General features: G+C 66.6%; 50 protein-coding genes, 1 tRNA gene, 1 rRNA gene and 1 pseudogene (1 of these 53 running past the window's edge). 35 read left to right on the forward strand and 18 right to left on the reverse strand.

The window, feature by feature from the left end:
• Positions 1 to 105: ribosomal RNA gene (gene rrf, locus ACTJK0_RS15600) — 5S ribosomal RNA — on the forward strand; the annotation flags it as partial.
• Between the two features lie 151 nt (positions 106 to 256).
• On the opposite strand, the gene ACTJK0_RS15605 is transcribed toward rrf, so the two are convergent.
• On the reverse strand, positions 257 to 1102 hold the full coding sequence (locus ACTJK0_RS15605; RefSeq protein WP_440745804.1) for a hypothetical protein: 846 nt from the start codon (positions 1100 to 1102) through the stop codon (positions 257 to 259).
• Between the two features lie 243 nt (positions 1103 to 1345).
• Here ACTJK0_RS15605 and ACTJK0_RS15610 point away from each other — a divergent pair, with 243 nt between their 5' ends.
• The 12 genes from ACTJK0_RS15610 to ACTJK0_RS15665 all read left to right on the forward strand — a co-directional run bounded on the left by ACTJK0_RS15610 (position 1346) and on the right by ACTJK0_RS15665 (position 12799).
• Positions 1346 to 2434 carry a hypothetical protein gene (locus ACTJK0_RS15610; RefSeq protein WP_440745805.1) on the forward strand — a complete coding sequence of 363 codons (1089 nt, stop codon included), beginning with the start codon at positions 1346 to 1348 and terminating at the stop codon, positions 2432 to 2434.
• 6 nt (positions 2435 to 2440) lie between these two features.
• A complete protein-coding gene (locus tag ACTJK0_RS15615) occupies positions 2441 to 3430 on the forward strand; it encodes an HAD-IIA family hydrolase (RefSeq protein ID WP_440745806.1) in 990 nt (329 codons plus the stop codon).
• Between the two features lie 9 nt (positions 3431 to 3439).
• Positions 3440 to 3718 (forward strand): hypothetical protein, encoded by a 279-nt coding sequence (locus ACTJK0_RS15620; protein ID WP_440745807.1) that lies wholly within the window; start codon positions 3440 to 3442, stop codon positions 3716 to 3718.
• The gene (locus tag ACTJK0_RS15625) at positions 3718 to 4533 is read left to right on the forward strand and encodes a TlyA family RNA methyltransferase (RefSeq protein WP_440745808.1); all 816 of its coding nucleotides are present in this window, start codon (positions 3718 to 3720) and stop codon (positions 4531 to 4533) included. Before ACTJK0_RS15620 ends, ACTJK0_RS15625 begins: the two co-directional genes overlap by 1 nt.
• A 13-nt stretch (positions 4534 to 4546) precedes the next feature.
• On the forward strand, positions 4547 to 5572 hold the full coding sequence (locus tag ACTJK0_RS15630) for an NAD kinase (RefSeq protein ID WP_110545570.1): 1026 nt from the start codon (positions 4547 to 4549) through the stop codon (positions 5570 to 5572).
• A gap of 4 nt (positions 5573 to 5576) precedes the next feature.
• On the forward strand, positions 5577 to 7316 hold the full coding sequence (recN, locus tag ACTJK0_RS15635) for a DNA repair protein RecN (protein ID WP_110545571.1): 1740 nt from the start codon (positions 5577 to 5579) through the stop codon (positions 7314 to 7316).
• A gap of 48 nt (positions 7317 to 7364) precedes the next feature.
• Complete coding sequence (locus ACTJK0_RS15640) at positions 7365 to 9155, forward strand: CTP synthase (protein ID WP_440745809.1); 1791 nt, start codon at positions 7365 to 7367, stop codon at positions 9153 to 9155.
• Between the two features lie 26 nt (positions 9156 to 9181).
• Positions 9182 to 9841, forward strand: a complete 660-nt coding sequence (locus ACTJK0_RS15645) for an NUDIX domain-containing protein (RefSeq protein ID WP_440745810.1) — start codon at positions 9182 to 9184, stop codon at positions 9839 to 9841.
• The gene (gene xerD / locus ACTJK0_RS15650; protein WP_440745811.1) at positions 9841 to 10860 is read left to right on the forward strand and encodes a site-specific tyrosine recombinase XerD; all 1020 of its coding nucleotides are present in this window, start codon (positions 9841 to 9843) and stop codon (positions 10858 to 10860) included. Before ACTJK0_RS15645 ends, xerD begins: the two co-directional genes overlap by 1 nt.
• Positions 10861 to 10983: 123 nt before the next feature.
• Positions 10984 to 11487, forward strand: a complete 504-nt coding sequence (locus ACTJK0_RS15655; protein ID WP_440745812.1) for an RNA polymerase sigma factor — start codon at positions 10984 to 10986, stop codon at positions 11485 to 11487.
• 2 nt (positions 11488 to 11489) lie between these two features.
• Positions 11490 to 12281, forward strand: coding sequence for a hypothetical protein (locus ACTJK0_RS15660; RefSeq protein ID WP_440745813.1), 792 nt, complete (start codon positions 11490 to 11492; stop codon positions 12279 to 12281).
• A 35-nt stretch (positions 12282 to 12316) separates the two neighbouring features.
• Complete coding sequence (locus ACTJK0_RS15665; RefSeq protein WP_440745814.1) at positions 12317 to 12799, forward strand: 8-oxo-dGTP diphosphatase; 483 nt, start codon at positions 12317 to 12319, stop codon at positions 12797 to 12799.
• 78 nt (positions 12800 to 12877) lie between these two features.
• Here ACTJK0_RS15665 and ACTJK0_RS15670 read toward each other — a convergent pair whose 3' ends face one another.
• From ACTJK0_RS15670 to ACTJK0_RS15685, 4 genes are all read right to left on the reverse strand, one after another.
• Entirely contained in the window at positions 12878 to 14017 is a 1140-nt protein-coding gene (locus ACTJK0_RS15670; RefSeq protein ID WP_440745815.1) for a bifunctional 2-methylcitrate synthase/citrate synthase, read from the reverse strand.
• Positions 14018 to 14085: 68 nt separating this feature from the next.
• Positions 14086 to 14988, reverse strand: a complete 903-nt coding sequence (gene prpB / locus ACTJK0_RS15675) for a methylisocitrate lyase (protein WP_440745816.1) — start codon at positions 14986 to 14988, stop codon at positions 14086 to 14088.
• Complete coding sequence (locus ACTJK0_RS15680) at positions 14988 to 16508, reverse strand: MmgE/PrpD family protein (protein ID WP_110545583.1); 1521 nt, start codon at positions 16506 to 16508, stop codon at positions 14988 to 14990. The genes prpB and ACTJK0_RS15680 overlap by 1 nt, the downstream gene beginning before the upstream one ends.
• A complete protein-coding gene (locus ACTJK0_RS15685; protein WP_110545585.1) occupies positions 16501 to 17157 on the reverse strand; it encodes a GntR family transcriptional regulator in 657 nt (218 codons plus the stop codon). Before ACTJK0_RS15685 ends, ACTJK0_RS15680 begins: the two co-directional genes overlap by 8 nt.
• Before the next feature lie 174 nt (positions 17158 to 17331).
• Between ACTJK0_RS15685 and ACTJK0_RS15690 the strand changes: the two genes are divergently transcribed.
• The gene (locus tag ACTJK0_RS15690) at positions 17332 to 19236 is read left to right on the forward strand and encodes an AMP-binding protein (RefSeq protein ID WP_440745817.1); all 1905 of its coding nucleotides are present in this window, start codon (positions 17332 to 17334) and stop codon (positions 19234 to 19236) included.
• A 110-nt stretch (positions 19237 to 19346) separates the two neighbouring features.
• On the opposite strand, the gene ACTJK0_RS15695 is transcribed toward ACTJK0_RS15690, so the two are convergent.
• Both ACTJK0_RS15695 and ACTJK0_RS15700 read right to left on the reverse strand, forming a co-directional pair.
• Positions 19347 to 20060 carry a response regulator gene (locus tag ACTJK0_RS15695; RefSeq protein ID WP_440745818.1) on the reverse strand — a complete coding sequence of 238 codons (714 nt, stop codon included), beginning with the start codon at positions 20058 to 20060 and terminating at the stop codon, positions 19347 to 19349.
• Positions 20057 to 21691: a sensor histidine kinase gene (locus ACTJK0_RS15700; protein WP_440745819.1), complete on the reverse strand. Its 1635-nt coding sequence runs from the start codon at positions 21689 to 21691 to the stop codon at positions 20057 to 20059. The genes ACTJK0_RS15695 and ACTJK0_RS15700 overlap by 4 nt, the downstream gene beginning before the upstream one ends.
• 157 nt (positions 21692 to 21848) lie before the next feature.
• On the opposite strand from ACTJK0_RS15700, the gene ACTJK0_RS15705 reads away from it, so the two are divergent.
• The 10 genes and pseudogenes from ACTJK0_RS15705 to ACTJK0_RS15750 all read left to right on the forward strand — a co-directional run bounded on the left by ACTJK0_RS15705 (position 21849) and on the right by ACTJK0_RS15750 (position 31473).
• Complete coding sequence (locus tag ACTJK0_RS15705) at positions 21849 to 23192, forward strand: cation:dicarboxylate symporter family transporter (protein ID WP_110545594.1); 1344 nt, start codon at positions 21849 to 21851, stop codon at positions 23190 to 23192.
• 233 nt (positions 23193 to 23425) lie between these two features.
• Positions 23426 to 24325: a ParA family protein gene (locus tag ACTJK0_RS15710; RefSeq protein WP_110545595.1), complete on the forward strand. Its 900-nt coding sequence runs from the start codon at positions 23426 to 23428 to the stop codon at positions 24323 to 24325.
• A gap of 7 nt (positions 24326 to 24332) precedes the next feature.
• Positions 24333 to 25148, forward strand: a complete 816-nt coding sequence (locus tag ACTJK0_RS15715) for a segregation and condensation protein A (protein ID WP_440745820.1) — start codon at positions 24333 to 24335, stop codon at positions 25146 to 25148.
• A 35-nt stretch (positions 25149 to 25183) separates the two neighbouring features.
• Positions 25184 to 25819, forward strand: a complete 636-nt coding sequence (gene scpB, locus ACTJK0_RS15720; protein ID WP_440745860.1) for an SMC-Scp complex subunit ScpB — start codon at positions 25184 to 25186, stop codon at positions 25817 to 25819.
• Between the two features lie 126 nt (positions 25820 to 25945).
• A complete protein-coding gene (locus tag ACTJK0_RS15725; RefSeq protein ID WP_440745821.1) occupies positions 25946 to 27166 on the forward strand; it encodes a pseudouridine synthase in 1221 nt (406 codons plus the stop codon).
• A 3-nt stretch (positions 27167 to 27169) separates the two neighbouring features.
• On the forward strand, positions 27170 to 28279 hold the full coding sequence (locus ACTJK0_RS15730; protein WP_440745822.1) for a prephenate dehydrogenase: 1110 nt from the start codon (positions 27170 to 27172) through the stop codon (positions 28277 to 28279).
• Positions 28279 to 28992: a (d)CMP kinase gene (cmk, locus tag ACTJK0_RS15735; RefSeq protein ID WP_440745823.1), complete on the forward strand. Its 714-nt coding sequence runs from the start codon at positions 28279 to 28281 to the stop codon at positions 28990 to 28992. Before ACTJK0_RS15730 ends, cmk begins: the two co-directional genes overlap by 1 nt.
• 31 nt (positions 28993 to 29023) lie before the next feature.
• A pseudogene (locus ACTJK0_RS15740) lies at positions 29024 to 29702 on the forward strand (lysophospholipid acyltransferase family protein).
• Between the two features lie 10 nt (positions 29703 to 29712).
• Positions 29713 to 31260, forward strand: coding sequence for a ribosome biogenesis GTPase Der (gene der / locus ACTJK0_RS15745; RefSeq protein WP_110545605.1), 1548 nt, complete (start codon positions 29713 to 29715; stop codon positions 31258 to 31260).
• Positions 31261 to 31396: 136 nt separating this feature from the next.
• A tRNA-Pro gene (locus ACTJK0_RS15750) sits at positions 31397 to 31473 on the forward strand.
• Positions 31474 to 31632: 159 nt separating this feature from the next.
• Here the strand turns inward: ACTJK0_RS15750 and ACTJK0_RS15755 are convergent.
• Both ACTJK0_RS15755 and ACTJK0_RS15760 read right to left on the reverse strand, forming a co-directional pair.
• The gene (locus ACTJK0_RS15755) at positions 31633 to 33414 is read right to left on the reverse strand and encodes a polysaccharide deacetylase family protein (protein ID WP_440745824.1); all 1782 of its coding nucleotides are present in this window, start codon (positions 33412 to 33414) and stop codon (positions 31633 to 31635) included.
• 156 nt (positions 33415 to 33570) lie between these two features.
• Positions 33571 to 34440, reverse strand: coding sequence for an Fpg/Nei family DNA glycosylase (locus tag ACTJK0_RS15760; RefSeq protein WP_440745825.1), 870 nt, complete (start codon positions 34438 to 34440; stop codon positions 33571 to 33573).
• 166 nt (positions 34441 to 34606) lie between these two features.
• Here ACTJK0_RS15760 and gcvH point away from each other — a divergent pair, with 166 nt between their 5' ends.
• From gcvH to ACTJK0_RS15785, 5 genes are all read left to right on the forward strand, one after another.
• Positions 34607 to 34993: a glycine cleavage system protein GcvH gene (gcvH, locus tag ACTJK0_RS15765; protein ID WP_110545610.1), complete on the forward strand. Its 387-nt coding sequence runs from the start codon at positions 34607 to 34609 to the stop codon at positions 34991 to 34993.
• 158 nt (positions 34994 to 35151) lie between these two features.
• Complete coding sequence (locus tag ACTJK0_RS15770; RefSeq protein WP_110545612.1) at positions 35152 to 35628, forward strand: FHA domain-containing protein; 477 nt, start codon at positions 35152 to 35154, stop codon at positions 35626 to 35628.
• A 23-nt stretch (positions 35629 to 35651) separates the two neighbouring features.
• Positions 35652 to 36368: a transcriptional regulator FtsR gene (ftsR, locus tag ACTJK0_RS15775; RefSeq protein ID WP_110545614.1), complete on the forward strand. Its 717-nt coding sequence runs from the start codon at positions 35652 to 35654 to the stop codon at positions 36366 to 36368.
• Positions 36368 to 36871: a bifunctional nuclease family protein gene (locus tag ACTJK0_RS15780; RefSeq protein ID WP_043453120.1), complete on the forward strand. Its 504-nt coding sequence runs from the start codon at positions 36368 to 36370 to the stop codon at positions 36869 to 36871. Before ftsR ends, ACTJK0_RS15780 begins: the two co-directional genes overlap by 1 nt.
• A gap of 231 nt (positions 36872 to 37102) precedes the next feature.
• Positions 37103 to 37696, forward strand: coding sequence for a MerR family transcriptional regulator (locus ACTJK0_RS15785; protein ID WP_018763528.1), 594 nt, complete (start codon positions 37103 to 37105; stop codon positions 37694 to 37696).
• A gap of 119 nt (positions 37697 to 37815) precedes the next feature.
• Here ACTJK0_RS15785 and ACTJK0_RS15790 read toward each other — a convergent pair whose 3' ends face one another.
• On the reverse strand, positions 37816 to 38634 hold the full coding sequence (locus ACTJK0_RS15790; protein WP_110545615.1) for a ParA family protein: 819 nt from the start codon (positions 38632 to 38634) through the stop codon (positions 37816 to 37818).
• A 303-nt stretch (positions 38635 to 38937) separates the two neighbouring features.
• Here ACTJK0_RS15790 and ACTJK0_RS15795 point away from each other — a divergent pair, with 303 nt between their 5' ends.
• Positions 38938 to 42336 (forward strand): pyruvate carboxylase, encoded by a 3399-nt coding sequence (locus ACTJK0_RS15795; protein WP_440745826.1) that lies wholly within the window; start codon positions 38938 to 38940, stop codon positions 42334 to 42336.
• Positions 42337 to 42448: 112 nt separating this feature from the next.
• Here the strand turns inward: ACTJK0_RS15795 and ACTJK0_RS15800 are convergent, their stop codons facing one another.
• Positions 42449 to 44257, reverse strand: coding sequence for an AMP-dependent synthetase/ligase (locus ACTJK0_RS15800; RefSeq protein ID WP_440745827.1), 1809 nt, complete (start codon positions 44255 to 44257; stop codon positions 42449 to 42451).
• A 171-nt stretch (positions 44258 to 44428) separates the two neighbouring features.
• Between ACTJK0_RS15800 and ACTJK0_RS15805 the strand changes: the two genes are divergently transcribed.
• Positions 44429 to 45520 carry an ROK family glucokinase gene (locus ACTJK0_RS15805; protein ID WP_440745828.1) on the forward strand — a complete coding sequence of 364 codons (1092 nt, stop codon included), beginning with the start codon at positions 44429 to 44431 and terminating at the stop codon, positions 45518 to 45520.
• A gap of 22 nt (positions 45521 to 45542) precedes the next feature.
• On the opposite strand, the gene ACTJK0_RS15810 is transcribed toward ACTJK0_RS15805, so the two are convergent.
• The 3 genes from ACTJK0_RS15810 to ACTJK0_RS15820 are packed head-to-tail and all read right to left on the reverse strand — an operon-like array spanning position 45543 to position 47744.
• On the reverse strand, positions 45543 to 46115 hold the full coding sequence (locus ACTJK0_RS15810) for a hypothetical protein (RefSeq protein WP_110545622.1): 573 nt from the start codon (positions 46113 to 46115) through the stop codon (positions 45543 to 45545).
• Complete coding sequence (locus tag ACTJK0_RS15815; RefSeq protein WP_440745829.1) at positions 46102 to 46959, reverse strand: alpha/beta hydrolase; 858 nt, start codon at positions 46957 to 46959, stop codon at positions 46102 to 46104. Before ACTJK0_RS15815 ends, ACTJK0_RS15810 begins: the two co-directional genes overlap by 14 nt.
• Positions 46956 to 47744 carry an alpha/beta fold hydrolase gene (locus ACTJK0_RS15820; RefSeq protein WP_110545624.1) on the reverse strand — a complete coding sequence of 263 codons (789 nt, stop codon included), beginning with the start codon at positions 47742 to 47744 and terminating at the stop codon, positions 46956 to 46958. The genes ACTJK0_RS15815 and ACTJK0_RS15820 overlap by 4 nt, the downstream gene beginning before the upstream one ends.
• 111 nt (positions 47745 to 47855) lie before the next feature.
• Here ACTJK0_RS15820 and ACTJK0_RS15825 point away from each other — a divergent pair, with 111 nt between their 5' ends.
• Both ACTJK0_RS15825 and ACTJK0_RS15830 read left to right on the forward strand, forming a co-directional pair.
• On the forward strand, positions 47856 to 48686 hold the full coding sequence (locus tag ACTJK0_RS15825) for a lysophospholipid acyltransferase family protein (protein ID WP_440745830.1): 831 nt from the start codon (positions 47856 to 47858) through the stop codon (positions 48684 to 48686).
• Between the two features lie 98 nt (positions 48687 to 48784).
• On the forward strand, positions 48785 to 50176 hold the full coding sequence (locus ACTJK0_RS15830; RefSeq protein WP_440745831.1) for a class II 3-deoxy-7-phosphoheptulonate synthase: 1392 nt from the start codon (positions 48785 to 48787) through the stop codon (positions 50174 to 50176).
• A gap of 45 nt (positions 50177 to 50221) precedes the next feature.
• Here the strand turns inward: ACTJK0_RS15830 and pknB are convergent, their stop codons facing one another.
• Positions 50222 to 52312 (reverse strand): Stk1 family PASTA domain-containing Ser/Thr kinase, encoded by a 2091-nt coding sequence (pknB, locus tag ACTJK0_RS15835; protein WP_440745832.1) that lies wholly within the window; start codon positions 52310 to 52312, stop codon positions 50222 to 50224.
• 97 nt (positions 52313 to 52409) lie between these two features.
• Positions 52410 to 53807, reverse strand: coding sequence for a LysM peptidoglycan-binding domain-containing protein (locus tag ACTJK0_RS15840; protein WP_440745833.1), 1398 nt, complete (start codon positions 53805 to 53807; stop codon positions 52410 to 52412).
• A gap of 249 nt (positions 53808 to 54056) precedes the next feature.
• On the opposite strand from ACTJK0_RS15840, the gene ACTJK0_RS15845 reads away from it, so the two are divergent.
• Positions 54057 to 54410 (forward strand): Rv2175c family DNA-binding protein, encoded by a 354-nt coding sequence (locus ACTJK0_RS15845; protein ID WP_181422525.1) that lies wholly within the window; start codon positions 54057 to 54059, stop codon positions 54408 to 54410.
• Positions 54411 to 54420: 10 nt separating this feature from the next.
• Here ACTJK0_RS15845 and ACTJK0_RS15850 read toward each other — a convergent pair whose 3' ends face one another.
• Positions 54421 to 55515: a polyprenyl synthetase family protein gene (locus ACTJK0_RS15850; protein ID WP_110545635.1), complete on the reverse strand. Its 1095-nt coding sequence runs from the start codon at positions 55513 to 55515 to the stop codon at positions 54421 to 54423.
• The gene (locus tag ACTJK0_RS15855; RefSeq protein ID WP_440745834.1) at positions 55512 to 56030 is read right to left on the reverse strand and encodes a hypothetical protein; all 519 of its coding nucleotides are present in this window, start codon (positions 56028 to 56030) and stop codon (positions 55512 to 55514) included. The genes ACTJK0_RS15850 and ACTJK0_RS15855 overlap by 4 nt, the downstream gene beginning before the upstream one ends.
• Positions 56031 to 56205: 175 nt before the next feature.
• Between ACTJK0_RS15855 and dinB the strand changes: the two genes are divergently transcribed.
• On the forward strand, positions 56206 to 57146 hold the 5' portion of the coding sequence (dinB, locus tag ACTJK0_RS15860) for a DNA polymerase IV (RefSeq protein WP_220034413.1). It continues 241 nt past the right edge of the window; the window shows 941 of its 1182 coding nt (coding positions 1-941); it begins with the start codon at positions 56206 to 56208; its stop codon lies off the right edge, out of view.

A 57146-nucleotide genomic window follows, 5' to 3' on the forward strand; every position in this document is an offset into this window, starting at 1 on the left:
AGCGTGGGGGAAACGCCCGGTCCCATTCCGAACCCGGAAGCTAAGACCCACAGCGCCGATGGTACTGCACCCGGGAGGGTGTGGGAGAGTAGGTCACCGCCGGACACACATTAGAGCAGGGCCCTGACAGCGATCTGTCAGGGCCCTGCCGCTTTAAGCACCAAACCCGGCCCCACGGGCAGCACACGGCCCCCATCTGATGGGGCGTTGCGGAAATGGCCGCACAAGGTGATGGGGCGTTGCGGAAACGACCGCATCACGTGATGGGCGTTGGGGCCCCAGGCTGTCTCCGTTGTGAAGATGGCCACGATCCCACTGCCAGGGCTTCTGTTGTCCCGGGGATTTTTATGGCTCCACTAGAATTGATGAAGATGTACGGACTTCGAAGCGCTTGATTTCGGGTTGCGTAGGAAACGAAACGAGCGGCTGCAGTTGCGCCAGTGGTCGGCTCACAACAGGAGGAATCCACATGGCCGAGCACAACGGTGGCAACCGCGGCAACGACCGCGGCGCGTTCCGCGGCAACAATAACTCCGGCGGTGAGCCCCGCGGCTTCCGGTCCCGGTCCGACCGCGATGGCAACAATTTCTCTCGCGGCGGCGGTGCCGGCGGTGGCGAGCGTAAGCCCTTTGGTGATCGTGATCGTAAGCCGTTTGGCGATCGACCCCGTCGCGATGGCGAGGGTGACCGTCGCGGTTTTAGCGGCGGTGCCGGCGGTGGCGAGCGTAAATCTTTTGGTGACCGTGATCGTAAGTCGTTTGGCGACCGTCCGAGCCGCGACGGTGAAGGCGACCGTCGCCAGTATGGTGATCGTGACCGTAAGCCTTTCGGTGACCGTCCCCGTCGCGAAGGCGAGGGTGACCGCCGTGGTTTTGCGGGCGGTGACCGTGACCGCAAGCCCTTTGGTGACCGTCCCCGTCGCGATGGTGAAGGCGACCGTCGCGGTTTTGGCGGCGGTGCCGGCGGTGGCGAGCGTAAGTCTTTTGGCGATCGTGACCGCAAGCCGTTTGGTGACCGTCCCCGTCGCGAGGGTGAGGGTGACCGCCGTGGTTTTGCAGGCGGTGACCGCGACCGCAAACCGTTTAATGACCGTCCGCGCCACGACGGCGAAGGCGAGCGTCGCCAGTTTGGTGATCGTGACCGCAAGCCGTTTGGCGACCGTCCGCGCCGCGACAGTGAAGGCGACCGCCGTGGTTTTGGTGGCGGCGATAACCGCAAGCCGTTCGGGGACCGGCAGGACCGGGCACCCCGCAGCTTCGACCGCGGTGACTCCCGCGCCGAGTCCGGCCGTGGCGCCGGCCCCCGCAGCTTTGGCCGCGATCGCCAGGAAGACCGTCCTGTCCGCGTGCCCAACGCCGCTGACCTCCGCAGCGCCAACCGCCCGGACCGGGAACGCTCACCCGAAATCGACGAGGACGTCACCGGTAAGGAACTGGACCGCGCCACGCAGCACCAGATCAAGACCCTTGAGCCCAAGAGCTCGGAGTGGGTGGCCCGCCACCTGGTGATGGCCGGGCGCCTCATCGACGATGAGCCGGAGCTGGCCTTCCAGCACGCCCTGGCCGCCAGCCGCCGGGGCGGACGGCTCGCCGCCGTCCGCGAGGCCGTTGGCCTGACTGCCTACGCCGCCGGCCATTACGGAGAGGCCCTGCGCGAGTTCCGCACCTTCCGCAGGATCAGCGGCTCCAACGTGCACCTTCCTGTGATGGCCGACTGCGAGCGTGGCCTCGGCCGCCCTGACCGTGCACTCGACGTGGCCCGCTCCGAGGAAGCCCAGGACCTGGACGCCCCGGGCAAGGTTGAATTGGCCATTGTTGCTGCCGGTGCCCGCACCGACCTCGGCCAGCTGGATGCCGCCGTGGCCGAACTGGAAATCCCGCAGCTCGACATCAACCGCGCGTTCTCCTACAGCCCGCGCCTCTTCCGCGCCTACGCCGATGCGCTGGCTGCCGTAGGACGGGAAGAGGAGTCCCAGAAGTGGAGCAGGCAGACCGTGGTGGCAGAGAACGCCCTTGGCCAGGGCGTGGACCAGGAACCGGAAATCATCGACCTCGGCTGGGACGAGGAAGAGGAGGCCCGGGAAGAGGCCGAACGCCGCAGGATGCTGGACCGTGCCTCCAAGTCCCCGGACACTGAAGAAACCGCCCCGGTCACCGGTGGCACGTCCACTGAAAGCGCCCGCGCCACCGAAGCGAAGGCAGCCCAGGACAGCAGCATCGATGACCAGGATGCCGACTACTTTGTCTCCAACGACGCCGAATCCGACCAGGATTCGCGGGAATCCGACGAGCTGTTTTCCCCGGCCGAAGAGGACGCCGCTGACGGGGTCGAATCGCTCGAGGATGAATCAGGCGAGGAACCGGCCGCGAATGAGGCAGTCGGAATTGAGGATCACACAGGCATCCTGCACGACGAAGAACGCAGGGAAGACTGAGCGCCAATGAGTGACGTCTCCCTGATTTCCCGCTTTGACGCCCTCCTGGCCGACCTGGACGGCGTGGTCTACGCAGGGCCGAACGCCATTCCCGGTGCCATCGAGTCGCTGACGCAGCTCTCCGGCCTCGGCATCGGCCTGGGCTATGTCACCAATAACGCGTCCCGTTCGCCGGGAGAGGTGGCAGCCCATCTCCGTGAACTTGGCGCGCCGGCCGAGGACAACCAGGTGGTGAGCTCTTCCCAGGCCGCGGCCGACCTGCTGGCTTCACTGCTGGCACCCGGATCCAGGATCCTGATCACCGGAAGCCCGGCCCTCGCCCGCGAAATTGAGCTGGCAGGGCTGGTGCCCGTTGCCAGCCAGGACGAGGAACCGGTGGCCGTGGTGCAGGGATTCAACCCTGCCATCGGCTGGAAGGACCTGGCCGAGGCCACGTATGCGGTCAACGGCGGTGCCCTCTGGGTGGCCACGAACACCGACATGACCATTCCCCAGGCGCGCGGGATCGCCCCGGGCAACGGCACTCTTGTTGCGGCAGTCGCCGCGGCCACCGGCCAGCAGCCCAGGGTGGCCGGCAAACCTGAGGCACCGCTCTTCCACTCGGCCGCCAAGCGCCTCGGGGCGGAGCGTCCCCTGGTGGTCGGCGACCGGCTGGACACGGACATCCTGGGCGGCAACAACGCCGGCTTCGCCACGGTCGCCGTCCTGACCGGCGTCGACACGCGCGAAACCATCCTCGCTGCCCGGGCTGCCGAACGGCCCAACTACGTCATCGAGAACCTCGGCGACCTGCACCGTCCGTACCCTGAGGTAACACACGACGACGGCACGTACGCCTGCGGCAACGCAAGCGCCCGCGTGGCCAACGGCGCCGTGGGCATCATTGGCAGCCAGGCGGACATCAACTCCTGGCGCGCCGCGTGCGCTGCGTGGTGGGCCCAAACACCCGACGCTGCAGCCCCCAAGGCGCCCAAGCTGGTGTGGCTGGATCACTAGACTGGTCCAATGACTGAGCTGACCGAACCGGAGGACCCAACGTCCCGGCCGGACCCCGGGTGGCCGCACCGTGATGCGCGCGACTTCGGGCAGGACATCCGGGATCCGCAGGTGGTACAGGCCGTGGCGGGGCTGCTGGACCTGCCTGGCCTCCCGGCAGCGGACCACGAGGCCGTCTACAACAGGCTTCACGATGACCTCCTGGCCGCGCTCAACAGCGATCCCACCGGCAGCAGTCCCACCGGCAGCGGTCCCACCGGCCGCGCGCAGGCGGAGGGGACGTCCTGATGCCGGTTCGCCTCGACCAGGCACTGGTGGCCCGGGGGCTGGCAAGGTCCCGCACCCATGCCGCTTCGCTCATCGCTGAAGGCAAGGTCAGCTCGGACGGCCAAGTCCTCGCCAAGGCGTCCCTGCAGGTGGACGACAGCCGGGACCTGGCCATCGAACACGATGACCAGGACACCTACGCCAGCCGCGCCGGCCACAAGCTGGCCGGTGCCCTGGACGCCTTCCCCGGCGTTTCGGTGCACGGCAAAAGGTGCCTTGACGCCGGCGCCTCCACCGGCGGCTTCACGGACGTCCTTCTTCGGCGCGGTGCCAAGCAGGTGGTGGCGGTCGACGTCGGGCACGGCCAGCTGGTGCCGCACCTGCGCAGCGATCCCCGCGTGGACGTCCACGAAGGCATGAACGTTCGCTACATGGCTCCCGACGACATCGGCGGCCCGGCTGCACTGACGGTCGCCGACCTGTCCTTCATCTCCCTGACCCTCGTGGTGCAGCCGCTGGCGGATTGCACGGAGCCCGGCGGTGACCTGGTCCTCATGGTCAAGCCGCAGTTCGAGATCGGCAAGGACCGGCTGGGCCGCACGGGCGTAGTCACGTCGGAACGCGAGCGGCGGCTGGCCGTCGACAAGGTGGCCAGGGCAGCGCTCGACGCCGGACTGGACCTGTGCGGGCTGGCGGCCAGTCCGCTGCCCGGCCAGGATGGAAACGTCGAATACTTCCTGTGGATAAGACGCAGGATCAGCAAAGACTTGCCTAAGATCGAAGAGCGAGAGGCAGCAGCCGCTGCGTTGCTCGGACAAATCTGGCCGAACCACTAGAGAGCGGAACCTGATGAGCAGGCGTGTACTGGTCCTTGCCCACACCGGCCGCGAGGAGTCATTGAAAGCCGCCTGGGAAGCCTGTGCCCTGTTGCACGCTTCGGGGATGGTATCGGTCATGCAGGAGTCCGAGCTGGGGGACATGGAACGGTTCTTCGGCCACCTGGCCCAGCCGGTGGAAGTGCTCCACGACCACGTCCAGCTGCCCGACGTCGAACTCGTCATGGTCCTTGGCGGTGACGGCACCATCCTCCGGGCCGCTGAACTGGTCCGCGAAGTGGACGTGCCGCTGCTGGGCGTCAACCTGGGCCACGTGGGCTTTTTGGCCGAAAGTGAACGGGCAGACCTGGCACAGACCGTGGAATGGATTGCCAGCCGCGAATACACGGTTGAAGAGCGCATGACCATCGATGTCCAGGTGTGGGTCCGCGGCCAGAAGATTTGGCACACGTGGGCTTTAAACGAGGCCGCCATCGAGAAGGCGAACCGCGAACGCATGCTCGAGGTCGTGACCGAAGTGGACGAGCGGCCGCTGACGTCGTTCGGCTCCGACGGCATCGTGCTGGCCACCCCCACCGGCTCCACCGCCTACGCGTTCTCTGCCGGCGGTCCGGTGGTCTGGCCCGAGGTGGAGGCGCTGGTGATCGTGCCCATCAGCGCCCATGCGCTCTTCGCCAAACCCCTCGTGGTGTCTCCACGGTCACGGCTCGCGGTGGAGGTCTTGGGCCGTACCGACGCGCAGGGCGTGCTGTGGTGTGACGGCAGGCGTTCGGTGGACCTGCCGCCGGGCGCGCGGGTGGAAGTCACCAAGTCCGCCACCCCTGTCCGCCTGGCCCGCACCCACCAGACGCCGTTCTCCGCCCGGCTGGTCCGCAAATTCGAACTGCCCATCCACGGCTGGCGCGGTCCGGTGCCAAAGTCCGATGCCGTACACACGGGGCCCATCCCGATTGTGCGTACGCCGCGGCCCATGCCGCCGCTGCCGGCACCGCATGCAGAAAATCCGGGCAGCGATCCCGATCCGTCGACTGCAAAGTGAATCCATGCTTGAAGAACTGAGAATCCGCGATCTCGGCGTCATCACTGACGCAACCCTTCCTCTCGGCCCGGGACTGAGCGTCGTGACCGGTGAAACCGGTGCCGGCAAGACCATGGTGGTCACCGCCGTCGGGCTGCTGCTGGGCGCCCGCTCCGACGCCGGCGCCGTCCGCAGCGGCGCCAAGAGCGCCACCGCCGAGGCCGTGCTGAAGCTTGACGCGGGGCACCCCGCCGTGGCCCGTGCCCTCGAGGCCGGTGCAGAGGCGGAAGAGTTCGACGGCGGCAGCGAACTGATCCTGGCCCGCCGCCTGGGTGCGGACGGACGCAGCCGGGCGTTCCTTGGCGGCCGTGCTGCACCCGTGGGTGTCCTGGCCGAGATCGGCGAATCCCTGGTGGTGGTGCACGGACAGTCGGACCAGATCCGGCTCAAGAGTGCCACGGCTCAGCGCGAAGCGCTCGACAAGTTTGCCGGGGACAGCCTGGCCGGCACGCTGGCCGCATACCAGGAGCTGTACGCCCGGTGGAAGGCCAGCCAGGCGGAACTGGAGGGGCTGCGCAGCGCCGCACGGGACCGGCTCCGCGAAGCCGAATCCCTGGAGGCAGCCCTCGCCGAGATCGACGACGTCGATCCGCAGCCGGGGGAGGACGAGCTGCTGAAGGCTGAGGCCGTGAAGCTGGCCAATGTGGAGGAACTGCGGATCGCAGCGAGCACCGCGCACCAGGCACTCATTGCCGAGGACTTTGGCGAGGCAGGTGACGCCACTACGCTGGTGGACTCCGCCAAGCGGACCCTCGAACACGTGGCTGAGCACGACGCCGAACTGGGATCTGCGGCCGGACGGCTGGCCGAGGTGGGGTTCCTGCTCAACGACATCGCCACCGAACTGGCCAGCTACCAGGCGGGCCTGGATTCCGAAGGCCCGGAACGGCTGGCCGAAATCGAGGACCGCCGCGCCGCATTGGCCAAGCTGGTCCGCAAGTATGCCCCCACCATTGACGAAGTACTGGAGTGGGCGGACAAAGCGCGCGTCCGGTTCGACGAGCTGCAGGACGATTCCTCCCGCATCGAGGCGCTGGAGGCTGAGGTAGTCCGCGCTGAAGCCGGGCTGAAGAAGCAGTCGGCGGCGATCAGTAAGATCCGGGCCAAAGCCGCCAAGGACCTGTCTGCCCGCGTCAGCGCCGAGCTCAAGGCACTCGCCATGGCCGACGCCACGCTGGTGATCAACCTTGACCCCGCCGGTCAGCTGGGCCCGCACGGTGCCGACGAGATCGCGTTCCTGCTGCAGCCGCACTCCGGCGCTCCGGCCCGGCCGCTGGGCAAGGGCGCCTCCGGCGGTGAACTCTCCCGTGTCATGCTGGCCATCGAAGTGGTGCTGGCCGCCGTCGATCCCGTCCCCACTTTCGTCTTCGACGAAGTGGACGCCGGGGTTGGCGGCCGTGCCGCCGTCGAAATCGGCCGCCGGCTGGCCATGCTGGCACGCCACGTCCAGGTGCTGGTGGTTACCCACCTTCCGCAGGTGGCGGCGTTCGCGGACCAGCACATCACCGTCACCAAGACCTCCGTCAGGGGGGCCGACGGCGGCACCGCCACCGGGTTCACGTCCAGTGATGTCCGCCTCCTCGACGGCCCGGAGCGGGTGCGTGAACTCGCCCGCATGCTGGCCGGCCAGGAGGACTCCGAGTCCGCGCAGGCACACGCCCAGGAGCTGCTGGACGATGCCAAGCTGCTGCCGCAGCGGGCCTGACAAACGCTGAACGGGCCTGGCCTGGGCAGCCACGGGAACGCGCAATTGATGATAGGCTCGAATTCCGTGGTGCAGCGATCAAATTCCCGTGTAAATTCCCGGTTCCCGGGTTCCTCCAAGACGACCAAGCACATCTTTGTCACCGGCGGTGTGGCGTCCTCGCTCGGCAAGGGACTGACGGCGTCCAGCCTGGGTCACCTGTTGCGGGCACGCGGCCTGTCCGTCACGATGCAGAAGCTCGATCCCTACCTGAACGTGGATCCGGGCACAATGAACCCCTTCCAGCACGGCGAAGTCTTTGTCACCGATGACGGCGCCGAAACGGACCTGGACATCGGGCACTACGAGCGCTTCCTCGACGAGAACCTCGAAGGTTCCGCCAACGTGACCACCGGCCAGGTGTACTCCACCGTGATCGCCAAGGAACGCCGCGGCGAGTATCTTGGGGACACCGTGCAGGTCATCCCGCACATCACGGACGAAATCAAGCGCCGGATGCGCCTGCCCGCCGAGGGCAAGAACGCCCCTGACGTGATCATCACCGAGATCGGCGGCACCGTTGGCGACATCGAGTCCCAGCCGTTCCTCGAATCCGCCCGCCAGGTCCGCCAGGATATCGGCCGGACCAACGTGTTCTTCCTCCACGTTTCGCTGGTCCCCTACATCGGCCCGTCGCAGGAGCTGAAGACCAAGCCCACGCAGCACTCCGTGGCGGCGCTGCGCTCCATCGGCATCCAGCCCGAAGCCATCGTGATCCGCTCGGACCGCGAAGTGCCCGAGGCCATGCGGGAAAAGATCGGCCGCATGTGCGACGTCGACATCGACGCCGTGGTGAACGCCGCGGATGCCCCCAGCATCTACGACATCCCCAAGACCCTGCACGGCCAGGGCCTGGACTCCTACATCGTCCGTGCCCTTGACCTGCCGTTCAAGGACGTTGACTGGACCAGCTGGGACCGTCTCCTCGAGGCCGTCCACAACCCCAAGCACCACGTCGAAGTCGCGTTGGTGGGCAAGTACATCGACCTGCCGGACGCCTACCTCTCCGTCACGGAGGCCCTGCGCGCCGGTGGGTTCGCCAATGACACCAAGGTCAAGATCCGCTGGGTTCCCTCCGACGAGTGCGAGATCCGCGAAGGAGCCATCAAGGCGCTCGACGGCGTCGACGCCATCTGCGTCCCCGGTGGCTTCGGCATCCGCGGACTCGAAGGCAAGCTCGGCGCCCTGAAGTTCGCCCGCGAAACCAAGCTCCCGGTCCTGGGCCTGTGCCTCGGCCTGCAGTGCATGGTCATCGAATACGCCCGCAACGTGGTGGGGCTGGAGGGCGCCTCCTCCAGCGAATTCGAACCCGACTCCAAGTACCCTGTCATCGCCACCATGGAAGAGCAGCTGGAGTTCGTTGAAGGCGGCGGGGATCTGGGCGGCACCATGCGCCTGGGCCTCTACGAAGCCAAACTGGATGAAGGCTCGGTCATCGCCGGAACCTACGGCAAGACCACCGTCAGCGAACGCCACCGGCACCGCTACGAGGTCAACAACAAGTACCGCGAGCAGATCGCGGACAAGGGCCTGGTCTTCTCCGGCACGTCCCCGGACGGCAAGCTGGTGGAGTTCGTCGAACTGCCCGCCGACGTCCACCCGTATTACGTGGCCACCCAGGCACACCCGGAACTGAGTTCGCGGCCCACCCGCCCGCACCCGCTGTTCGCCGGGCTGGTTAAGGCTGCCCTGAACCACCAGGGCGCTGGCCACCAGGGTGCTGCCAGCCAGGGCGCTGCCGACACGGAGGTTCCCGCGGCCGGCGAGGCTGCAGCATCGGGTAGCGTTACGGCTAAGTAGTCAAGAGAACACCAAAGGACGGCGCGATGCCTGGTACACCTGAAGCCACCCCTGCAAAACAGGTTTCGGATGCACCAAGCCCGCGCCGTCTTTTGTCTACCGAAAAGGTCTACGAGGGCCGGATCTGGGACGTGGTCAGCGACACCTTCCAGCTCTCCGAGTCCGGGGACGCCCTGACCCGGGACTACATCGACCATCCCGGTGCCGTAGCCGTCCTGCCCATGAACAACCAGGGCCAGGTCCTGCTGCTGAAGCAGTACCGCCATCCCGTGGGCATGGATCTCTGGGAAGTTCCGGCAGGCCTGCTGGACGTCGAAGGCGAAGGCTTCCTGGCGGGGGCTGCGCGGGAACTGGCGGAGGAAGCTGACCTCGCTGCCGGAACCTGGAACGTCCTGGCCGACGTCTTCAACTCGCCGGGATCCTCCAGCGAGGCGATTCGCATCTACCTGGCCCGGGACCTCAGCGAAGTGCCGCACCACGAACGCCACGAGCGGACGGACGAGGAGGCCGAGATCGAGTTCCACTGGATCGGCCTGGATGATGCCGTGGCATCGGTCCTGGCCGGGCACCTGCACAACCCCTCCGCCGTGGTCGGGATCCTCGCCGCTGCGGCTGCCCGTGCCTCCGACTATGAAGGGCTTCGCCCCGCCGACGCCCCCTGGCCCGCGCATCCCAGCCAGCGCTGATGGGTCCCGGTCCTTCGGTAGATGCGGCACCGGCCGTCCAGCCGCCGGTGAGCGCGAAACCCGCCGCTGCGCCGGTGGACGTCCCGGCCGCCATCGACCGGGGAATCACCGACTACCTCCAGCACATGGGGGTTGAACGGGGTCTGGCCGCGAACACGCTGGCTGCCTACCGGCGGGACCTGGCACGCTATGCCCGCTACCTGGCCGCTGCCGGCTGCGAACGCCCGCAGGACATTACCCGCCAGCACGTCACCGGCTACGTCCGGGCACTTTCGGACGGGTCCGACGGCGGTTCCACCCTTGGTGTGCGCTCGGCGGCCAGGACGGTGGTGGCAGTCCGGGGACTGCACAAGTTCTGGGCCCTGGAAGGCTACACGCCCTCCGATCCTGCCAGCGACGTCCACCCGCCCATGGCGGGAAAACGGCTCCCCAAGGCCATCAGCGTGGATGAGGTGACCCGCATCCTTGAGGCCGCGGGAACCGATACTGCAGCGGGACTGCGCGACCGCGCCCTGCTCGAATTCCTCTACTCCACCGGCGCCCGGATCAGCGAAGCGGTGGGACTGGACGTTGACGATATCTCCCTCGCGGAGCCGGAGGCCGGGCCGGCCATCGTCCGGTTGTTCGGCAAGGGATCGAAGGAACGGCTGGTACCGCTCGGGTCCTATGGGGCCCGCGCGCTGGATGCCTACCTGGTCCGCGGCCGTCCGCTTCTCGCCGCCAAAGGCAAGGGCACGCCGGCACTGTTCCTCAATGCCCGGGGCGGCAGGATCAGCCGGCAAAGTGCCTGGACCATCCTGAAGGCCGCTGCGGAGAAGGCCAACATTACCCGCGATGTTTCGCCGCACACGCTGAGGCATTCGTTCGCAACGCATCTGCTCGAAGGCGGCGCGGACGTCCGCGTGGTGCAGGAGTTGCTGGGGCACGCCTCCGTGACCACCACGCAGGTGTACACACTCGTCACTGCCGATACGCTCCGCGAAATTTACGCCGCGGCACATCCCCGGGCGTTGGGCTAGCCGGGTCCTGCCCTGGCGGTCCCATCGATCCCCACAACGAATTTTCCCGCTGCTGTAAGAACCAGCCCCGCCCGGGACACTTAGTCTTCAAGATCAAGTCACAAGTGTCCGGGGGGAAATACTATGTTGGCAGCGGAAGAGCAGGCATTCATCGATCTGCATTCCCAGCATTCGGGGCGGGTTTACCGGTACATCGCATGCCGCATCAGCGACACGGGCCGGGCCGAGGAATTGGCGGCCGACGTGTTCCGCATTGCCTGGCAGAAACAACTTCCGGAACCGCCCGGCATCGGCTGGCTGCTTGCCACGGCCCGGCATGTGCTCGGTAACGAATACAGGGGCCGTCGCCGCCGCCAGGAACTTCTTGACCGGCTGCAGGACGAGGCACGCGGCAACGTCCTGCAGGATGAAACCGGGAAACAGGCCGCGGTGGCGGAGGTGCTTGGCCGCCTTCGGGAACGGGACCGCGAGATCCTCATGCTCAGCTACTGGGATGACCTGACCATCCCCGAACTCGGCCAGGCCCTTGGATGTTCTCCCTCAACTGCTGCCGTACGGCTGCACCGTGCACGCCGGGCTTTCGCCAAGGCGGCACCGGGACATCTCATGACCGAACGGAAGGACTAGCCATGGACCGCATTGAGCAGTTGATGAAGGCCGCCAAACCCCGGCCGACGGCACCGAATCAGGTGGCCGCAGGCGATGCAGCCCAGGCCTTGGCGGCTTTTGGGGAAACCGAAGTCATCCGTCCGGCGGCGCGGGCACCGGAACGCGGCAACCAGCGGGGACGGACAGCCGTCCGGACAACTGCTGCGACCGTGCTGGGAGCCGCAGCGGTAGCCGGCGCGGTGTACGTGGGCGGGGCCATGACACAGCGGCCCATGCCCGGGCCGGGCGTGGCGCCCCCGGAGGCAACCGGAAACCCTGCATCGGCCAGCCCGTCCGCCACACCGTCCGCCGGTGAACAACCCACTGCCACCGCGTCACCCTCCGCGGCTCAATCGGGGAGCCCTGCGGCCGGTGGCTTGAGCACCGGCGGTGTGCCATGCACCATGGACAACGTGGACCTGCAGCGAAGCGACCAGCAGCGCATCATCTTTTCGATCCCCGCTGACCAACAGCATCTCTACACCGTCCTGGGTTGTGCCGGCGGCTGGCTGGCCTTCTCCATCTCCGATGAGGGAGCCAAAGCCCTCCAGCTCGATGGCGGCAACGCCTGGTACCAGATCGCCAAGCTGCAGGACGGCCGGTTCCTCTGCGATTTCAGCCAGCAGACCGCCAGCGTCCTGAACTGGGAGTTCCAGGCACTGAACAATCAAGGCCTCACACCCCAGGAGGCGATGGACCGCGACTTTGCCTCCAAAGGGCTTCCGGTGGAACTCCGGCAGCAACTGGTCGGCGACGGCCCGGCCGCCGGATAGCTTCAGAGCCCGCCGGCAGCTATAGGGTTATGCACATGGAATCCTCCCGGGTCACCCTCTGCTTCCTGCTCCGTGACGGGAAGGACGGCGCCGAAGTCCTCCTGGGGCTGAAGCAGACCGGCTTCGGCAGGGGCAAGATCGTGGGGATCGGTGGCCACGTGGAACCGGGGGAGACCGACGCCCAGGCCGTGATCCGGGAGGTCCTGGAGGAGACCGGGGTGGTGCTGCGTCCGGAGGACCTGGCAGACGCCGGCGCCGTGCACTTCGTGTTCCCGGCGCGGCCGGAATGGGACATGAAGACCAGCCTGTTCACGGCCCGCACCTGGGAGGGCGAGCCCGAACCCAGCGACGAGATCCTGCCTGGGTGGTTCCGGGTGGATACGCTGCCGGTGGACCGCATGTGGCAGGACGCCGACCACTGGCTGCCGGTGGTGCTGGAGGGCCGCAGGGTCAACGTGGTGGTCACCATGCACACAGACAACGAAACGGTCGCGTCGTCCCAAAGCCTCCTGGCATGATCCTCCAAAGCGGTTAACGAAACGACGGCGGCCCGGGCACCCAGGTGCCGGACCGCCGTCGGACATTCCCGCCAAACGCTAGGGAAGGTGCCGTTCCTCGGGACCGATGTATTCGCTCAGCGGCCGGATCAGCGAGTTGGAGTCCAGCTGCTCCATGATGTGCGCCGTCCAGCCGGTGATCCGGCTTGCCACGAACAGGGGAGTGAAGGTGGGGGTGTCGAAGCCCATCAAGTGGTAGGTGGGCCCGGCGGGGTAGTCCAGGTTGGGCTTGATGGCCTTCGCCTCGTCCATCGCCTGTTCCAGGCCGCTGTATAGGCCCAGCAGCTCGGGGCGGCCGTAGTGGGCGATCATCTTGTCCAGGGCGGCCTTCATGGTGGGTACCCGCGAGTCGCCGTGCTTATAGACGCGGTGGCCAAAGCCCATGACTTTCTTCTTCTGCGCCAGGGCGTCTTCCATCCAGGCCTTGGCCCTGGCGGCGGCCTCCTCGAGGGACTCTTCCTGCCGGATGCCGATTTCGTCGAAGGTGTGCATGACGGCTTCGTTCGCACCGCCGTGCAGCGGGCCCTTGAGCGCGCCGATGGCACCGGTCACGGCGGAGTGCAGGTCCGAGAGCGTGGAGGTGATCACCCGCGCGGTGAAGGTGGAGGCGTTGAAGGAGTGCTCAGCGTAGAGGATCATCGACACGTTGAAGGCCTCCACCACCTCCGGCACCTGTTCCTCCCCGAAGGTCATCCACAGGAAGTTCGCCGAGTACCCCAGGTCATCGCGGGGTGCCACGACATCCTGGCCATGCCGGCGGCGCTGGTCATAGGCCACCACGGCAGGCATGGCAGCGAACAGGTCCACGGCCTTTGCCATGTTGGCCTCGCGGGAGGAGTCTTCGGCCTGCGGGTGCCGGGCGCCCATCACGGATGCTGCGGTCCGGCAGACGTCCATCGGGTGGGCTGTGGTGGGCAATGCGTCGATGACCTGCTTGACGACAGGATCCAGGGCACGGCCGGCGCGCTCCTTGGCCGTGAACTCCGCCAGCTGCTCCTGGGTGGGCAGTTCGCCGTTCCAGAGCAGGTAGGCGACCTCCTCGAAACTGCACCGGGCCGCCAGTTCCTGCACCGGGTACCCGCGGTAGAGCAGGGAGTTCGTGTCCGGGTTGACCTTCGAGACCGCGGTGTAGTCCACCACGACGCCGGCGAGGCCCTTTTTGATCTCATTTTCAGCCATGCTGAAACTCCTTTGTTCCTGAAGCCTGTTCCGGCCGTGGCCGGCTTTCCAGTGGATGATGCCGGGCGTTACGTTCCGGGGATCCGGAAGTTGAACACCCCGGTGTCAAAGTGGTTGTAGGCCTCGTAGTCAACGAGGTCGTAGAGCCGGGCACGGGTCAGCATGCCGGGAACCTGCGCCTCCTGGGTACCGTCGGATTTGATCGATTCCAGAGTACGCTCAGCAGCGCCCATGGCACTACGGAGCAGCGTCACCGGATAAATGACCATGTTCACGCCCACACCCGCAAGCTGGTCCACGGTGAACAGGTCGCTTTTGCCGAACTCGGTCATGTTGGCCAGGATCGGGACGTCCACGGCTTCGCGGATGGCCTTGAACTCGCTGAGGTCTTTCATGGCTTCGGGGAAGATTGCATCCGCGCCGGCGTCGACCAGGGCTTTGGCACGCTGCTGCGCCGCTTCGAGTCCGTCGGTGGCACGGATGTCGGTGCGGGCCATGATGAGGAAGTTCGGGTCGCGGCGGGCGTCGGCGGCGGCACGGATGCGTTTGGTGGCGGTGTCCAGGTCCACCACGTTCTTGCCGTCGAGATGGCCGCAGCGTTTGGGGTTGAACTGGTCCTCGATGTGCAGGCCGGCCAGGCCCGCGTTCTCGAGTTCCTGCACGGTGCGGGCCACGTTCATGGGTTCGCCGAAGCCGGTGTCGGCGTCGACGATCGAGGGCAGGTCCGTCATGCGGGCGATCTGCCCGGCGCGGGTCGCCACCTCGGTGAGCGTGGTCAGGCCGATGTCCGGCAGGCCGAGGTCGTTGGCCAGGACGGCGCCGGAGATGTAGACGCCGGCGAAGCCCTTTTCCTCGATCAAGCGGGCGGAGAGCGGGTTGAAGGCGCCCGGGAACTGTTGGATGGTCCCGGAGGACAACAGTTCCCGGAAGCGGATCCGCTTCTGCTCCGGGGTGGTCTTCGAATACAGCATCAGAAGAGTCCCTTCGGTGCCGCCGCCAGGTCGATGACCCCGGGGGCGGCGGTGATGTTGAGCTGGTCCAGTTCACCGGCGGCGAGCTCGGGGAGGCGTTCGACGGCGGCAAGGAACCGTTCGATCTCGGCTTCCTCCACCAGCCCCGCGGCGAGGGTGCGGAACTTGTTGATGTACTGTTCGCGGGCGAACGGCCGGGCGCCGAGGGGGTGGGCGTCGGCGACGGCGATCTGGTCGGTGATGACGGTGCCGTCGGTGAGCGTGATTTCCACGGATCCGCCGAAGGCCTTCTCGGCGATGTCGAGGGAGTGGTAGCGGCGGGTCCATTCCGGGTCCTCCACGGTGGTGACCTTGTGCCACAGTTCCACGGTGTCCGGGCGGGCAGCACGGGCCGGGGCGTAGGAGTCCACGTGGTGCCAGGCGCCGTCCTGCAGGGCGACGGTGAAGATGTATGGGATGGAGTGGTCCAGGGTTTCCCGGCTCGCGGTGGGGCTGTACTTTTGGGGGTCGTTGGCGCCGGAGCCGATCACATAGTGGGTGTGGTGGCTGGTCTTGATCAGCACGGATTCGACGTTGGCCGGGTTGGTGACCTCGGGGTGTTCGCGGTGGAGCTTGCGGGCCAGGTCGATCCAGGCCTGGGCCTGGTATTCGGCCGAGTGTTCCTTGGTGTAGGTGTCCAGGATGGCGCGCTTGGCTTCGCCCGGCGTGGGGAGCGGGACCATGTAGGACGCGTCCGGGCCGTCGAGCAGCCAGGCGATAACGCCGTCCTCGCCTTCATAGATCGGTACGGGGGAGGTCTGGCCGCGCATGGCCCGGTCGGCGGATTCGATGGCCATCTTGCCGGCGAACGCCGGGGCGTGGGCCTTCCAGGTGGAGATCTCGCCCTTGCGGGACTGCCGGGTGGCGGTGGTGGTGTGCAGCGCCTGGCCCACTGACTGGAAGATGGTTTCGACGTCGAGGCCCAGCAGGGTGCCGATGCCGGCGGCGGCGGAGGGGCCCAGGTGTGCCACATGGTCGATCTTGTGCTTGTGCAGGCAGATGGCCTTGACCAGGTTCACCTGGATCTCGTAACCGGTGGCGATGCCGCGGACCAGGTCATGGCCGCTGGAGCCCACGTGCTGGGCGACGGCGAGGATCGGCGGGATGTTGTCGCCGGGGTGGGAGTAGTCGGCGGCGAGGAAGGTGTCGTGGTAGTCCAGTTCGCGGACTGCGACACCGTTGGCCCAGGCCGCCCATTCAGGTGCAACCCGCTCGCCGATGCCGAACACCTTGGAGCCCTTGCCGCCGGTGGTGGGGCCATGGGTGAGGGCCTGTGCACGGGCCGCAATGATGGGAGCCCGGTTGAGGGAGGCGATGGCCACCGAGGCGTTGTCGATGATCCTGTTGATCACCATCTCCGTGACCTCGTCGGAGACCTCCACGGGATCGGCAGCGACCTGGGCGATCTTGTAGGCGAGCTGGTCCTCACGGGCCAGGTTTTCCTCGCTCTTGTAAACGCGGACGTGGTGTTCCTTAACCATGGTGCTCCTTCGGGTGGGATGTGTGGGTGGCTTTGACGTGGGAGAGGCTTCGGTGCAGGTGGATGACCGTGGCTGCTTCGGCAAGCTTCGGGTTGCCCGCCGCGATCGCTTCGGCGATGGCGGCATGTTCGGCGGCTGCGGCGGTGAGGCGGTCGGCGTCGTCGGCCGCCAACCGGCGGATGCGGACCAGGTGCACGCGAAGGCTCCGCATGGCCTGGGCCAGGTAGGAGTTGGAGATGGCGGCGTCGATGGCCGCATCAAGCCGGCCCACCAGTTCGTAGTAGTCATGCAAAGCCGGGGTCTCACCGCTGATTAATTCCGGTGCCTGCTGCAGTTCGCGGCGCAGCTGATCGAACATTGCAGCGTCACCGCGGCTGGCGGCCAGCGCCGCAGCCCTGCCTTCAAGGGTTTCTCGCAGTTCGAACAGTTCGTCAATGTCGTCAAGGGAGATGTCGGTGACGACGACGCCCCGGCCGCCCGCCGTCGTCAGCCCCTCAGCCGTAAGTCGCCCCAGAGCCTCCCGCAGCGGTGTTCGTGACACCCCCAGGCGTTCGGACTGCTCCACCTCAGCCAGGACCGTGCCGGGCGCGAGACGCCATTCGATGATGTCGTCCCGCAGGGCGGCATACGCCTTGTCGCTGGCCCGCACGGTGGTCTCCTCTCACTGACTGGGTCCGATCAGTGTATACATAAGAGCGCGTCAGCAACAGGTTCTGCAGGTGACAGGCGAAATTTTCTCACCTGTGTATACAAGGCTCTTGTGATGGCGGCTGGCCCCCAGCTACCATGAGCTGCATCACAACGTCGTGGACGGGAACACCTCATGGTCATCAGCCGCTACCGGGACAGCTACCAGCGCAGCATTGAACGGCCCGAAGAGTTCTGGCTGGACGCTGCGCAGGAGATCTCCTGGGGCTCTCCACCCGGCCGGGCCCTGGACGCCAGCCGGGCGCCGCTGTACAGCTGGTTTCCTGACGGCGTGCTCAATACCTGCTACAACGCCTTGGACCGGCATGTCGCCGAGGGCCGCGGTGGCCAGGCCGCACTCATTTATGACTCCGCCATGCTGGGAACGCAGCAGCGGTACACCTACGCCCAGCTCACCGACCTGGTGGCGCGTTTTGCCGGCGTGCTGCGGACCCACGGCGTGGGCAAGGGGGACCGGGTGGTGATCTACATGCCGATGATTCCAGAAGCCGCCATTGCCATGCTGGCGGCCGCCCGGCTCGGTGCGGTCCACTCCGTGGTCTTCGGCGGTTTTGCCCCCAAGGAGCTCGCCGCCAGGATCCGCGACGCGGCCCCGGCCGCAGTGGTCACGGCCTCAGGCGGAATCGAACCTTCCCGCCGCATCGAGTACCTTCCGGCGGTCGCAGCGGCGCTGGAACTCTCCGGTTCGCCCGGACTGCCCGTACTTGTCAAGGCGCGCGAGGGCTTTGCGTCCACGGTCGCGGACCATCCCGGATGGTTCGACTGGGACACGGCCATGGTTTCCGCCGCTCCCGTGGATCCTGTCGACGTGCAGGCCACGGACCCGCTGTACATCCTCTACACCTCGGGAACCACAGGGACGCCCAAGGGCGTGGTGCGGGACAACGGAGGCCATGCCGTCGCCCTGCGCTGGACGCTGAAGAACATCTACGACGTCGGCCCCGGCGACGTCATGTGGACAGCGTCGGACGTCGGCTGGGTGGTAGGGCACTCCTACATCGTCTATGGCCCGCTGCTGGCCGGGGCCACCACAGTGATGTACGAAGGCAAGCCGGTCGGCACCCCGGATGCCGGCGCATTCTGGCGCGTGGTGCAGGACCACAAAGTGAACGTCCTGTTCACCGCGCCAACTGCGCTGCGGGCCATCCGCAAGGCGGACCCTGAGGCGTCGTTGCTGGCGCGGTACGGTGTCTCCAGCCTCCGGACGCTGTTCACGGCCGGCGAGCGGCTGGATACCGACACCTTCCACTGGGCCTCCCGGGTCCTGGACGTGCCCGTGGTGGACCACTGGTGGCAGACCGAAACCGGCTGGGCCATCTGCGCCAATCCGCGCGGGCTGGAGCCGCTGCCCATCAAAGCCGGCTCACCCAGCGTTCCGATGCCCGGATACCGGCTTGGGATCCTTGACGGCGCGGGCCGGGAGGTGGCAACGGGCACCGAGGGCAACATCGTGCTGGGACTGCCGCTGCCGCCGGGCACGTTGACCACGCTGTGGGGCAACGATGACCGCTACGTCTCCTCCTATCTTCAGGCCTTCGATGGCTTCTACGCCACGGGTGACTCGGGATACCAGGATGACGACGGCTACCTGTTCGTCATGGGACGCACGGACGACATCATCAACGTTGCCGGCCACCGGCTCTCCACCGGCGCCATGGAACAAGTCATCGGGCAGCATCCGGCCGTCGCCGAGTGCGCCGTTGTCGGACTCGCTGACCCCCTCAAAGGCCAGCGTCCCAGCGGCTACGTGGTGCTGAAATCAGGAGTCGAGATTCCCCGGGACGTCCTGGAAAGGGACCTGGTGGCGTTGGTCCGGCGGGATATTGGTGCGGTGGCGGACTTCAAGGAGGTGACTGTGGTGGAGGCGCTGCCCAAGACGCGGTCCGGAAAGATCCTCCGCAAGACGATGCGCCAGATAGCCGACGGCGGGGAATACACCGTTCCCTCCACGATTGAAGATCCAGGGGTCATCGACCAGCTGCTGGGAGTCCTCCGGGCAGACGAAGCAGAAGCCGGCTGAGGTTCCCTGGCTGGGCTGTGCTGTACGTGGCTCGGCTGTGCTGTACGGGGTTGGGCTGTGCTGGACGGGAGCGTGGGCGGGGCAGGTTGGGCTTCAGCCCGGAAGGCGGTTTAGCGGCTGTTCCAGCGGTATTCGTTTTCCGGCCGCCCGGGGGTGCCGTAACGGGCCGTCCTGGACACTGTTCCCGCGTCCGCAAGGTACTCAAGGTAACGCCGCGCCGTGACCCGGGACATGCCCAGGGCGTCCATCACCTCCGTGGCGGACACAGCGTCGGGCCGGTCCCGGAGGAAATCCTGGACCGAACCAAGGGTGGAGGTGGAGAGGCCCTTGGGAAGCGGAAGTTCCGACGGCGTACGGAGGCTGGCGAACGCCCGGTCCACCTCGCTCTGGGATGCTCCCGCTTTGCCGGATCCACCGCTGGCACCGCCCAGTTGCTGCCGGAACTGCCGGTAGTTCTCCAACTTGTCGGAGAAGGTGGCGAACGTGAAGGGCTTGATCAGGTACTGGACAACCCCAATAGCCACGGCGCTGCGGACGATGGCCAGTTCGCGGACTGCCGTGATGGCGATGATGTCCGCCAGGATCCCGGCCGAACGCATCCGCCGGGCGATGTCCAGGCCATGCAGATCGGGCAGGTTCATGTCCAGCAGGACAAGTTCCACCGGCTCTCCCGCCGCGACGAACTCACTTAGCAGCCGCAGGGCAGACTGGCCGTCAGGGGCGGTTCCCGCGAGTTCAAATCCCTCCAGGCGCCCCACGTAGGCGGCATGGGCTGCCGCTGCGATGGCCTCGTCCTCGACAACGAGGACCCGGATGCTGCTCACTGTCTGTGCTCCTTCTCCGAGGACAACGCTGCGGGCAGGAAAACCTCGAACTTGGCGCCGCGCCGGCCGTTGATGGCCAGCGTACCGCCCAGCCGCTGTACGGCCTGCCGGACCAGGGCCAGGCCAATGCCGCGGCCCCCGGTCCCGGCAGGCTTGGTGCTGAATCCGTGCCTGAAGATCTTCTCCGCATCGGCCGCCGGGATGGCCGTCCCGGAATCGTTGACCGCGATGTCCAGTCCTTCCTCGTCGGCCTCCAGCGTCAGGACCACCCGGCGGGGCGGCGGTGCGTCCGCGGCAGCGTCAATGGCGTTGTCCAGGAGGTTGCCCAGGATCGTCACCAGGTCCTGGACGGCCAGGCCGGGTGCGGCGCCGGAGCCAAGGGTGGAGACATCCAGCTGTACACCGCGTTCGTGGGCCTCTGCAACCTTGCCCATGACCAGCGCACCCACCACGGGTTCATCGATCGAGCCCACCATGTCGTCCGTCAGCTGCTGGCTCAGGGCCAGGTCCTTGGTGGCAAAGTCGAGGGCTTCGCCGGTCCGTCCCAGTTCCAGGAGCGAGACCATCGTATGCAGTCGGTTGGCGTGTTCGTGGGTCTGGGCCCGCAGGGCGTCGGACAGGGTCCGCATGGTCTGCAGCTCGCTGCCCAGCGCTTCGATCTCTGTCCGGTCCCGGAGGGTGGCCACTGTGCCGTACACGGGGACCTTCCCGCGCATTCCGGGGGACTCGGGCGCCCTGGCCGGTCCCTGGTTGACCACCAGCACCCGGGAGCCCGTCAGGACAATCTCGTCCTTGGTGGTCCGGCCGGACTCAAACAGGCTGCGAAGGTCCTCGTCGAGGGGGAGCTCTGCCAGTGAAGGAGGCCTTGTTGGGTCAGTGCTGCCGGTCTCAGCCAGGCCCAGCAGTTCCGCGGCCTGGTCGTTGTACATCACCACGCGTTTCCGGGAATCGATGAGGATCAGCCCTTCACGGACCGAGTGCAGGACCGACTCGTAATAGGCGAACAACTGCGCCAGCTGTTCCGGACCCCAGCCCCGGGTGACGCGCCGCAAGTACCTGCCCAACAGCCACGAGGCCAGGGAACCACCCACCAGCAGGGCGGCGCCTACGGCCAGCAGGACCGGGAGCCGCCCGGCGAACGCAATATCGACACTTCGGACGGTGACTCCCACCGCCACCAGCGCCTTGACCGTGCCCGCCGGATCCTTGACGGGAACAATGGTCCGCACGGAGGGACCCAGCGTCCCTGCCGTGACTTCGGTGAAGGCATGTCCACGCAGTGCCTCGTCGATGGAACCGATGTAGGGACGGCCCAGCTCCTCATCCCGCGGATGCGTCCAGCGGGTGCGGTCGGGGGCCATGATGGTGATGAAGTCGACGTGCGCGGCCGTGGTGACATCCTTGGCATAAGGCTGCAGGACGGCGGACGGATCCGGCGTGGCGGCGGCCTGGAGCACCAGGGGATTGGCGGCGATGGAGGCTGCCACCCCCTCCATCCGGCGGCCGGCCTCGTCATACGTCCGGTCCCGCGCGTCCACGTAGGCGGCCGTACCGACGATGGCGATGAACGCCACGACGATCAGCAGGTTTGCCAGGAAGAGCCGGCGGGCGATACTCCAGCGGTGGATCATGCCTGCCTTCCTTTGACCCTGCGGGTGCCGCGACCAATATGAACGCAACGGTGAGCTGGATCACGGGGTACCCAATGATGGATATCACATCCACGGACGTGTTGAGCCCAGAGTCTGCGCCGCAGCGTCTACCAGAATATCCACAAGGAGACACATCATGGCTTCTCAACGAGGAGAGTCGTTTGAGACCGCCGCACCGCGGCGCAAGGGACTGGACAAGTCCCACTACCTCTACATTGCCGTCATCGTCGCCGTGGTCCTTGGCGCGGTGGTGGGCCTGCTGTTCCCGGAGGTGGGCAAGTCCCTCAAGCCCCTGGGCGACGGCTTCATCAAGCTCATCAAGATGATGATCGCACCGGTCATCTTCTGCACCATCGTCCTGGGCATCGGTTCCATCGCCAAGGCGGCAACCGTGGGCAAGGTGGGCGGCCTGGCGCTCGGCTACTTTGTCATCATGTCCACCTTCGCCCTGGCCATCGGCCTGGTGGTGGGCAACGTGATCCACCCCGGCGAAGGCCTGAAGCTGGCACCCTATGACCCCAACAAGAAGGCAGCCACCGACAGCACGGTGGACTTCCTGCTGGGCATCATTCCGAGTGACATCCCCGTCCTGCCCACCCTGCTGGCCGCCATCCTGGTTGGCTTCGCACTGCAGAAGATGGGTGCCCAGGGCGCCCCGATCCTCAAGGCCATCGGGCACGGCCAGGCGCTGGTGTTCCGCGTCCTCATCATGATCATGTGGCTCGCTCCGGTAGGTGCCTTCGGCGCCATCGCCGCCGTCGTCGGAGCCACCGGCGTCCAGGCCATCGTGAGCATGTTCACCCTGATGATCGCCTTCTACATCACCTGCGCACTGTTCATCGTGGTTATCCTGGGCGGTCTCCTGCAGGTGGTTGCCGGCGTCAACATCTTCAAGCTGATGAAGTACCTTGCCCGCGAGTACCTCCTCATCTTCTCCACCTCTTCCTCCGAAGCGGCGCTGCCGAGGCTGATCGCCAAGATGGAACACCTGGGTGTCTCCAAGCCCGTCGTCGGCGTCACCGTTCCCACCGGCTACTCCTTCAACCTGGACGGAACCGCCATCTACCTGACCATGGCCTCGCTGTTCGTGGCCAACGCCATGGGAACCCCGCTGGACCTTGGCGCCCAGATCTCCCTGCTGGTCTTCATGATCATCGCTTCCAAGGGCGCGGCCGGTGTGACCGGCGCCGGCCTGGCGACCCTCGCAGCAGGCCTGCAGGCACACCGTCCCGAACTGCTCGGCGGCGTGGGCATGATCGTCGGCATCGACCGCTTCATGTCGGAGGCCCGCGCCCTGACCAACTTCACCGGCAACGCTGTCGCCACCGTCCTTGTGGGCACCTGGGTCAAGGAGATCGACGGCGACCAGGTCACCCGCGTCCTCTCAGGCGAACTGCCCTTCGATGAGCAGACCATGATGGCAGGACACGGCGAAATGGCCCCGAAGGAAGAAGGCGCACGCGAGGCTGCGAAGGCCTAGCCACAGCCGCCTGAACCGCCTGAAACCGCCCCCGCAGCAACGCTGCNGGGGGCGGTTTCGCGTCCACCGGGCACGGCAACCTTCGACCTCAGCTAGAGGGTAAAGGCTCAACATCCGCGGAAAGTCAAGTTCCGTCGAATACCGTGTCGGGCGCTGTAACCTAGGGAGCAGAACGAACGGCGCTGGCGAGCCAGCGGCAGGAAATCACCGTCATCGAAAGTGTGGACAGATACGTGAGCAGCGAACAGGGTTCAGCAACTCTGGAGGGCACGGAATTCGACCTGGAAAACGCGGTGATGGGCCCCACCGGGCGCCCATACCGGGAGTTCCCGGAACCCGCGCCGCTGTCCTCCCACGGTCCGGCGCGCGTCATCGCCATGGTCAACCAGAAGGGCGGGGTGGGTAAAACCACCTCCACCATTAACCTCGCCGCAGCACTGGCCGAATACGGCCGCAGGGTCCTGCTGGTGGACTTCGATCCGCAGGGGGCGCTGTCCGCCGGCCTGGGAGTCAACCCCCACGAGCTGGACCTCACCGTTTACAACGTGCTGATGGACCGCAAGGTGGACATCCGCGAGGCCATCCACCAGACCGGCGTCGAGAACGTCCACCTCCTGCCGGCAAATATCGACCTCTCGGCAGCCGAGGTTCAGCTTGTCAACGAGGTTGCGCGCGAGCAGGTCCTGGACCGTGCGCTGAAAAAGGTCGAAGACGACTACGACGTCGTCCTCATCGACTGCCAGCCTTCCCTGGGCCTCCTGACCGTCAACGCCCTCACCGCGGCGCACGGCGTCATCATCCCGCTTATCTGCGAGTTCTTCGCCCTTCGCGCCGTAGCGCTCCTGGTCGAAACCATCGACAAGGTCCAGGACCGGTTGAATCCCCGGCTGCAGGTGGACGGCGTACTCGCCACGATGTACGACGCCCGGACACTGCACAGCCGCGAAGTGATCACCCGGCTGGTGGAGGCATTCGGCGACAAAGTCTTCGAGACCGTCATCAAGCGCTCCATCAAGTTTGCCGATGCCACCGTCGCCGCAGAACCCATCACCAGTTATGCCGGAAACCACGTGGGTGCCGACGCCTACCGCCGGCTGGCCAAGGAGCTGATCTCCCGCGGCGGCGCACCCTAGCCACGCCGTGGCCGACTCCAAACCCGGCTTCGAGGTGCGGCTGGCCAACTTCACGGGTCCGTTCGACCTCCTCCTGGGCCTGATTGCCAAGCACCAGCTGGACATTACCGAGGTCGCGCTCGCCACAGTCACGGATGAGTTCATCAAGTACATCCGGAAACTGCAGCAGCTTGGTGAGGAATGGGCCCTGGACGAGGCCAGCGAGTTCCTGGTGGTGGCCGCCACCCTCCTGGACCTCAAGGCCGCGCGGCTCCTTCCGGCCGGTGAAGTCGAGGACGACGAGGATATCGCGTTGCTGGAGGCCCGGGACCTTCTCTTTGCCAGGCTGCTCCAGTACAAGGCCTTCAAGCAGGTAGCAGGCATCCTCGGGGAAACGCTGCACCAGGAAGCACTGCGGTTTCCACGGCAGGTCGCGCTTGAGGAACATTTTGCCGCCATGCTTCCCGAGCTCGTGTGGAAGCATACGCCCGAAACGTTCGCCGCCCTGGCCGAAGCAGCGCTCCGGCCGAAGGTGCAGGCGCAGCCGCCGCAGGTGGCGCTTGGCCATCTGCATGGCAGCAACGTCAGCGTCAAGGAACAAGCCGAAGTCCTTGGCCGCCGTCTCCAGCAGGAGTCCCCGCTGACGTTCCGCACCCTGACCGCCGACGCCGGGTCAACCCTGGTGGTGGTGGCCCGGTTCCTGGCCCTCCTGGAGCTGTTCCGGGACAGGGCGGTCGCGTTCGACCAGTTGTCCCCGCTGGCAGAACTCGCCATCCACTGGACCGCGGAGGGCCGGGACTGGTCGGCCGACAACCTGAGCGAAGAGTACGAGGAGCAACCGTGAACCCCCAGCAGCAGGACACGCAGCCGCATGAGGACCTGGATGCGGGACAGGAATTCGTTCATCTTCCCGGCGGCGCCAAGGCCGCACTGGAGGCAGTGCTCATGGTCCTGGACCAGCCCGCCACCGAGGAGGAGCTTGCCGCGGGGATCGGCCTGACGGTGGACGCCGTCCGCTCACTGCTCGCAGAACTGCAGCGTGAGTATAACGGCTATACTGTTAAAGCCCCGGAGATGGAAAGTGCCAGCCACGCTGGTCTCGGTTCCAGCCCCCGGGGTTTTGAATTGCGGAACATCGCCGGTGGCTGGCGGATCTATTCCCGGGCGGATTTTGCCGACATCGTTGGCAAATACGTGCTGGAGGGTCAGACAGCCAGGCTCACGCAGGCGGCTTTGGAGACACTGGCGGTCATCGCGTACCGCCAGCCCGTATCCCGGGCCCGGGTGTCCGCAATTCGGGGGGTCAACGTCGATTCCGTCGTACGGACACTGGCCCAGCGCGGGCTGATCGAGGACGTCGGAACGGATCCCGAATCCGGTGCACTCCTATACCGGACCACCTCGTACTTCCTCGAGCGGATGGGTATCAGCTCTGTGGGCGACCTGCCCCGGCTGTCACCCCACCTGCCGGGGCTTGAGGGGATCGCGGAGTTCTACGACGCCGACACCATGTAGGCGCCGGCACCCCTGCCGGTGCCGGTTTGTATACAGGTTTATTCATCAGGGCAGACGAAGTCTGCACGGCTGGATAGGGTTGTCCTTGGACATCTCTGCCGGCCAACACATCTCGAAGGACGGGTCATGACACAGGCGGGACGCCAGGGTTCACCACGTAACGGATCAGGACGCGGCGGCAACGAACGCAGCGGCCAGCGGGGCAACGCCCCGCAGCGCAACGCGCAGGGCGGAAGCTTCGGCGGGGGCTCGCGCGGAGGAACGGGGAAGCGCGCCACGGGATTCGGCGCGGACCGTCCGCACCGCGCGCCGAAGCCGCGCGAAGAACGCTTCATCGACCCCGACCTCACGGGGGACCAGCAGAGCCAAGGCGCTGAAGGTGCCAGGGGCGCCAAACCGTCGTCGCGCAAGCCTGCAGCCCGCAAGCCCGGCGCCAGGAAAGCCCCGGGCACGCCCGGTGCACCCAAGGTAAAGCCGCGCACCGGTGCTCCCGGGGCGGCAGCTTCGCGCGCCTTCGGCAGCGAACGCTTCGGCCAGAATCTCGGCCCGGTCCGTAAACCCGCACGGAAGAAGGGGCCGCGCAGCAACGTTCCCCAGTCGGACCTCCACGATGCCGACGGCGTGCGCCTGCAGAAAGTGATGGCGTCCGCAGGAGTTGCCTCCCGGCGCGTCTGCGAGGAGATGATCGCGGAAGGCCGCGTCGAGGTGGACGGCCAGGTGGTCACCGAACTCGGTGTCCGTGTCGACCCCAAGACCGCCGTCATCCACGTGGATGGTCTCCGGATCCAGCTGGATGAGAACCTGGTCTATATGGTGTTCAACAAGCCCAAGGGCGTGGTGTCCACCATGGAGGACCCCGAAGGCCGGCCCTGCATCAGCGACTTCCTGAAGAGCAACAAGAACACCACCGAACGGCTCTTCCACGTCGGCCGGCTCGACGTCGCCACCGAAGGCCTGCTGCTGCTGACCAACGACGGCGAACTTGCCAATCGTTTGACGCACCCGTCCTACGAGGTGCCCAAGACCTACCTCGTGCAGGTTCGTGGGCCGTTCCCGCAGGGCGTCGGAGCGCAACTGAAGTCCGGCGTCGAACTGGAGGACGGCTTCGCGAACGTTGACTCCTTCCGGCTGGTGGACTCCACCCCGGGCCACGTCCTGATCGAAGTTGTGCTGCACTCCGGCAAGAACCGGATTGTCCGCCGCCTCTTCGACGCCGTCGGCTTCCCGGTCCAGCGCCTGGTCCGTGTCAAGGTGGGCCCCATTGGTCTGGGCGACCAGCGCCAGGGCAGCATCCGCAACCTGGGCAAGCAGGAAGTCGGCCACCTGCTGGCATCCGTAGGGCTCTAGGGCATGTCCGCGTTCAAAAGCCAGGGCCGCGGCCATCTTGACGGCCCGGTGGTGGTCATCGGCACGGGGCTGCTTGGCGCCAGCATCGGGCTCGGGCTGCGCGGGCGCGGCGTGCCGGTGTTCCTTTCCGACCCGTCACCCACCAACCAGGCAGTGGCGGTGGACATCGGCGCCGGACGTCCCCTTGGGGACCTCGGCGAGGCAAGGCCGCAGCTCGTGGTGGTCGCCGCTCCGCCGGACGTCACTGCGGATGTGGTTTACAAGGCACTCGCTGACTACCCCGACGCCGTCGTGGTGGACATTGCCAGCGTCAAGGCCGATATCCTGTCCCGGCTCCGCACCCTTGGTGCGGACCTGTCCCGCTATGTGGGAACCCACCCCATGGCGGGCCGGGAGAAGTCAGGCCCGGTAGCGGCGCGCGGCGAACTGTTCACGTCCATGCCGTGGGTGCTCTGCCCGTCGGAGGAGACGTCCGGAGTTGCCCTTCAGGTGGCCCGTTCGCTCGCCTCGGACCTGGGAGCCGTAGTGTCGCAGTTCAGCGCCGATGAGCATGATGAAGCCGTGGCCCTGGTGTCCCACCTGCCGCAGGTCATGTCGTCGCTGCTGGCCAGCCGCCTTCAGGGCACCCCGCTGCATGCGCTGTCCCTGGCCGGCAACGGCCTGCGCGACGTCACCAGGATCGCCGCCAGCGACCCCACTCTGTGGGTGCAGATCCTGGGCGGGAACGCTGCCAAAGTCGTGGAAATCCTCTACGGCGTCCGTGAGGACCTGAACCGGCTCATCGGTACGCTGGAACAGCCCACGGCCCCGGGTGCCCGGCTGGACCTCGCCCAGCTCATCAGCGAAGGCAACGCCGGCCAGGCCCGGATTCCCGGCAAGCACGGCGGCCCGCCGCAGGCCTACTCCTGGCTCACCGTCCTGGTTGACGACAAACCTGGCCAGATCGCGCAGCTGCTCACCGAAATCGGTGAAATCGGCGTGAACGTCGAAGACCTGCGCCTGGACCATTCCTCCGGACAGAACGTTGGCATGGTGGAATTGTCTGTGTTGCCGAACAAGCACGACCACCTGATCGAAGCCCTTAACGACCGCGGATGGCGGGTACTTCAGTAATGACACAGGAACTCCTCGAAACCATGCGCGCGCTGCGCATCGGCCGGCCGTTGGTGGTTGCCATCGACGGGCCGTCAGGCTCAGGTAAATCCAGCGTGAGCAAGGAAGTCGCCCGCAGGCTCCGGCTGGCCTACCTCGACACCGGGGCGATGTACCGCGCCCTGACCTGGTACTGCCTGGCGGAAGGAATCGACCTTGCCGACACTCCCGCCGTGGAGCAGGCATCCCGGGACTTCGCCCTGGAATTGAGCACCACCCCGCTGGAGGAATTCGTGCGGGTGGGCGGGGTGGACGTCACCGATGCCATCCGCGAGCCGGCTATCTCCTCCGCCGTCAGTGCGGTCGCCACCACCCTCGGCGCCCGGACCGAACTGATCCGTCGGCAGCGGGACCTGATCGAAAAGCACCACCGCCGGATGGTGGTGGAAGGCAGGGACATCACCACCGTCGTCGCGCCCGGCGCCGAGGTGCGCATGCTTCTCACCGCCAGTGAAGAAGCCAGGCTGCGCCGCCGCGGGATCCAGCTGGGCGGCACCCAGAACGCCGAGCAGCTGGCTGCCCAGGTGACGCACCGGGATGCCAAGGATTCCACCGTGGTCAACTTCACCCAGGCGGCAGACGGTGTGGTCACCCTGGACTCCTCCGACCTGGACTTCGAACAGACCGTGGACGCAGCCCTCGTGATCGTCACCAAGGTCCTCAACCGTGACTGACACTTCCGCCGGCGTCCCGTCCCCCCTGACCATGGCGTGGAGCAGGCCGGTCGGCTGGATCCTGGACCACCTGGTCTACCGGACCACCGTGACCGGCAGGCGCAACGTTCCCACCGGCGGGCCGGTGATCTTCGCCGCAAACCACATCAGCTTCCTTGACGGGCCTGTGATGTTCGGCGCGGCTCCGCGGCCCATGCACATCCTGGTGAAACAGGAGATGTTCAAGGGCTTCCTGGGCCGGGTGCTCACGGCCTCCGGCCAGCTGCCCGTGGACCGCCGCGGAGACCGGGGAGCGCTGCAGCTCTGCAGGGAAGTGCTCGACGCCGGCCGCTGCGTCGGGATCCTTCCCGAAGGAACGCGGGGGAGCGGGGCAGCCGCAGACATCAACGGCGGGGTGGCATGGCTGGCCTTGAACTCCGGCGCGCCCGTGGTTCCGGTCGCCATCCTGGGCACCCGGCAGGGGAGCGAACATTTGGACTTCGTCCCGCGGCCCGGGCGGCGCTTCCACGTCAGCTTCGGATCAGCCCTCACGCTGGCCCGCCGGGCCGGCGAAACCGGCCGTGCTTCAATGGACAGGGCGGCGCAGGACATTCGTGCCGCCCTGGCGGGGCACGTCCAGGACACCATGGAACTCAGCGGGCAGGCCTTGCCCCACGCTGACCACAAAGACTTTTCAGCAGTAGCCGGGGACGCCGGCAGATGACCACTAAGGACAGTGCAATGAGCGACACCACCCAGACCTCCGGGCATTCCGGCGCCGACGACGAATACATGCCCACCGGCTCCGACCAGGTTGCCGAACGGCTGGCAGCCATCGACGACGACGAAGCGGAGATGCGTGCCGCCTCCCTCCGGGCCGGCCTGGAAGACTACGAGCTGGACGAGGACGACGCCGCACTGCTGAGCGGCGAATACGGCGACGAGGACCTTGAAGGCCCCCTGAAGCTGGACCCCGTCCTGGCGATCATCGGCCGGCCCAACGTGGGCAAGTCCACGCTGGTGAACCGCATCCTGGGCCGCCGCGAAGCGGTGGTGGAGGATACCCCCGGCGTGACGCGCGACCGTGTGATGTACTCCGCGAACTGGAACGGGCGGAACTTCACGCTGGTGGATACCGGCGGGTGGGAGCACGATGCCCGCGGCATCCATGCCCGCGTTGCCGAGCAGGCCGAGATGGCCGTCGAACTCGCCGACGCCGTGCTCTTCGTGGTGGACTCCGCCGTCGGCGCCACCGCTACGGACGAAGGCGTCATGAAGATGCTGCGCCGCAGCAAGAAGCCCGTCATCATGGTGGCCAACAAGGTGGATGACTTTGCCCAGGAAGCCGATTCCGCCACGCTGTGGGGCCTCGGTTTCGGCGAGCCGTACCCGGTCTCGGCACTCCATGGCCGTGGCGTGGCCGACCTGCTGGACCACGTCATGGACGTCCTGCCCGAGTTCTCCACCGTTGAAGGAGTGGAGCGCTCCGGCGGTCCGCGCCGTATTGCCCTGATCGGCCGCCCGAACGTGGGCAAGTCCTCGCTGCTGAACAAGCTGGCTGGATCCGAGCGCGTGGTGGTGGACAACACTGCCGGCACCACCCGTGATCCGGTGGACGAATTCATCGAACTCGGCGGCCGCACCTGGCGGTTCGTCGACACCGCGGGAATCCGGCGCCGCCAGCACATGGCGCAGGGTGCCGACTACTACGCCTCGCTGCGGACGCAGGCCGCGCTCGAGAAGGCGGAGGTCGCCGTCGTCCTCCTCGCGGTGGACGAGGTCCTCAGCGAGCAGGACGTTCGCATCCTGCAACTGGCCATCGAATCCGGCCGCGCGCTGGTGCTGGCCTTCAACAAGTGGGACCTGCTCGACGACGAACGCCGCCGCTACCTGGAACGCGAAATCGAGCAGGACCTGGCCCACGTCGAATGGGCGCCGCGCGTCAACATCTCCGCCAAGACCGGATGGCACAAGGACCGCCTGGTCCCGGCCCTGGACCTGGCGCTGGAGAATTGGGACAAGCGGATCCCGACCGGGCGGCTCAACGCCTTCCTGGGCGAGCTCGTTGCTGCGCACCCGCACCCCGTGCGCGGTGGCAAGCAGCCCCGCATCCTCTTCGGCACCCAGGCCTCCAGCCGGCCGCCGAAGTTCGTGCTGTTCACCACCGGATTCCTCGACCCCGGATACCGCCGCTTCATCACCCGCCGCCTGCGCGAGACCTTCGGATTCCAGGGAACGCCCATAGAGGTCAGCATGCGCGTGCGGGAGAAGCGCGGCCGGAAGCGTTAATTGCGACACACCTTTGAGCTGAACACCGGAAAGTGTCACTGGCACCCCTCCGGATCGTGTAAGCTCTTCTAGGTGGTTCGGCCGGACTGCTGATGAAAATCTTCGGATTGAGTTCAGCGGAGAACGGCGGAACCAGCGGGCTGTAGCGCAGCTTGGTAGCGCACTTGACTGGGGGTCAAGGGGTCGCAGGTTCAAATCCTGTCAGCCCGACCAAAAAGCGGAAAGCGCCGGAGAATTTCTCCGGCGCTTTCCGCTTTTTTGGGTTCGTGGTCATTCCTGGCCGCGCACCTTCCGTCGGACGATTCACCCCGGCAGCCCGGGGTGGTTTGTCCGGATGTGCGTGTCCTGGACGGTACCGGGCACAGCGGCCAGTCAGCCGAGGGCGGCGTCGAGGGTGACGAAGCCGTAGCCTGCAGCCCGGAGCTGGGAGATCACCTGGGGGAGGGCCGCGGCGTCGAGCGTTGAGCCGTCGTCGGGGTTCGAGCCGAGGTGCATCAGGACGATCTCACCGGGCTGCGCGGATGCCATGACGCGCTGGACGATGAAGTCCGGGCCGCGCGTTCCGTTCATGGTGCCTTGCCAGCCAAGAGTGTCAACGGTCCACCGGACCGCCGCGTAGCCGGCGCCGTTGACGTCGGCGATCGTGCGCGAATCGCGAGCGCCGAACGGGAAGCGGAAGAACGGGAGCGGGTCGCCTCCAGCGGCCTCAATGGTCCTCTGGGCACCGCTGATCTCGGCCGCGATCTGGGCGTCGGTCAGGGTAGTGAAGTCCGGGTGGGTCATGGAGTGGTTGCCGATTCGATTCCCCGCGTTGTAGATCAGGGCCGGGTCGGAGGGGAACTGGTTGACCCAGTTTCCAGTGAGGAAGAACGTGCCTGGCACGCCGTTGGCTGCGAGGGTGCCGAGGATCGATCGCAGGCCGGCGTCGTTGGCGCCGGCGTCGAACGTGAGCGCGACAACCTTCTGAGTGGTCGGAATGCGCTCAAGGTCCACGCCCAGGAGCGACGACGGGACGCTGGTGTAGATGACCTCGGTCCGGCCGCTGGCGGCGTGCCACAGGATCGAACCGTGCTGGAAGTCGCTGCGGCGCCCGCCCGTGATGCCGTACTCACCGCTGGTTGGGTAGCCAAGCCGGCTGCGCTCCCAGCCGAGGGCCACCCACTGGGCCCGGATGGCTCCGTATACCTCGTGGGCTCCCGTGGCAGGCGACCAGTAGATCGACGAGCCGGCGTTCGATCCGCTGAAGTGGTTATACCGACCCACCCCGTCGGGGGTGCCGGTCTCGTCCGTCATGGGGAATCCGAGTACGCTGGCCGGTCCGCCGAGTGTGAGATATTGTCCGCGGATTGCCCCGTGGACTTCGTTTGCTCCGGTGCCGGGGCTGAAGTAGATCGATCCTCCGGCGAAGTCGTTGTACCGGCCGCCGGCGCCTGGGGTGGTGGTCTCGTCGGTGAGCGGGAAGCCCAGGAAGCCGGCTGGCCCGCCGAGGGCGAGATAGTGTCCGCCGATCGCCCCGTGCACCTCGTGTGCTCCGGTGGCGGTGCTGAAGTAGATCGACCCACCCGCGAAGTTGTTGTACCGACCAGCGGCGCGCGGGGTGGTGGCCTCGTCGGTGAGCGGGAAGCCCAGGAAGCCGGCCGGTCCGCCGAGGGCGAGATAGTGTCCGCCGATCGCCCCGTGCACCTCATGTGCTCCGGTGGCGGTGCTGAAGTAAATCGACCCTCCCGCGAAGTTGTTGTACCGGCCAGCGGCGCCTGGGGTGGTGGCCTCGTCGGTGAGCGGGAAGCCCAGGAAGCCGGCCGGTCCGCCCAAGTCCCGGTAGTGTCCGCCGATCGCCCCGTGCACCTCATGCGCACCGGTGCCGGGGCTCCAGTAGATCGTTCCGCCGGTGTAGTCCTGGGCACGGCCTCCAGCGATGTCGTACGCGCTGCCGACTGGCGTGCCGAGGAACGATGCGCTGCCGCCGAGCTGCTGATAATGCTGGACGATCGCATCGTCGCCAACCTGCTCGACCGCCATCACCGCCGGAACGCTCCGCTGCCCCGCCACCGCTGAAGTGGCGGCCAAGGACGGTCCCAGTACCGCGCCCCCCAGACCACTGCCGAGGGCGAGGGCGAGCGAAATTCCGAGAACGGCGGGTCGAGAGCGGCGCATTGTGACCCCTTCGTGCTGATCGAGACATGCGGGCCTTGATCAAGACGCTACGCCCGGGCCGCATGCCCGGATAGGACCGGAAGTCCCGAACCGCAATGCGATCTCCCGTGACCCCGACACCCGGCGCTGCCGACTCCGCAGGTGGGCCGGATGTTCCTACTTCAGGAACTTGGACGTCCTCCGGTCCGCCAGGATCTTGCCCTTGGTCTGGCAGGTGGGGCAGTACTGCAGGGCCGTATCCGCGAACGACACTTCCCGAACCGTGTCACCACAAACAGGGCAGGGCTGCCCGGTGCGTGCATGCACCCGCATGTGGCTGCGTTTGACGTCCTTAAGGTCCTTGGGCGGCTTGCCCCGCGCCTCCGCCAGCGCTTCGCCCAGCACGCTGTGGATGCAGTCATACAGCACCTGCACCGTCTGCCGGTCCAGGGACTTCGCAATGGCGAAGGGCGAAATCCGCGCTGCGTGCAGGATCTCGTCACTGTAGGCGTTGCCGATGCCGGCAATGACGCTCTGGCTGCGCAGGAGTCCCTTGATCTGCTGGGGACTGCCGGCAAGGATCTCCGCCAGCATGTCGGCGTCGAATGCCTCGGTGAAGGGGTCCGGGCCCAGGGTGGCAATGCCGGGCACCTCCTGTGGATCCCGCACCACGTATACGGCCAGGCTCTTCTTGGTGCCCGCTTCCGTCAGGTCCAGGCCCCTGGAACCGTCCGGGCCGGAGAAGGTGCACCGGACTGCGATGAGGCCCTTGCCCATCCGCAGCTGGCTGTCTGCGGGGGAGTCCGTGAAGCGGACCCAGCCGGCACGCGCCAGATGGAACACCAGGGAGATTCCGTCAGTGTCAATGCTGATGAACTTTCCAAACCGGCGGACGCCGGACACAGCGCGGCCCTCGATGGCGTTGAAGGGCGGATCCGCGGTCTTGAGCACCGCGAAGGAGACAATCTGCAGTTTGGTGACCACGCAGCCACGCAGCTGTTCGTCCAGGAACGCGGCCAGGCCGGCCACCTCGGGCAGTTCCGGCATGGCTAACAGTCCTCTCCCAACAATGTTGCACCGGTGCTTGCACTCATGGGTCCCATCCTGTCAGAAAGGCCGGTGCCGGCCCCGGCAGATATGCCTATACTTTCAGCGGCGGCCCGATTTCCGGGCCCCTTCAGACCTTGGCGTGTACCCCGATGAAAGGCCTCCCATGAGCAACATTCCCGAAGACCTGTCCTACACCGCCGAACATGAGTGGGTCAGCGCCCCGAATGCCGACGGTGTGGTCCGCGTGGGAATCACCGACTTTGCCCAGGACGCCCTCGGGGATGTCGTCTACGCCCAGATGCCCGAAGCCGGCACGAAGATTACGGCAAACGAAGTGGTGGGTGAGGTGGAATCCACCAAGAGCGTGAGTGACATCTACGCGCCCGTTTCCGGTGAAGTAGTGGCCCGGAACGAGTCCCTGGACAGCGATTCGGCCCTGATCAACTCCGACCCGTACGGCGACGGCTGGCTCATCGAGGTCAAACTGGCTGAGCCCGACGCGGTTGAGTCCCTGCTCAGTGCATCCGAGTACGAACAACAGGTAGGCTAAAGCTAACCGGTAATTCCGGTCCGGCCCGGCGTCGCAGGCACCGCGTCTTCGCACGTCAGGGCCGGATCGCGGGAGCCGGGGCCGGACCTGCCGGGCAGGGCCGGAGAGTACACGTTGGTTGCGGGCCTGATGCCCGCAACGTCTAAGAGGAGGAATCCATGGCTGGCCACAGACACAACCCTGCCGAGGGGGAATACGGCACGGGTGCGGCTAAGGCGTCGGAGACCACCTCGATCCACCTCACCCCCGTCACCGACGAACCCACCATCGCCCCCAGGCTGTCCTCGGATGAGCGCAACTCAGTGGAGGCACTGCCCGCCGGTTCTGCGCTGCTCGTGGCCCACAGCGGCCCGAATGCCGGCGCACGGTTCCTGCTGGACTCCGACGTCACCACTGCCGGCCGGCACCCGGACGCGGACATCTTCCTGGACGACGTCACGGTGTCCCGCCGGCACGTCGAATTCCATCGCACCGCACGCAGCTTTGAAGTCGTGGACAAGAACAGCCTGAACGGCACCTACGTCAACCATGACCGCGTGGACCGCGTGGAGCTGAAGTCGGGCAGCGAGGTCCAGATCGGCAAGTTCCGCCTCACCTTCTACCTGAGCCCTGCCACGGCCGCAGGCCGCAGCTGACCCGGGGACCGCTGCCTGTGGCAATGGCACAACCGGAACGCCGGGGCCCCCAGGTCCTGAACATCGGCGAGGTCCTCGCCCAGCTGAGCGCCGACTTCCCGGGCATGACCGCGTCAAAGATCCGTTTCCTTGAGGAAAAGGGCCTGATCAACCCCCGGCGCACGCCTGCCGGCTACCGCCAGTATTCCGACGGCGACGTGGAGCGGCTTCGCTTCGTGCTGGCGTTGCAGCGGGACCAGTACCTGCCGCTGAAAGTCATCAAGGACTACCTTGACGCCATCGACAGGGGGGAGCGGCCGGAAAACCTGCCGCCCGGCGTCGTGGTTTCACCGCGCATCGTCTCCGATGAGCTGGCCGCGGAACTGCAGAACCGCGCCCGCAAGCTGAGTGAGGAACAGCTCCGTACCGAATCAGGTGCCAGTGTTCCCCTGCTGCAGTCGCTCCTGGACTTTGGCCTCATCAGCCACAGCAACGGCCAGTTTGACGAGCATGCCCTCCAGGTTGCCCGCGCCTGCGTCCAGCTGGAAAGCCACGGCCTGGAACCCCGGCACCTGCGGCCGTTCCAGGCAGCAGCCGAACGGGAATTCGGCCTGGTGGAACGCGCGGTCGCACCCCTCGCCTCGCGCAGGGACCCGGCATCCCAGGCGCGTGCAGCCGAGGCCGCCCGCGAGATCAGTGACCTCTGCCTCACCCTGCACCGGGCCCTGGTGCAGGACCACATCTCACGCATGGACATCTGATGATCGAAGTCGAGATTGTAGGCGTTCGGATTGAACTGCCTTCCAACCAGCCGCTGGTCCTGCTCAAGGAGATGCACGGCGAACGCCATGTCCCCATCTGGATCGGTACCCCGGAAGCCAGCGCCATCGCCCTGGCCCAGCAGGGCGTGGTCCCGCCCCGGCCCATGACCCACGACCTCCTTGTGGACGTAGTGGAGTCCCTGGGCCACTCGGTGGTCAGCGTGAACATTGTCGCCGTGGAGGACAACATTTTCTACGGGCAGCTGCAGTTCGAAAACGGCACCACGGTGAGCTCCAGGGCCTCAGATGCACTGGCGATCGCCCTGCGTGCCAAGTGCCGGATCTGGTGCGCCGATTCCGTCATGGACGAAGCCGGAGTCCGGATCACGGAGCACGATGAGGGGGAGGACGCCGAGCCCGGCCCCACCGTGGATGAGGAACGCGAACTGCGCCGTTTCCGCGAGTTCCTGGACGATGTGGAACCCGAGGATTTCGACGGCTAAGGTCACGTTAAGGTTAAAGTTAAGGCTGAAACTTTCGACACGCCTCTTCCAAGCCCCTTAGGTCTTTGACCTCGGGACCCGCCGGGCCTAACGTCGAAGTATCAAGTTCCCTTGCTTACGGCACCCGCGCAAGTCACACTGGAAAGTGCGCCCCGCGGAAATTACACGCATGGTCTTCATGCCAAGGCAGCCGTGTCGGTTCCGGGGGAGCGTACGACAAGGAGGATCCAGGTGAGTCCCAAAGGCGAAGCAGGCGGGCTGAAACAGCCCACCGCTGGTGTTGCTGTGCCCGTCAGTGGTGCCCAGGGCCTCCTGTTCACCGAGGACCTTCCCGTCCTGGACGAAGATGCCGGCTACCGCGGACCCACCGCCTGCAAGGCCGCAGGCATCACCTACCGCCAGTTGGATTACTGGGCCCGCACCGGACTGGTCGAGCCCGCCGTCCGTGGTGCTGCCGGATCCGGCTCGCAGCGGCTTTACGGCTTCCGTGACATCCTCGTGCTCAAAGTGGTCAAGCGCCTCCTCGACACTGGAGTTTCCCTCCAGCAGATCCGTACCGCCGTCGAGCACCTGCGTGAGCGGGGCGTGGAGGACCTTGCCCAGATCACACTGATGAGCGACGGCGCCAGCGTCTACGAGTGCACCTCCGCCGACGAAGTCATCGACCTGGTTCAAGGCGGCCAAGGCGTCTTCGGTATCGCCGTGGGACGCGTCTGGCGCGAAGTCGAAGGCAGCCTCGCCTCGCTTCCCAGCGAGCATGCCGCCGAACAGTCCTTTCCGGACGACGAACTGAGCAAGCGCCGCGCCGCGCGGAAGATCAGCTGACGTCCGGGGACACCAGCTGACGTACGCGGACTAAGAACAGACCAAGGGCCGCCCTCCTGCTGGAGGGCGGCCCTTGCTTTTTCAATCAGTGCCTGCGGGGGCCCGTAAGCCTCCCCCGGTCAGCGCGCGCGGCTGCGCAGACCGCTGCCGGCCGCCATCAGGTTGGACAGGAGATCATCGAACAAACCCGCCGCCGACTTGGCCGAGTCTCCCGGCCAGTGGTGCACCGGGTGGGCGGCGCCCTGGATCTGCTGCCAGTTGGCCTGCTCGGGGATGCGCGGGCTCAACAGGAGCTCGCCGAACATCGACTCCATCTCCGCCAGCCGGTACGTGTGCTCGGAGGAGCCGCTCCGCACCCGGTTGGCCACAATGCCGGCGGGTGTCAGGCCCGGCGCGAACTCCTGCTTGAACAGCTGGATGGCCCGCATGGTCCGTTCCGTTCCGGCCACCGAAAACAGTCCCGGCTCGGCAACCAGTGCCACCTTGTCGCTGGCCGCCCACGCCATGCGTGTCAGGCCGTTCAGCGACGGCGGGCAGTCGACCAGGACCAGCTGGTAGCCGTCGGCGCCGGCCAGGACTGCCGAAAGGCGGCGAAGGTCGCGGCGGCCCAGGTCCGGGCGGTCATAGATGCCGGTGTAGGCGGAGCCGACGGCGACATCCAGGACAGCGGGCCCCGAACCATTGGAAGGGGTGCGGTCCGCCCAGGTGCTGCGCACCACATTCTCAGCCAGCTTTGCCCGTCGGGGACTCTTCAGCATCCTGCCGATATCCAACTGGTCGCCGGGATGGACTCCGAGGGCAGTGGTGGCGTCGGCGTGCGGATCAAGGTCCACCACCAGCGTGCTGACTCCCGCGGCCAGCGCCGCAGACGCCAATCCTGTGGTGACGGAAGTCTTGCCGACTCCACCCTTGAGGCTGCTGATGCTGACTACTTGCACTTGAGAGACCAAAACCTAACGCCGGATGCCGTGTTGGGGGTAATGTTTGCCACGGCAGAGCCGAAGCCGGACGGTCCTGCCGCCCTACTCATCATATGTTGATGCGTCGGCGAATCCTGCTTTATTGGGCGTCGGCATGGCACCGACTGTGCTGCCGGGGTGGTTTCCTCCAGCGAGGCTGAAAGCGTTCGGGAGATGACGGGGAATTCTGTGACCGTGGCCACAAAGATTTGTGTTTGTCCTTGTAGGTCCTAGACACTGTGACCACTCATTCGATCCACCCCGCAATGATGCAGGAGAAGCATGTTTTCCAAAATTCTGGTGGCCAACCGCGGCGAAATCGCGATCAGGGCCTTCCGCGCCGGCTACGAGCTGGGCGCTAAGACCGTTGCCGTTTTTCCCCAAGAGGACCGAAACTCCATCCACCGCCAGAAAGCGGACGAGGCGTACCTGATTGGTGAGGAAGGACATCCCGTCCGGGCATACCTGGACGTGGCGGAGGTGGTCCGGGTCGCCAAGGAGTCCGGCGCGGATGCCATTTACCCCGGTTACGGCTTCCTGTCCGAAAACCCGGAGCTGGCCCGCGCTGCAACGGAGGCCGGCATCACCTTTATCGGGCCGCCCGCCGAGGTGTTGGAGCTTGCCGGCAACAAGGTGGCTGCGCTGAAGGCTGCCCGTGAAGCAGGTGTCCCGGTCCTGAAGTCCAGCGAGCCGTCAAAGGACCTGGATGAGCTTTTGGCGGCGGCCGACGAGATCGGCTTCCCCATCTTCGCAAAGGCCGTGGCAGGCGGCGGCGGCCGCGGCATGCGCCGGGTGGACACCCGCGAGGCCCTGCCCGAAGCCCTGAAGTCGGCCATGCGTGAAGCGGACGCGGCCTTCGGCGATCCCACCATGTTCCTGGAGCAGGCGGTCCTCCGCCCCCGCCACATTGAGGTGCAGATCCTCGCAGACGCTGAGGGCAACGTGATGCACCTCTTCGAACGTGACTGCTCCATTCAGCGGCGGCACCAGAAGGTCATCGAGATCGCGCCGGCGCCAAACCTGGACGACAGCATCCGCCAGGCCCTCTACCGGGACGCAGTGAAGTTCGCCAAGGCACTGAAGTACGTCAATGCCGGCACCGTGGAGTTCCTGGTGGACACCGAAGGCGAGCGGGCCGGCCAGCATGTCTTCATTGAGATGAACCCGCGCATCCAGGTGGAACACACCGTCACCGAGGAAGTCACGGACGTGGACCTGGTGCAGGCCCAGATGCGGATCGCCTCCGGTGAGACGCTCGCCGACCTTGGGCTCTCCCAGGACACGGTCAGGCTTCGAGGCGCCGCCTTGCAGAGCCGCATCACCACCGAGGACCCCGCCAATGGTTTCCGGCCCGACGTCGGAAAGATCACCGGGTACCGTTCGGCCGGCGGCGCAGGCGTAAGGCTGGACGGCGGCACTGTTTACTCCGGCGCCGAGATCAGCCCCCACTTCGACTCCATGCTGGTCAAGCTCACCTGCCGCGGCCGGGACTACCCCGCCGCCGTTGCGCGTGCCCGCCGCGCCCTCGCCGAATTCCGCATCCGCGGCGTCTCCACGAACATCCCCTTCCTGCAGGCAGTGCTGGATGACCCGGACTTCATCGCAGGCGACGTCGCCACCAACTTCATCGACCAGCGCCCGGAGCTGCTCAAGGCCCGCGTCTCCGCCGACCGCGGAACCAAGCTCCTGACCTGGCTGGCCGACGTCACCGTCAACAAGCCCAACGGTGAACTGACGGTCCACTCCAACCCGGCCCACAAGCTGCCGGACGTCAAGGGCCGGCAGGCGGCACCCGGTTCCCGCCAGAAGCTCCTGGAACTGGGCCCGGAAGGCTTCGCCAGGGCACTGCGGGAACAGACCGCCGTCGCCGTCACGGACACGACCTTCCGCGATGCGCACCAGTCCCTGCTGGCCACCCGCGTCCGCACCCGCGACCTCGTGGCCGCCGGTCCTGCCGTCACCCACCTGCTGCCGGAACTTCTCTCCGTGGAAGCCTGGGGCGGTGCCACGTACGACGTCGCCCTGCGGTTCCTCGGCGAAGACCCCTGGGACCGCCTCGCTGCCCTCCGCGAGGCCATGCCGAACGTCTGCCTCCAGATGTTGCTCCGCGGCCGCAACACCGTGGGTTACACCCCGTACCCGGAGGAGGTCACCGAGGCCTTCGTCAATGAGGCTGCGGCCACCGGCATCGACATCTTCCGGATCTTCGACGCCCTGAACGACGTCAACCAGATGGCCCCCGCCATCCGGGCGGTCCGGGCCACCGGAACCGCCGTCGCAGAGGTGGCGCTGTGCTACACCGGCGACCTGCTGGATCCGGCCGAGAAGCTCTACACGCTGGACTACTACCTGGAGTTGGCGCAGAAGATCGTCGACGCCGGCGCACACATCCTGGCCATCAAGGACATGGCCGGCCTGCTGCGGCCCGCCGCAGCAGCGAAGCTGGTCGCGGCCCTGCGGGAGCGCTTCGACCTGCCGGTGCACCTGCACACGCACGACACCGCAGGAGGCCAGCTGGCCACGCTGCTGGCTGCCGTCGACGCCGGCGTGGACGCCGTGGACGTTGCCTCCGCGTCGCTGGCCGGCACCACCAGCCAGCCCTCGGCGTCGGCCCTTGTCGCTGCCCTGGCGCACACCCCCCGGGACACCGGCCTGAGCCTGGACGCCGTCAGCTCCCTCGAGCCGTACTGGGAAGCGGTGCGCCGCGTCTACGCCCCGTTCGAGTCCGGCCTTCCAGGCCCCACCGGCCGGGTCTACAAGCACGAGATTCCCGGTGGCCAGCTCTCCAACCTCCGCCAGCAGGCCATCGCGCTCGGCCTGGGCGAGCGGTTCGAAGCCATCGAGGACATGTACACCGCGGCCGACCGCATCCTGGGCCACCTGGTGAAGGTCACGCCGTCCTCCAAGGTGGTGGGTGACCTCGCCCTGCACCTGGTGGGCCTGAACGCCGACCCCGCGGACTTCGAGGCGAACCCGCAGAACTATGACATCCCGGATTCGGTGATCGGCTTCCTGTCCGGCGAGCTCGGCGATCCTCCCGGAGGCTGGCCGGAGCCCTTCCGCACCAAGGCCCTCCAGGGCCGCAGCGTGAAGGTGCGCGACGCCGAACTCAGCGCCGAGGACAGCGCCGCGCTGAAGTCCGATTCGAAGACCCGCCAGCACACGCTCAACCGGCTGCTATTCGACGGACCCACCAAGGACTACCTGAAGAGTGTGGACACGTACGGCAACATCTCGGTCCTCGACACCCGCGACTACCTGTACGGCCTGCAGCGCGGCACCGAGCACGAGATCCAGCTGGAGCGCGGCGTCCGCCTCATCGCTTCCCTGGAAGCCGTCTCGGAGCCGGACGAAAAGGGCATGCGCACGGTCATGTGCACCCTCAACGGCCAGTCCCGGCCCGTGGTGGTCCGCGACCGCTCCGTTGTGAGCAACGTCAAAGCCGCCGAAAAGGCCGATCCCGCCCAGCCCGGCCAGGTGGCAGCACCGTTCGCCGGCGCCGTCACCGTCACGGTCAAGCCCGGTGACACGGTCCAGGCGGGTGACACGGTGGCGACCATCGAGGCCATGAAGATGGAAGCATCCATTACGACGCCGGTCGGCGGCAAGGTGTCCCGCCTCGCCATCTCCGCAGTGGAGCAGGTCCAGGGCGGAGACCTGTTGCTGGTCATCGAGCAGTAACAGCCTGCAGGACAACGAAAGGGCCGCTCCNGCCCTTCTCGTCTCCCCTGAAGCCACGGCGGGAAAGCGGCAGACGATGGGTAGTGGGCTGGGCCCGCCCCGGCCCGGTAGGTCAGGAACGAGGCGCGGCGTACATTTCCTCGATGACGGTTTCGAAGTCCTTCATCACTTGGGCCCGCTTCACCTTCATGGAGGGGGTCAGGTGCCCGGAGGCCTCGGTGAAGTCGGCCGGGACAATGCGGAAGGACTTGATGGCCTCGGCCTGGGATACAGAGGTGTTGGCGGCGGTGATCAGGTCCTGGACTGCGGCTTTCACTACGGGATTCCCGGCGGCCTGCTCCAGGGTGGTGTCGGCAGGGAGGCCGTGGCGCTGGAGCCATCCCGGCAGGGCTTCCTGGTCGAGGGTCACCAGGGCGCCGATGAACGGCCTGTTGTCGCCCACCACCAGCACCTGGGACACCAGCGCGTCGGCGCGGATCTGGTCCTCGAGCAGGGCGGGGATGACGTTCTTGCCGCCGGCGGTGACGATGATTTCCTTCTTGCGGCCGGTGATCCAGACGAAGCCTTCCTCGTCCAGCCGCCCGATGTCCCCGGTGTGGAACCAGCCGTCCGTGAAGGCATCAGCGGTCAGGTCGTCCCGCCGGTAGTAGCCCCGCATGACGCAAACACCCTTGGCAAGGATCTCGCCGTCGTCGGCAATCTTCACCGCGTTGCCCGGCAGGGGCTTGCCCACCGAGCCGATCTTGATCCGCGACGGAGTGTTCACTGTGATGGGGGCCGTGGTTTCGGTGAGGCCGTAGCCTTCCAGGACCTGCAGCCCGATGCCCTGGAAGAAGTGGCCCAGCCGTTCGCCCAGGGGACCGCCGCCGGACACTGCGTGGGCCACGTGACCGCCCATGGCTGCCCGGAGCTTGCCGTACACCAGCTTGTCGAACAGTGCGTGCTTCAACTTCAGGCCCAGGCCAACGCGGCCGTCCTGGCGGGCTTTTGAGAAGGCGATGGCGGTTTCGGCAGCCCGGTGGAAGATGGCGCCCTTGCCGCCGTCCTCGGCCTTGGTGAGGGCGGAGTTGTAGACCTTTTCAAAGACGCGGGGCACCGCGAGGATGAAGGTCGGCTCGTAGCTTTGCAGGTCCGCCAGGAGGTTCTTGATGTCGGGTGTATGCGCCACGGTGGTCCCGGCGGCCATGGCCAGTACCGAGATGAAGCGGGCGAAGACGTGCGCCATTGGCAGGAACATGATGGTTTTGGCGTTCTCGTGGACGATCTCGCCAATGATGGCCAAAGCATTGTCCGAAAGTTCCACGAAGTTGCCGTGCGTAAGTTCGCAGCCCTTGGGGCGTCCCGTCGTTCCGGAGGTATAGATGATGGTGGCTACGTCGCCGAGGCCCGCCGCAGCCCGGCGGGATTCGAGTTCCTCGTCGGTGATGCCCCGGCCTGCCTCGCGGAGGCTGTCGAGTCCCTGGCCCTCGAGTTGCCAGATGTGCTGCACGGCCGTGAGGCCCTCAGCCGTAACCGCCTGGCGGATGACGTTTTCGTGGTGGGCCGATTCGCTGAAGGCAGCCACGGCGCCCGAATCACCCAAATTCCAGGCGACCTGGGACGGGGATGAAGTCTCATAGATGGGCACGGAAACGGCCCCTGCGAACCAGATCGAGAAGTCCACCAGTGCCCACTCATAGCGGGTCCGGGACATGATGCCCACGCGGTCGCCCAGACCGACTCCACTGGCGATCAGTCCCTTTGCCAGGGCTTGTACGTCAGCCAGGAACTCCGTGGCGCGCACGTCGCGCCATACGCCGGAAGAGTCCAGCCGGGAAAACAGCGCCGGGTTGCCGGGCTTGGCCGCCTGCCGCAGCACCAGATCGGAGATGTTCGTTTCCGGTGGGACGACAACCAGGGGCGGAACACTGAATTCGCGCACTATAGCTCCTTTGATATCTGAAGTCCCGCGCAGGGGTTTGCCTAAAGACTAGTACCCCGGGTGGAACAGTGCAGTACATAAACCTACTGGCGAGTAACTTAGCCGTCAATGTGCTGGGCACGCGGGGGAGTATGTTAGGACAATCCAGCTCGAGGCCTAGAATGGTGGACTATGTACGGACCGTTGCCCGGCGATCAGGCCGGCCCCCTTAGAAGGCAGGCTCCCTGGCGGCGCCGGCGTCCAGCCACCTATCGTCCGGGGCAGTTGCACGGAGGGGTGGGCGGGCATCTTCGCCTCGGCCGCAAGGGACTGGCCATCGGCATAGACATTGGGGGCACCAAGGTGGCCGCGGGGGTGGTGGATGCCGAGGGCCGGATCCTTAGTGAGGCACGCCGCTCCACGCCCGGAACCGATCCGAGGGCGGTGGAGCAGGTCATCGTGGAACTGGTGGAGGAACTGGGCCGCGGTCACCGTATCTGGTCCGTAGGCATCGGCGCGGCCGGCTGGATGGACCTGGCCGGCGGGACGGTTCTTTTCAGCCCGCATCTTGCCTGGCGCAACGAGCCGCTGCGCGGGAACCTCCAGCGGCTCCTCCGCCGCCCCGTACTGCTGACCAACGACGCCGACGCCGCCGCCTGGGCAGAGTGGCGCTTTGGCGCCGGACGGGGAGAAGACCGGCTGGTCTGCATTACCTTGGGGACCGGCATCGGCGGAGCCATGGTGATGGGCGGCAGGGTGGAACGCGGGCGGTTCGGCGTTGCGGGGGAGTTCGGCCACCAGATCATCATGCCGGGCGGCCACCGGTGCGAGTGCGGCAACCGAGGCTGCTGGGAACAGTACGCGTCCGGGAACGCGCTTGGCAGGGAAGCGCGGCTCCTGGCCCGGTCCAATTCGCCGGTCGCCCAGGACCTGCTGGCAGCCGTGGACGGACATCCCGAAGCAATCACCGGTGCCATCGTGACTGAACTGGCCCTTGCCGGCGACCCCGCGTCGCGGGAGCTGATCGAGGAGGTGGGCGAATGGCTCGGCCTGGGGCTGGCCAACCTTGCCGCTGCCCTGGACCCTGGCCTTTTCGTTATCGGCGGCGGGCTGTGCTCAGCCGGCGACCTTCTCCTGGAACCTGCCCGCAAGGCCTTCGCCCGGAACCTGACGGGCCGCGGTTTCCGGCCTGCTGCAGGGATAGAACTGGCTGCGCTCGGCCCCAACGCGGGCCTTATCGGCGCCGCGGACCTTTCCCGCGTCAGCAGCCGCGTCCACCGATGACCCCGACGGCGCGGCAGGGGACCTAGACCCTGGCGCCGTCGTCGTCGCCATTCTTTTCCTGCGGCAGCTTCATGATCAGGTACACCGTCCCGAGCACGAACACCGCAACAATTCCGACGATCGCCAACAGGGGTGCCGACCGCCAGAACATCGCGGACAGCAGCAGCGCCACGGGTCCGCCCACGGCCCCGAGCCAGGCCAGCATTGTCAGGGGGTCGGTACCGGCCAGGCTGGGTGGTTCCTCCGGCACGAACTCGCCGTCGTCGTCGTCCACCTCATAGTCGCGGGGACCTTCGGCAGCTCCGTCCGGGCCGGGCGCTTCCTGCCGGCCGCCTGCCTCGGCCTGGCGTTCAGCGGCCGATGGTTCCGTCGGCGGCCTAACGGCCAACCCGAGCGGATCGAAGTCGCGGAAGCTGGGCGGCCCCGGCTTTTCCGCACCCGGGGCAGGCGTTCCCGCAGGCGGCTGCCCTCCGGGCGCGGGGGAATCGGGGCGGATCGCCACCGTGTCGGACTCAAGCCGTGCCACCAGGTCCAGCCACACGGCATCGTCCTGGTTGGCCCCCGGGTCCGGCTGCTCTGAGTCAGGCCTGTTCACTGCGGGCCTCCTGTGCCGTTCCCGCTGCGCCACCCGTTCCTGCTGGGCCGCCCGTTCCCGCTGCGCCGCCCGTCCCTGCTGTGCCGGCCGGCGCGGCCTGGACTCGCCGGATGAAGTCCACTGACCCCTCGAAGATGCGGTCGGCGTCGTTATCCAGGGTGGCCACGTGGTAGCTGTTCTCCAGCCGGATGACTTCCAGGGGAGCATGCGTCAGCGCGCGGCGCAGGACATCCATGCTGGCGTCGGACACCACGTGGTCCACAGTGGAGCGGTAGACCTGGACGGGCGCGGTGACGCGGGGGAGGAGCCGGACCGTGTCCCTGAACATCTTGTGCATTTCGTGCGCCGCGGCCACGGGCGTGCGGGCATAGGCACCTTCGTCGACACCGGCCTTGAGGATGTCGTTGCCGATGGACGGGGTGCTTTTCAGCACCAGCTTGAGGATCCCGGCCAGCGGCGCGCGGGGATCGTCGATGACGAGGCACGGATTCACCAGGACCACTCCTGCCACCGGGCGGGTGGCGGCGATGCGCAGCGCCAGCGCGCCCCCCATGCTCAGTCCGGCCGTGAAGACGTGGTCGCATTCGGCGTCCAGCTCCAGGAAGGCGTCATCAAGGGCATCATGCCACTGCTGCCATCGCGTCCGGGCAAGGTCCTGCCACGTGGTCCCGTGGCCAGGCAGCAGCGGCATCCTTACGGCGAAACCGGCGGCGGCGAAAGCAGCAGCCCAAGCCCGCAGCCCGTGCGGGCTTCCGGTGAAACCGTGTGACAGGACCACCCCGGTGCGCGGACCTTCACCGCTGAAGGCGCTGCTGAAGGGGCTGTGGTCCGGGCCGGAGGTCATGGCGTCTCCAAGGTACTGGTGCGGCGGGCATGGGTGGCGACGAATTCCCCCGACCTGGCGAATATTACGGGCGCGTCAACGTCCAGAGTAGCCACATGTCCGCTGCTGGCAAGCTCCACCACGTCAGCCAGGTTCCCGCCCAGCCCTTTCCGCAGCAGGGCCAGCGACGTCGGCGGGACCACGGCATCGGTGCGCGACTTGAAGACCTGGACAGGCGCGTCCACCCTGGGCAGGCTGCGCACGGCGGCAGCGAACAGCTTCTTCAACTCGTGGACCGCAGCCAGCGGAGTCAGGGAATAGTCGCCGTCGTTGGTTGCCGGCGCCCCGGTCTGGTCCTCCTGGATCGGGACGGTGGTCCGCTGGAAGTACTTGAGGAGGCCGATCACCCGCACCCGCCGGTCATAGAAGCTCAGGCCCGGGTTAACAACGCTCACTCCGGCCACCGGATGCCGGGACGCTGCGAGCAGGGCTATGGCGCCGCCCATGGACAGGCCAGCCGTGAAGCAGGTCTCCGTCCGCCCTGCGAGCTCCAGGAATGACTCCTCATAGCTGCGGTACCAGTCCTTCCAGCCGGTCCGGGCCAGCTGGCGCCAGTCTGTCCCGTGCCCGGGAAGCAGGGGAACGGATACGGCGTATCCGAGGCCGGCAAGATGCTGTGCCCAAGGCAGGATACTGACGGGACTACCGGTAAATCCGTGGCAAATGGCGATTCCGATGGCTGCATTGGCGCCGTGGCCTGGATAGCTGAAAGCGGCTGGACGGGACGGAACGCTGCTTTCAGTCATGACTCCATCGTGTCACTGTTCCAGCCAATTCTCACTAGAGTAGGGTTGCATTGAATCGCTGGCCAGGCCCGATGCAGGGCCTGGAGGCTGCCTTCCGGAGAGGTTCACCACGTGTTCTATTGGGTCATGAAAAGGATCTTCCTCGGTCCGGTGATCAAACTGCTCTTCCGGCCCTGGGTCAAGGGCCTGGACAACATCCCGGCGCAGGGGGCCGCAATCATCGCCTCCAACCACCTGTCGTTCTCCGATTCAATCTTCATGCCGCTCATGGTTCGCCGGCCCGTGGTGTTCCTGGCGAAATCGGAATACTTCACCGGCACGGGCATCAAAGGCAGGCTGACTGCCGCTTTCTTCCGCCTCACCAACCAGTTGCCCATGGACCGGTCCGGCGGGGCTGCTTCTGCTGCCTCCCTGAACGCCGGCATGGAAGTCCTCAACGCCGGCGGCCTGCTGGGCATCTACCCCGAGGGCACGCGAAGCCCGGACGGGCGGCTCTACCGGGGCAAGGTGGGGGTGGCCCGGCTGGCGCTGCAGGCCGGCGTCCCCGTGATTCCGGTTGCCATGATCGGCACTGACAAAGTCCAGCCCATCGGCAAGCGGCTGCCCAACATCCGCAGGATCGGGATGATCTTCGGTGAACCACTGGACTTCAGTGAGCACCGGGACCAGGCCGACGACAGGATTGTCCAGCGCAAGGTCACCGACGACATCATGGCCCGGCTGATGCGCCTCTCCGGACAGGAATACGTGGACGAATACGCGGCGGTGGTAAAGCTCCGGCTTGCCGGCAAGCCGGACGTACCGCAGGCCGCCGCGGAACCCCTTGCCGCCCCGGTGGCCGCCCAGGGAGAGTTCGTGCAGGACGAGGCTGCTGCCCCCGGCAGCCCGGCGTCCGGAAGCCCTGTTGAAGAGGACGACGCCGGCAGCCAGGCCGCGGGGTAACGGAACCTTCCAGGCACGCCGCAGCGGTTATGACGGGGCGGGCGGTGAGCGTGACGGCGCGGTGCCCGCGCGCGCCGCCCTGCCGGTAGTCTTGGAGGGTGACTGAGCTATCTGCAAAACCCGCCTTTTCGCTGTCCAGCACCGCCCAGAGCGGAGCGGCCAACTATCCCGGACTGGACAACTGGCGGGACCTTCCCATCTCCCAGCAGCCCAGCTGGCAGAACCAGGAAGTTTTTGAAGCCTCCGTGAAGGAACTGTCGGTCCTTCCGCCCCTCGTGTTCGCCGGCGAAGTGGATGTCCTCCGCGAGCGGCTGGCCGCGGCGGCGCAGGGCAAGGCGTTCCTGCTGCAGGGCGGCGACTGCGCGGAAACGTTCGAGGCCGCCACGGCAGACAAGATCAGCGCCCGCGTCAAGACCATCCTCCAGATGGCCGTGGTCCTTACATACGGTGCCGCCATGCCGGTCATCAAGATGGGCCGGATGGCAGGCCAGTTCGCCAAGCCCCGCTCGTCCAACGACGAAACCCGGAACGGTGTCACCCTGCCTGCCTACCGCGGCGACATCGTCAACGGATACGAGTTCACGCCCGAATCCCGCGGCCACGACGCGTCCCGAATGCTCCGGGCCTACCACACCTCGGCGTCCACGCTGAACCTCATCCGTGCGTTCACGCAGGGCGGTTTCGCCGACCTCCGGTCGGTGCACCAGTGGAACAAGGGGTTCACTGAGAACCCGGCCCACGCCCGGTACGAATCGCTGGCCCGTGACATCGACCGCGCCATCAAGTTCATGGACTCGTGTGGTGCGGACTTCGAGGCCCTGAAGCGGGTGGAGTTCTTTGCCAGCCACGAAGCCCTGCTGCTGGACTACGAACGCGCCCTGACCCGCATCGACTCGCGGACCGGGTTCCCTTACGACACCTCCGCCCACTTCCTCTGGATCGGTGAGCGGACCAGGGAACTGGACCACGCCCACGTGGACTTCCTCTCCCGTGTACGGAACCCCATCGGCGTCAAGCTCGGTCCGTCCACCACCGGGGACGACGCCCTGCGCCTGATCGACAGGCTCGACCCGGACCGCGAGCCCGGCCGCCTCACCTTCATCACCCGCATGGGCGCCGGCAACATCCGCGAAAAGCTGCCTGCCGTCGTCGAAAAGGTCACGGCCTCCGGTGCGCAGGTCCTGTGGGTCACCGATCCGATGCACGGCAACACGGTTACCTCGCCCAACGGGTACAAGACGCGCAATTTCGACGACGTGATTGACGAAGTGCGCGGCTTCTTCGAGGTGCACCACGGCCTGGGCACGGTGCCGGGCGGGCTGCACGTGGAAATGACCGGCGACGATGTCGCAGAGTGCCTGGGCGGCGCCGACCCGATTGACCAGGACGCCTTCCTGGACCGCTACGAATCGGTCTGCGATCCCCGCCTGAACCACATGCAGTCACTGGAAATGGCATTCCTGGTGGCCGGCGCCCTCGCCAAGCACTAGGAGAATCATGCGTGAAGGCGGGCCGGTACTGCCGGCCCGCCTTCGCTACACAACGGTGATCGTAATGACCGATCCTTCCGGGACCTCCCGGTCCACGGGCGACTGATCCCGGACGGTGCCGAAGAATCCGCCCAGGATGTTATTGCGACGGACTTCGAATCCCAGCTTCTTCAGCGCCTGTTCGGCTTCACTTGCCTGCTTGCCGATGTAGCTGGGGACCTGGACCATCCTGGGCCCCTTGGAAACCGTCAGGGTGACGGTCCCTCCCCGGATCAGCGTCCCGTCCGCAGGGGACTGGCTGACGACGGCGCCCTTGGGCACGTTTCTGTCGAACACTTCGTCCGGGGCCACTTCCGCGGTAAGGCCTGCTGCCTTCACCGCAGCCACCGCATCATCCTTGGCTTTGCCCACGACCACGGGAACAGGAATCGGCTGCGGCCCCTTCGACACCGCAATCTGGACGGGCGTGCCGTGGCGGGCGGGTGTGCCGGCACCGGGATCCTGGGACAGGACGCTCCCTGCCGCAGCATTGTCATCGAACTGCTCGGTGACAGTCCCCAGCGCCATGCCGGCCGCATTGAGGGCGTTCTTGGCGTCCGTCAGGCTGCCGCCCACGAGTTTCGGCAAAGGGAACAGCTGGGGGCCCTTCGACACCAGAAGGGAGACCGGCTGGAACTTCCGGATTTCCGTCCCCGCCGCGGGTTCGGTACCCACGACCAGTCCGCTGGGTACCTGGTCGTCGAAAACATCGCTGGTGGTGGAACGGAAGCCAACTCCGCCCAGCAGCTGTTGGGCCTGGGCCACCGTCTTGTTGCTGACAGCGGGAACGGCAGCGGCGGCGCCCGGGCCCATGCCGAAGAACCATCCGGCACCGGTGGCCAGCAGGGCCGCGATGATCAGGACCACAATCCAAAGGACGCCACGACGGCGGGCATTTCCCTCCCGGAGCGTCCGCGCCGGGGTGGCGGCGGCCAGGGCGCGGCGCTTTTCGTTCTCCCTGTCGGCCCGGCGCTGGGCCCGCTTGCCCAGCCGTGGAGGCGGGGGAGACCAGCCGCTGTCCGTGTCGTCGTCGTCCGGCAGTGCAAGTCCGGGACGTGCGTAGTGAACCGTATGCGTCAGGGCATCTGCTGCCTGGTCCTGCCCACGCTGGTGCTGGCCCGGCGGGTACGCGGGCGCCGCCGGCCGGGAGCCTGCCATGAGCGTGGTCGGATTGCTGGACCGGGCCAGGACCTCTGTCTGGTGCTGTGAGCCGGCTGCCGTGGCTGCCGGCGGCTGCAGGTCCAGCTCCGCATCGGTCAGGTGGGTCCGGATATGGCGCAGCTCCTGAAGGAGGGCGGTGGCGTCCACCGGCCGGTTCTCCGGATCATTGGCCGTGCACCACTGCACCAGTTCGTCCAACTCCCCGGCCAGTCCCGGCACCAGGTCGGAGGCCGGCCCTACCGTTCCGTTGACATGCTGGTACGCCACCTGGATGGGGACCTCGCCCTCGAATGGCTGCCGGCCGGTGAGCATCTCGTACAGCATGATGCCCACGGAGTAGACGTCGCTGCGTGCGTCCGCAGGCTTGCCCAGCACAAGCTCCGGCGAAATATAGGCCACCGTTCCAATCAGGGCGCCGGTGCTGGTTGAGCTGGTGACGGCACGGGCCAGCCCGAAATCACCCACCTTGATCCTGCCGTCGTCCGCGATCAGGACGTTCTCGGGCTTCACGTCGCGATGGATGAAACCGGCCGCGTGGGCGGCGGCAAGTCCCTCCACCACGGGATCGATCAACGCGAGGGCCAGCCGCGGCGACAGGGCACCCCTGTCCTTGAGGACATCCCTGAGCGTGTGTCCCTTGATGTACTCCATCACCAGGTAGGCGGTGGTGCCGTCATTGCCCTGGTCCAGGACACCCACCACGTGCGGATGCGAGAGCCGGGCGGCGGCCTTTGCCTCGCGGCCCAGCCGTCCGAGGAAATTTTCGTCAGCCGCGAGGTGTGAATGCAGCACTTTCAGAGCCACCTCGCGGTCCAGCCTCTGGTCCACGGCCAGGTAGACGGTGGACATGCCGCCACGGGCAAGCCTGGAGGTGACGGCATAGCGGTTGTCCACCAGCGTCCCTACAACCGGGTCTGACACGTGTTCCTGCACCATACGATCCTAATCCCGCAGCAAAACGCGTCTGAAATGAAAACGGGTCCGAACCGGTAACAGTTCGGACCCGCCCTCATGCACAGCCAGGGGCGGTGCCTTAGCTGAAGTTTTTCTGGTGTGCCTTGATCGCCGCCACGTACGCCTTGGTGTCGTCGTACATTCCGTACTTGCTCACCGAATACTGCCCCTGGTAGTAGCCGGCGATGGCGGTGTCCTGGTCCTTGCTGGTAGCCAGGAGCTGACGGATGATGGCCACGCCCGCCGCGGCGTTGTCATAAGGGTCCAGCAGGTTCAGTTTCCGGCCCACCAGGTCCGATGCCCACTGACCCGAGCTGGGGATGACCTGCATGGTGCCGATCGCGTTGGCGGGGGAAACAGACCGTTGGTTGAAGCCGGATTCCTGGAATGCGAACGCAAGTGCCAGTGAGGGGTCCACGCCCATGCGGCGTGCCGTGTCCGCGACGATGTTCTTCATCTCCTCGCGGGAGGGGACGGGAGATGCGTTGAGCAGCGCCTTGTTTTCGTTGGCCGAACTCACCACAGCAGCAGGGTAGCTGAAGCCCAGGAATGAACTGGCGACCAGTGGGGCGGGAGCCGGCTGTGGTGCTGCTGCGGGCTGCGGATCAGGCTGGGCGGAGCCGCCGGGAATCACGAGCTTGCTGCCCGGGTAGATGATCGAGTTCATGCCCAGCTTGTTTGCCGAAAGCAGGTCCGACAGCTTGACGCCGTGGCGGGAAGCAATGGCGGACAGGGTATCGCCGGCCTTGATGGTGTAGGAGCCCGGGGCCGGGGCCGACGTGGTTGCCAGGACGGGTGCCGGTGCAGCCGGTGCCGGCGCCGGGACGGCCGGGGCAGGTGCGGAGTCCCCGCCGCCCACTTTGATCTTTTGCCCGGGGTAAATGATGGAGCGCATGGAGAGGTTGTTCCAGCTGAACACGTCGGAGAGGGCAACGTTGTGCTTTGCCGCGATGGCGCCGAGCGTATCTCCGGCCTTCACCGTGTAGGTTGCGCCGCCCGAGGGAGCAGGTGCCGCCGGCGCAGCGGCGGCGGGGGCAGGGGCTGCCGGTGCGGGCGCGGCCGAACCGGACAGTTTGAGCTTCTGGCCCGGGTAAATGATGGTGTTGGCCTGCAGGTTGTTCAGCTTGAGGATCTCACCTGTGTCCAGTCCGAACCGCCCTGCGATGGCGCTGACGGTATCGCCCCGGGCAATCGTGTATTCGGCGGGGGCAGCGGGCTGCGCAGGCTGGAAGGCTGCCGGAATGGTGGTGGAGACAACGGCGGCGGGGATGACCGACCCGGCTGCCTTTGCTGCGGCCTGGGCTTTCATCGCTGCCGCCAGGCTGCTGGGAATGGTCCGCACCGGCTGCTGGGCGGCCGCGGCGGGCTGAGCCAGGGCCAGGGATGACATTACGACCGCTGGCAGTGCCGCAGTGGTGGCGGCGATCATCGGCAGACTCGGCTTGGGGGGCTGCTTAGGCGAGCGGGACATCGTCATCGGAAAGAATCCTCTTCTCAACTGCGGGTGCGGACGCGGACGGGGATGCCGCTTTCAATCTTGATACTACTGTGACTCAAGTTATTAGTGATAAAACTGTGATGCATGTGAATCTCTCATGAATTCGCGAATAGCACAAGAATTTTGGGATTCCCGGGAATAGCCTCTTTTTCGGAGTGTCCGCAGGCCAGGGCCAGAATCACGTGACCCGACTAGGCGCCGGGGCAGGCCGCGTGGCAACCTTGATCCGTGAGTAATGTAGAAAACCTGGTGGGCGAATGGTTGCCGCTGCCCGACGTCGCCCGTTTATTGGATGTTTCCGTAACCAAAGTCCATAGCCTGATTGATGAACACGCGCTGGCTGCATTGCGGGTGGGGGAACGGAAAATCCGGTCTGTCCCCGCAGAATTCATCCAGGACGGCCAGGTGGTGGACAGCCTTAAGGGGACCATCGTGGTGCTGGCGGACGCGGGCTATTCGGATGAGGATCTCATCGGGTGGCTCTTCACTGCTGACGAGTCCCTGCGCGGGCGTCCCATTGATGCGCTGCGCGAAGGCCGCAAGACGGAAATCAGGCGCAGGGCGCAAACGCTCGCCTGGTAATTTCTTCCTTCTAAGAGGCCCGGCTGACGGCGGCCTCAGCCAGTTTCCGCAGGGCGGCTTTGGACAAGTCCTCCAACTCAAGCCCGTCCAGGGCGGCAAATGCCGCCGCGCTGAATTCGCTGATCAAAACTTCCGTCGCCTGCAGGGCCCCTGAATCTTCGATAATCCCCCGAATATGCGTGATGTCAGCCTCCGACAGGTCGGGGCTGCCGAGGCTGGCATCAATAAACGCAGACTCCTCCGGCGACGCCTGGTCCAGAGCGAGGGCCACCAGGACGGTCCGCTTGCCTTCGCGGAGGTCATCGCCGGCGGGCTTGCCCGTGGTAAGCGGATCGCCGAATACCCCCAGGACATCGTCGCGCAGCTGGAAGGCCTCGCCCAACGGAAGGGCAAAGGCGGAATAGCCGCGGAGCAACTCGTCGGATGCTCCCGCCAAGGCGCCGCCGAGGGCCAGCGGATGCTCCGTGGAGTATTTGGCGCTCTTGAACCGGATGATGGACTGCGCCCTGCCAACCGCGCCCGCCCTGTCCCGCACCGGTCCGGCCACTTCCTCCAGGATGTCCAGGTACTGGCCGGCCATAACCTCTGCGCGCATCAAGTTGAAGATCAGCCGGGCGGTGCTGCCGGATGCGGCCCGTTCGCCGATATCAGTGAACGCTTCCTCGCTGAAGGAGAGGCACAGGTCGCCGGCGAGGATAGCCGCGGCCTGGCCAAACCGTTCGCCGTCAAGGGCCCATCCCTGGGAAGTGTGCAGCTGGCTGAAGCGGCGGTGAACGCTGGGGCCGCCGCGCCGGGTGTCCGAGCGGTCAATGATGTCATCGTGGATCAGGGCGGCGGCCTGGAACAGTTCAAGCGCAGCCCCGGCCGTGACCACCTGGCCGGCCCCTGCCTCGCCGCCGGCACCGCGCCAGCCCCAGTAGCACATCAGGGCACGGAGGCGCTTCCCGCCGGTGACCAGGTTGGAAATTGAACCCATGATGGGCTCGATGTCGGGCGAGATGCCTGACATCACGCCCTGCCGGGCCGTGAGGAACGCGGTCAGCTCGCCGGCCACCCCCGCGACAAAATCAGCCTGTTCATTCCTCAGCTGCTCGGCGACCGTCACTTGGCTGACTCAGCTGCAACGTTGGCGCCGATGGTGAAGGTGGAAACGCCCGCTGCTTCGACCACCGAGAGATTAACTGTCTCGTTGTCGCCGCGGACGAAATCCTTAGAAACCACCCCGCCAACGCTGTCACCGGGCACGGCTTTGAAGCCCTGCCCTTCCAAAGTCTTCGTATAGAAGTCGATGACGGAGGCCGGAACCGCCTTGACTGTCCCCACCAACGCGGCCGTCGCAGGGGCAGAGGCCTTGTCAAAGCTGCTGGAAACAACGGTTGCCCCAGGCATCAGGGGGAGGAGCTGCTGTGGGAAGCCCGCCACTACGGCGCCTACGGTCGCGGATGTATTGGGCGACGGCGACGGGCTTGGTGAGGCGGTAAGCACCGGTTGGGAGGCAGCAACGGAAGCGGACTCTGACGGCTGTCCGGACGCGGGCTGGCTGCATGCGGCCAGCGACAGCGCCGCAACGGCGGCAAGCGCGGCCAGACCGGCGGACTTCAAGTTTCCAATAGCCGTCACAGAGACTTTCCTCCTGGAGTTGTTGGCGGAACCAGCCTCCAGTTTAGCCAGCCTGTTTATGCGGCCCCGACAAGCTGTCCGGGCCCGGCAAGCCGATAGGATTGCACGCGTGGGGCCCGCAGGAACAAATCAGCCATCCGCCGCGCGCCTTCCCGGCGGCCGGCGCACGTGCATCATGCACGTGGACATGGACGCCTTCTTTGTCTCGGTGGAGCTCCGTACACGCCCCGAGCTGCGCGGCAAGCCGGTGATTGTCGGCTTCCCGGGTGAGCGGTCGGTTGTTCTCTCCGGGTCCTACGAGGCCCGCGCGTTTGGCGTGAAGTCAGCTATGCCGATGGCTGTCGCCATGCGCATGTGTCCGCAGGCAGTGATTATCGAACCCCGGCACAAGCTGTACTACGAGGTGTCCGGGCAGCTGATGGCCATCTTCGAATCCATTACGGGCCTCGTGGAGCCGCTCAGCGTGGACGAGGCCTTCCTGGACGTCACCGGGGCCCTGCGGCGGCTTGGTCCCCCCAGGGGAATCGGTGAACTGATCCGCCGCCGGGTGGCAGCGGAACTGGGCATCACTGCTTCCGTCGGCATCGCCGAAACCAAGTTCGTTGCCAAGATCGCGTCCACCCGGTGCAAGCCCGACGGGCTCCTGCTGATCACACCGGACGAAACCGTGCCTTATCTTCACAGCCTCCCCGTGGGCGCACTGTGGGGTGTGGGGGCCAAGACCGGGGAAGTCCTGGCAAAAATGGGAATCAGGACGGTGGCGGACGTCGCGGCCACTCCGGTGTCCGCACTGAAGAAGGTCCTCGGTGCCACCGGGGAGCATGTCCACCGCCTGGCCTGGGGCATCGATCCCCGTCCCGTCACTCCGGTCCGGCTGGAGAAAAGCATCGGGGCCGAGGAGACGTTCGCCACGGACACCGACGACGACGCCCTCCTTCGCCGGGAGCTGCTGCGACTTTCGCACCGGACCGCCGGCCGCCTGCGGAGTTCCGGAATGGTGGCCCGTACGGTGGCACTGAAGCTGCGCTTCGCCGACTTCTCCACCGTCACCCGCAGCAGGACCGTCCAGACACCGGTGGACAGTGCCCAGCTGATCTACGCCGTGGCACTGCAGCT

Origin of the sequence: Paenarthrobacter sp. 22069 (assembly GCF_052046035.1) — a bacterium.
In the GTDB taxonomy this organism is placed as follows: domain Bacteria; phylum Actinomycetota; class Actinomycetes; order Actinomycetales; family Micrococcaceae; genus Arthrobacter.

Excerpts from the sequence above, each read along its gene's own strand:
- ACTJK0_RS15615 (WP_440745806.1), top strand. The coding sequence starts at position 2,441 with ATGAGTGACGTCTCCCTGATTTCCCGCTTTGACGCCCTCCTGGCCGAC.
- ACTJK0_RS15620 (WP_440745807.1), top strand. The coding sequence starts at position 3,440 with ATGACTGAGCTGACCGAACCGGAGGACCCAACGTCCCGGCCGGACCCC.
- ACTJK0_RS15625 (WP_440745808.1), top strand. The coding sequence starts at position 3,718 with ATGCCGGTTCGCCTCGACCAGGCACTGGTGGCCCGGGGGCTGGCAAGG.
- ACTJK0_RS15630 (WP_110545570.1), top strand. The coding sequence starts at position 4,547 with ATGAGCAGGCGTGTACTGGTCCTTGCCCACACCGGCCGCGAGGAGTCA.
- recN (WP_110545571.1), top strand. The coding sequence starts at position 5,577 with ATGCTTGAAGAACTGAGAATCCGCGATCTCGGCGTCATCACTGACGCA.
- ACTJK0_RS15640 (WP_440745809.1), top strand. The coding sequence starts at position 7,365 with ATGATAGGCTCGAATTCCGTGGTGCAGCGATCAAATTCCCGTGTAAAT.
- ACTJK0_RS15645 (WP_440745810.1), top strand. The coding sequence starts at position 9,182 with ATGCCTGGTACACCTGAAGCCACCCCTGCAAAACAGGTTTCGGATGCA.
- xerD (WP_440745811.1), top strand. The coding sequence starts at position 9,841 with ATGGGTCCCGGTCCTTCGGTAGATGCGGCACCGGCCGTCCAGCCGCCG.
- ACTJK0_RS15655 (WP_440745812.1), top strand. The coding sequence starts at position 10,984 with ATGTTGGCAGCGGAAGAGCAGGCATTCATCGATCTGCATTCCCAGCAT.
- ACTJK0_RS15660 (WP_440745813.1), top strand. The coding sequence starts at position 11,490 with ATGGACCGCATTGAGCAGTTGATGAAGGCCGCCAAACCCCGGCCGACG.
- ACTJK0_RS15665 (WP_440745814.1), top strand. The coding sequence starts at position 12,317 with ATGGAATCCTCCCGGGTCACCCTCTGCTTCCTGCTCCGTGACGGGAAG.
- ACTJK0_RS15670 (WP_440745815.1), bottom strand. The coding sequence starts at position 14,017 with ATGGCTGAAAATGAGATCAAAAAGGGCCTCGCCGGCGTCGTGGTGGAC.
- prpB (WP_440745816.1), bottom strand. The coding sequence starts at position 14,988 with ATGCTGTATTCGAAGACCACCCCGGAGCAGAAGCGGATCCGCTTCCGG.
- ACTJK0_RS15680 (WP_110545583.1), bottom strand. The coding sequence starts at position 16,508 with ATGGTTAAGGAACACCACGTCCGCGTTTACAAGAGCGAGGAAAACCTG.
- ACTJK0_RS15690 (WP_440745817.1), top strand. The coding sequence starts at position 17,332 with ATGGTCATCAGCCGCTACCGGGACAGCTACCAGCGCAGCATTGAACGG.
- ACTJK0_RS15700 (WP_440745819.1), bottom strand. The coding sequence starts at position 21,691 with ATGATCCACCGCTGGAGTATCGCCCGCCGGCTCTTCCTGGCAAACCTG.
- ACTJK0_RS15705 (WP_110545594.1), top strand. The coding sequence starts at position 21,849 with ATGGCTTCTCAACGAGGAGAGTCGTTTGAGACCGCCGCACCGCGGCGC.
- ACTJK0_RS15725 (WP_440745821.1), top strand. The coding sequence starts at position 25,946 with ATGACACAGGCGGGACGCCAGGGTTCACCACGTAACGGATCAGGACGC.
- ACTJK0_RS15730 (WP_440745822.1), top strand. The coding sequence starts at position 27,170 with ATGTCCGCGTTCAAAAGCCAGGGCCGCGGCCATCTTGACGGCCCGGTG.
- cmk (WP_440745823.1), top strand. The coding sequence starts at position 28,279 with ATGACACAGGAACTCCTCGAAACCATGCGCGCGCTGCGCATCGGCCGG.
- der (WP_110545605.1), top strand. The coding sequence starts at position 29,713 with ATGAGCGACACCACCCAGACCTCCGGGCATTCCGGCGCCGACGACGAA.
- ACTJK0_RS15755 (WP_440745824.1), bottom strand. The coding sequence starts at position 33,414 with ATGCGCCGCTCTCGACCCGCCGTTCTCGGAATTTCGCTCGCCCTCGCC.
- ACTJK0_RS15760 (WP_440745825.1), bottom strand. The coding sequence starts at position 34,440 with ATGCCGGAACTGCCCGAGGTGGCCGGCCTGGCCGCGTTCCTGGACGAA.
- gcvH (WP_110545610.1), top strand. The coding sequence starts at position 34,607 with ATGAGCAACATTCCCGAAGACCTGTCCTACACCGCCGAACATGAGTGG.
- ACTJK0_RS15770 (WP_110545612.1), top strand. The coding sequence starts at position 35,152 with ATGGCTGGCCACAGACACAACCCTGCCGAGGGGGAATACGGCACGGGT.
- ftsR (WP_110545614.1), top strand. The coding sequence starts at position 35,652 with ATGGCACAACCGGAACGCCGGGGCCCCCAGGTCCTGAACATCGGCGAG.
- ACTJK0_RS15780 (WP_043453120.1), top strand. The coding sequence starts at position 36,368 with ATGATCGAAGTCGAGATTGTAGGCGTTCGGATTGAACTGCCTTCCAAC.
- ACTJK0_RS15795 (WP_440745826.1), top strand. The coding sequence starts at position 38,938 with ATGTTTTCCAAAATTCTGGTGGCCAACCGCGGCGAAATCGCGATCAGG.
- ACTJK0_RS15805 (WP_440745828.1), top strand. The coding sequence starts at position 44,429 with ATGTACGGACCGTTGCCCGGCGATCAGGCCGGCCCCCTTAGAAGGCAG.
- ACTJK0_RS15815 (WP_440745829.1), bottom strand. The coding sequence starts at position 46,959 with ATGACCTCCGGCCCGGACCACAGCCCCTTCAGCAGCGCCTTCAGCGGT.
- ACTJK0_RS15820 (WP_110545624.1), bottom strand. The coding sequence starts at position 47,744 with ATGACTGAAAGCAGCGTTCCGTCCCGTCCAGCCGCTTTCAGCTATCCA.
- pknB (WP_440745832.1), bottom strand. The coding sequence starts at position 52,312 with ATGGTGCAGGAACACGTGTCAGACCCGGTTGTAGGGACGCTGGTGGAC.
- ACTJK0_RS15840 (WP_440745833.1), bottom strand. The coding sequence starts at position 53,807 with ATGACGATGTCCCGCTCGCCTAAGCAGCCCCCCAAGCCGAGTCTGCCG.